This window comes from Actinomycetospora sp. 2LY8.5 (assembly GCF_057180585.1).
Map to the genome: position 1 here is coordinate 1 of NZ_JBXUHE010000033.1, position 56926 is coordinate 56926.

The window sequence follows — 56926 nt, forward strand, 5'->3', positions numbered from 1 at the left end:
AGATGGTCGTCGATGTAGACGTAGAGTCCGGTCAGGAGGGTGTCCAGGTCTGTCGTCACAAACGGATCTTGGGCGCCCTCCGCCCTCCTTCCCGGCCACCACGCCGTTCGGACTTACTCGTCTAGGGCTCGCGCAGCGCCGCGCGGCGGGCGAGCATCGCCGCGATCCCCGCGGCCGCGGCGCGGACGGCGTCGGCGTGGCGGTCGGGGTGGAAGCGGTGCACGGGGCCGGTGACGCTGACCGCCGTGCGCAGATCCTGGCCGGGCTCGGGGACGCCGGCGGCGACGCAGGTGATGCCCGTCGCGGACTCCTCGTGCTCGAAGGCGACGCCGCACTCGAGGATCTCCGCGAGCTGGGCGCGGAGCACCGGCGGGTGCGTGATCGTCCGGGGCGCGCGCCGGGCCAAGGGGGCCGCGAGCACCGCGTCCACGTCGGCGGGCGGTGCGTGCGCGAGCAGCACCTTGCCGATCGCGGTGGCGTGCAGCGGCATCCGCCCGCCGAGCGTCGAGGGCGCCCGGACCTGCTGGTGCCCACCCATCTTGGCCACGTAGACGACCTCGGCGCCCTCGCGGACGCCGAGGTGCACGGTCTCGTGCGTGCGCTCGTAGAGGTCCTCGAGGAACGGTGTCGCGACCTCGAGCAGCCCGCGTCCGACCGACGCGCGCATACCCAGCTCGAAGACGAGTCCCGACAGGCGGTAGCGGCCGTCGACCCGCTCGAGCAGCCCGTGCTCGACGAGCTCGCCCAGGGTGCGGTGCGCCGTGCTCTTCGCCAGGCCCGTGCGACGCTGCAGCACGGCGAAGCCCAGCGCGGTGTCCTCGGCCGTGAACGCCCGCAGCACGGCGAGGGTCTTGCCCAGCACCGTCACCGGCACGCCCATGAGCCCATACTCCCCACTGACGGCACCCGGCTCGATACAGTGAACCGTACGGCGTTCGTCCGGTTCGCCCGTCGCCAAGGAGGATGTCGTGCCGCCACGCCGGCGTCGAGGCACCGGCTCCGCGCCGGCCGTGGCGCTCACCGCCGACCGGATCGTCGACGCGGCGCTCGCGATCGCCGACCAGGAGGCGGACCTCGACAAACTCACCGTGCGGCGCCTCGCCGCCGACCTCGACGTCGGCGTCATGACGCTCTACGGCTACTTCCGCAACAAGGACGAGATCCTCGACGCGATGGGCGACCGCATCCTCGGGTCGATGACGCTGCCCGAGGAGGTCGAGACCGACCCGGCGGCGGCGCTGCGCAGCCTCGGCCACGCGTTCCTGGCGATGATGCGCGAGCACCCGAGCGTGGTCCGGCTGCTGTCGACCCGGGTCACCGACAGCCCGGGCGCGCTGGTCAACGCCATGGAGGGCGTGCTCGACCGGCTCGCGCAGGCCGGGATCACCGGCGGGCACGCGGTGCACTGCTACGGCTTCCTCATCACCTACGCGCTGGGGTTCTCCGCCTACGAGAGCCCGCGGGCGTGGGGACGCGCGGGCGACGGCGTCGAGGCGCGCCGCCAGCGCTCGCACTTCTACGCCGGGCTGTCGCGGGAGCGCTTCCCGCACACCGTCGGGCTCGCCGACGATCTGCCCACCCTGCCCACCGACGAGCAGTTCGCCGACGGCCTCGAGGCATGGATCGCCGGCACCGTCACCCGGCTCCCGAGGGCCCCGACCCGGGCAGCGGGACGCGCGGCCCGGAGCTGAGGTCCGGACCGCGCGCCGCCCGTCCGACGCCCTAGCTGCCGGCCGCCGGCACCGCCCGGGTCGGCGACGGCGCCGCGTGCGGGCTCTCTGCATCGTCCTTCGGCAGGCGCAGGCCCAGCCCGGCGAGCAGTGAGATCACGGCCCCGCCGGCCATGTAGAGCGCGATGCCCCACCAGCCGCCGGTGGACTCCAGCAGGGACGCGGCGACGGCCGGGGCGAACGCGTTGCCCAGGATCGTGCCGATGGTGAAGCCGATGCCCATGCCCGAGAAGCGCAGCGCGGCCGGGAACACCTGCGAGAAGTACACCGGGAAGACCGCGTAATTGGCCGAGTAGGCCAGGAACACGATCACGAAGCCCAGCAGCATGAGCCCGTAGCTGCGGGTGTCGAGCAGGGCGAACCAGGCGAACGGCGTGACGACCAGCGCCGCGGCCCCGACCAGGAACACCGCGCGGACCCCGAGGCGGTCGGCGAGGTTGCCGGCGATCGGGATCGCGATCAGCAGCACGACGGCGGCCGGCAGCAGTACCGCGAGCATCGTGGAGCTCGGCAGCCCCAGCGCCGTGCGGCCGTAGGAGATCGAGAAGACGGTCGTCAGCGTGAAGACCATGCCGGCCGAGATCGTCGCCAGCGCGACCAGCACGACGGCGCGCCCGCTGCCGCGCATCACCTCGACCAGGGGCAGGCGACGGACCGCGCCGGCCTGCTTGACCTCGACGAAGTCGGGGCTCTCCTCCAGCGTCCAGCGCACGATGAAGCCCACGACCACCAACACGCCGCTGGCCAGGAACGGGATGCGCCAGCCCCACGAGAGCAGCGACTCCTCCGGCAGCGTCAGCACGGCGAGGAAGACCACGTTCGACAGGATCATGCCGGTCGAGGTGCCGGTGTTGACGAGCGCGCCGCGCACGCCCCGCCGTGACCTCTCGGAGTGCTCGACGGTCATGAGCACCGCGCCGCTGTACTCGCCGCCCACCGAGATGCCCTGCAGGATCCGCAGGCCCACCAGCAGGATCGGTGCGGCGATCCCGATGCTCGCGTAGGTCGGCAGCAGACCGATGAGGAACGTCGAGCCGCCCATCAGCAACAGGGTGATCACGAGGATCGTGCGGCGCCCGACGCGATCGCCGAAGTGGCCGAACACCAGCGCGCCGAGCGGCCGCGCGACGTAGCCGACGCCGAAGGTCGACAGCGCGATGAGCGTGCCGGCCAGCGGGTCGAAGGTCGGGAAGAACAACCGCGCGAACACGATCGACGACGCGAGGCCGTAGATCGCGAAGTCGTAGTACTCGATCGTCGTGCCGATCCAGCTCGCGATCACGGCCTTCGCCGGACTGCGGCGAGGCCCGGTGGTGACGGACATGAGGACTCCCGGATGAGGGACGGGGAAGTCGCGCGGCCGGAGCCGGGGCTTCAGGACTACCCGACGTCGTCGCGGAGTGTGCCGCCACGATGGTGAGCACGGCGTCCGACCGGGTGTTCGTACTTTGTACGGTGCACTGCCCGGCCGTCAAGGAGGGACTCCACGGTCGCCCTGCGTTGTCACACGACGGAAATACGGGTGACCGTGACTTCCGCGCGACGGTGTGACATCGTCTGTACCGTACTAAGTACGAGAACGGGAGGGGCCGCCGTGGACGACACCGTCATGGACCTCGAGGTCGTGGGACTGCGCCGGGAGGCCGACGGCGTGCTGTCGGTCGAGCTGCGCGACCACGCCGACCGGGTCCTGCCCGCGTGGGAGCCGGGGGCGCACGTCGACCTGGCGGTGGGCGAGCACGTCCGCCAGTACTCGCTGTGCGGCGACCCGGCCCGGCGCCGGCGCTACCGCGTCGCCGTGCTGCACGAGCCCGCCTCGCGCGGCGGCTCCCGCCACGTGCACGAGCGCCTGCGCCCCGGCGACGAGGTCGAGGTCGGCGGCCCTCGCAACCACTTCCCGCTGGCCGACGCGGCGCGCCACGTGCTCGTCGCCGGCGGCATCGGCATCACCCCGGTGATGGCCATGGCCGCCGCGCTCGCCGCCCGGGACGCCGACTGGCAGCTCGTCTACCTGGGCCGCTCGCGGCGCTCGATGGCGTTCCTCGACGACCTCGCGGCGCTCGACCCGGGTCGGCTCACCGTGCACGCCGACGACGTCGACGGCGCCCCGGACCTCGCCCGCCTGCTGAAGGACGTCGACGACGACACCGCCGTCGCCGTGTGCGGTCCCGGCGGGCTCATCGCCGCCGTCGAGGCCCACTGCGCCGAGCGCGGCCTGCCCGCTCCCCGCGCCGAGCGCTTCGCCGCGGCCGCCCGCGACGAGGACGAGGTGCTCGAGCCCTTCGACGTCGTCGTCGCCAGCACCGGGGCGCGGATCGCGGTGCCCGCCGACCGCTCCGCGCTCGAGGTGCTCGACGCCGCCGGCATCGGGCTGCCCAACGCGTGCCGCGACGGCGTCTGCGGCAGCTGCCTGGTCGGCGTCGTGGCCGGCGAGCCGTGGCACCGCGACGCCCTCACCGAGGCCGGCCGCACCGACGTGATGGCGCCCTGCGTCTCGCGCGCCCGCAGCACCGAGCTCGTCCTCGATCTGTGAGACCTCCGATCGCCACCACAGGAGCCCCCGTGACCACCCCGCCGACCGAACGAGCCACCCGCCCCGGGCCGGACGAGACCGTCCCCCGGCGGCCGCGACGCCCCCGCGAGGCGCCCGCCGCCGTGCCCGGTCCCCCGGTGCAGGCCGGCTCCGACTGGACGACCTGGAGCACTTACGACGCCGCCGAGCTGGGGTTCCGCAACCACTGGTACCCGGCCGTCTGGGCGCACGAGGTCGGGCGCAAGCCGGTGCCGGTGACGATCTGCGGCGAGAAGGTCGTCCTCGTTCGCGACGACCGCACGGGGAGGATCCAGGGGCTGCACGACCGCTGCCCGCACCGCGGCGTGCCGCTCTCGCTGGGCCGGCGCCAGTTCCCCGGCACGATCTCGTGCCCGTACCACGGCTGGACCTACGACCTCGGGAACGGCCGCCTGTGCGCGGTCATCACCGACGGTCCCGACTCGCCGATCAGCGGGAAGGTCTCGGTCGCCACGTACCCGGTCGAGGAGCGCCTCGGGCTGGTGTTCGTCTACATCGGCGAGCTCGGCGAGGACGGCGCTCCCCCGCCCGTCGAGAACGACATCCCGGCCGAGCTCACCGAGAACACGCTGGTCCTGGGCGGGCGCAACGAGATCCGCGACGGCAACTGGCGCTTCGCCGCCGAGAACGGGTTCGACGAGGGCCACGCGAAGTACCTGCACAACACCGCGCTCTGGCGGCTGTTCAAGGTCATGCCGACGTGGAACAGGACCCGGATCGTCGAGCGCGACGGCTGGCTCATCCGGGTGCAGGACGAGGTGCACTGGGAGGCCGAGTTCCCCGGTGTCGGCAGCTTCAGCAACAAGCGCTGGTGGAAGCGCATGCCGCTGCCCGACCGCCCGGGCAGGAACGGGAACGCCAACCCGGTCATCGCCGCACTGGACCTGCCGGGGTTCGTCAGCATCCGGCTGCCCGGCATCCTGCGCGTCGCCTACCCGCAGTTCATCCACTACGAGTGGTACGTCCCGGTCGACGCCGACCACGTGCGCTACGTGCAGCTCATGGTCCGCTTCGAGACCGGGCTCAAGGCCGCCGCGTTCAAGGCCACGTACCTGGCCGCGATCCGCTGGCTCTTCCACGGCCAGTTCACCGCGCAGGACGCCTGGATGGTCGACGTCATGGACTCGCCGCCGGAGCGGCTCTACCGCCCGGACCTGTCGCTGACGGCGTGGCGCAAGCACATCGAGGACAGCGACGTCGTCGTGCAGACGGTGGCGGGCCGTGGGCACTGAGCCCCTCACCGACGCAGCGGTGCTCTCCCACGGCCGGCGCGGTGCCGCGGGCGGGCCGGTCACGGTCGTCCTGCACGGCGGCGGGCCCGGGTGCCACGCCGCGAGCGACTTCGGCGCGGTCATGGCCGCGCGCCCCGGGCGGGCGTGGCTGTGGGCCGACCTCCCCGGGTACGGGGCCTCCCCCGCCGCGGGCGACGGTCCACGGCTGACCACCGCCGCCCGAGCGCTGACGGCTCTGCTCGACGCCCTCGGCCTCGACCGCGTCGACGTGCTCGCCCAGTCCTACGGCGGGTCGGTCGCGCTGCTCGCCACGAGCGAGGCCCCGGAGCGGTTCGGGCGCCTGGTGCTCATCGGGAGCACTCCGACGCCGACGCCCGGCGGGGTGCGGGACCTCCCGATCGACGCCGGTCTCGGGCCCCGCCTGCGCGCGGCCTACGGCGGCGACGGCCGCCCGGACGCCGCGCGGATGCGTGCGCTGATCGCGGGCGCCGAGTGGCACGACGGCACGCGGGTACCGGAGGCGCTGGTCGAGGCCCGGTTCCGCGCCGACCGTGGCGCCGACCGTGGCGCCGAGGGAACGACCGGGGCGCCGGAGGACCTCGCGGCGCGCCTCGACGCCGTGGAAGCGCCCGTCCACCTGGTGTGGGGCCGCCATGACCCGTTCGCCGGGCCCGCCTACGCCGCCGCGCTCGCCGACGCGCTGCCCCGCGCCGACCTCACCGTCCTGCACGGCACCGCCCACCACCCCCAGTCCGAGCGCCCCGACGCCGTCGCCGCACTCGTCGACGCCCACTTCAGAGCCCACCCCAGAGCCCACCCCAGAGCCCACCCCGGGAGCCGATCGTGATCCGCACCGCCGCCGTCGTCGTCACGGCTGTCACGGCTGTCACGGCTGTCACGGCCGTCACGGCCGCCACCGCCGTCGCCGCCCGCACCGGGCTGCTCGCCAGGCTCGGTCGCCGCACGACCGTGCGCACGGTCCGGCCGGTCCGATGACGGCGACGACGACACCGACCGCGGCCCTCACCGACCAGCAGCGCCGCTGGGTCGACGACGCGTGGTCCCGTCTCGACGCCGGCCGGCTCACCGAGCTGGTCGTGGGCATGGTCGACATCCCCAGCCCGACCGGTGAGGAGGGGCCGCTCGCGGAGTGGCTCGCCGGGCAGCTCGACGCCGCCGGCCTGGCGGGCCGCGTCCAGCCGCTCGACGACCGGCAGGCCAACGCCCACGGCCGGCTCGCCGGCGACGGCACCGGCGAGAGCCTGCTGCTCTACGCCCCCATCGACACGTTCACCGTCGGCGACGCCACCGAGGACGTCCCGTGGATCGGGCCGGAGCTCCGCGCCGACATGCAGCCGCGCGCCCAGGTGCACCGCGACCACGTCCTCGGCCTCGGGGCGAGCAACCCCAAGGGCCACGGCGCCGCGGTGATCGCCGCGGCCGAGGCCGTCGCGGCCGCCGGGATCCCGCTGCGCGGCGACCTGCTGGTCGGCCTGGGCGCCGGCGGCATGCCCACCAACGGGCGCGACACCCGCGGCCTGACCCGGCGCAACACCGGCCAGGGCGTCGGCGCCTCCTTCCTGCTCGAGCAGGGCGTGTGGGCCGACCACGCGGTGATCGCCAAACCGGGCTGGGCGGTCGCGTGGGAGGAGGTCGGCCTCTGCTGGTTCGAGGTCCGGGTGCGCGGCGCGTTCTCGTACGTCGGCTCGCGGCACCGGATGCCCTACCGCAACCCGATCGCGCACGCCGCCACGGTGATCGACGCGCTCGAGCGCTGGTTCCCGGAGTACGCCGCCCGGCACACCGACGGCCTCGTCGCGCCGCAGGGCATCGTCGCGTCGGTCGAGGGCGGCTGGCCCCGACTCGCGTCGGCCACCCCGGCGCTGTGCCGGTTCACCGTCGACCTGCGCACCAGCCCGCGCTCCACCCCCGTGGACGTGCGCCGGGAGTTCGGCGCGGCGATCGCCGCGATCACCACCGAGCACCCCGAGCTCGACGTCGACTGGGAGATGGTGCTCGCGATCCCCGGCACCCACACCCCGCAGGACGCCCCGGTCGTCGCCGCCGCGATCGCCGCCTGGGAGGACCTCGCAGGCCGGGAGCACGCGCCGATCGTCGCCACCAGCGGCGCCACCGACGCCAACATCCTGCGCCACCGCGGACTGCCCACCGCCCGCATCGGCATGGACCGCATCGGCCCCGACGCGCCGATCCCGCTGGACTTCCCGGCCGGGATGAACGTCGTCGACATCCGGGAGGCCCTGCGGCTGGCCCGGCACCTCGTCCACACCGCGGTGTCGCTGTGCACCCGTGAACGCTCGGAAGGACGGTCGTCGTGAGCGAGATCGTGCTCGGCCTCGGGGCCTCGCACAGCACGCTGATGAACACCCACTGGGACGAGGTCGACCACCTCGACGGGGCCCACCGGTTCCGCGACGGGCTGGCGACCGCCCGCGAGGCGCTCGCCGCCGCCCGGCCCGACGCCGTCGTCGTGGTGGGCTCCAACCACTTCCGCGGGATATTCCTCGACCTCATGCCTGCGATCACCGTCGGCGTCGGCGAGGTCCTCGGCGCCGGCGAGGCCGGCACGCCGGGCGGCCCGCTGCCCGTCGACACCGACCTCGCGCGGGCGCTGGTCGACGGCATGGTCGCCGACGGCTTCGACCCGGCGTTCTCGCTGCGGCTGACCGTCGACCACGGGATCACGCACTCGCTGCAGCACCTCGTGGCCGGACCATCAGGGCTCGACGTACCGGTCGTGCCCGTCGTGCTCAACGTGTTCGCCCCGCCGCTGCCGCCCCTGGCGCGCTGTGCGCGGCTCGGCGCGACGATCGGGCGGGTCCTGCGCGCCGACGGCGTCGACCGCCGCGTCGCGCTGATCGCGTCGGGCGGGCTCTCGCACCGCCTGCCGTGGCCGAAGTGGTTCGCCACGCTGTCGGACGACGACCGCTTCCTCGTCGAGGCCTGGCTCCACGGCCGCGACTCGTGGACCGAGTACGAGGTGCGGCGCCGTCGGATCATCCGCGCCGCGCCGCCCGACATCAACGCCGACTTCGACGCCCGCTTCCTCGCCGCGCTCGAGGCCGGCGACCTCTCCGAGGTGCTCGCGCTGTCCGACGACGAGCTCGAGGACGAGGCCGGCAACGGCGCCCACGAGATCCGCTCCTGGATCGCCGTGCAGGCCGCGCTCACCGGACCCGACGGCCCGCCCCGCGCCGCCACCGCCGCCTACGCCGCCGTCGGCCCCTGGCTGACCGGCATGGGCGTCGGCGTCATGACCCCCGCGCACCTGCCCGCCCCCACCACCTCGGCGACAGCACCGACAGCACTGGAGAACGCCCGATGACCCTCTGGACCGACCTCGCCGAGGTCTCCTACGCGATCAGCCACGAGCCCGTCGGCGGCGCCCGCACCCGGGTGCTGAGGGCCGGCGACGGTCCCGAACACGTGGTCATGCTGCACGGCACCAGCGGGCACCTCGAGGCGTTCGTCCGCAACATCCCGGCGTTCGCGCAGCGCTTCACCGTGCACGCGCTCGACATGCTCGGGCACGGCTACACCGAGAACCCCGGCGGCGACCTGCGCATCCCCCGCTACGTCGACCACGTGCTCGCCTACCTCGACGCCCAGGGCATCGAGCGGGCGCACATCGTGGGCGAGTCCCTCGGCGGCTGGGTCGCGGGCCGGCTCGCCGCCGACCACCCCGGGCGGGTCGGGCGGCTGGTGCTGGTCGCGCCCGGCGGCACCGTCGCCAACCCCGAGGTGATGGAGCGGATCCGCACCAGCACGCGCCGCGCCGTCGAGACCGACGACCGGGCGCTGACCCGCAGTCGCCTCGAGCTGCTCATGCACGACCCGGCGAACGTCAGCGACGAGCTCGTCGACGTGCGGCACCGCATCTACCACCGCCCGGCGTTCGTGGCGGGCATCGACCACCTGCTGTGCCTGCAGCAGAGGGAGAACCGGACCGAGGACCTGCTCACGGGAGAGCAGATGGCGCGCATCGCCGCGCCGACGCTCATCGTGTGGGGCGCACAGAACCCGTTCGGCGACGTGCCCGAGGCCCACCGTATGCAGGAGTCGATCCCCGGCGCCAAGCTGGAGATCTTCGGCGAGTGCGGGCACTGGCCCCAGCACGAGCACAGCGGCCGGTTCGACGACCTCGCGCTCACCTTCCTGTCGTGAGCGGCCAGGGAGTGCGGATCGGCCTGCGCATCCCGCCGTGCGCCCCCATCCCCGACCTCGCCGCCTTCGCCCGCGAGGCCGAGGCCGCGGGCGTCGACCAGCTGTGGTTCCCCGACTCGCAGCTGCTCTGGCGCGACGTCTTCGCCGTCACCGCGGCCGTGGCCGCCGGGACCGAGCGGGTCGGGATCGGCACGGCGGTCACCAACGTCGCCACCCGCCACCCGGCCGTCGTCGCGTCGGCGGCACGGACCGTCGCCGAGATCGCGCCCGGGCGCTTCGTGCTCGGGCTCGGCGTCGGCAACAGCTCGGTCGGGCCGGTCGGGATGGCGCCGTCGACGGGCCGGGCGCTCCGCGAGGGGATGGCGACGATCCGGTCGCTGCTCGCCGGGGACGAGGTGGACTTCGGCGGCGTGACCTCGCGCCTGCGGGACCCGATGGACGTGCCGCTGCACCTCGCCGCGAGCGGGCCCCGCCACCTGCGTCTGGCCGGCGAGATCGCCGACGGCGCGATCCTGCTCTCCGGCGTCGCGCCGGGGCCGCTCGCCTTCGCGACCGCGCGGGTCGCCGAGGGCGCGCAGGCCGCGGGCCGGGCTGTGGGATCGACCGGGGTGCCGATCACCGTGTCGGCGTTCTGCCGGGTCACCGACGACGTCGAGCGCGACGCCCGCGAGCTCAAGCCGATCTGCCTGGAGATCGCGCGCAACGGCGGCGGCGCGGCGATGGCCGCGGCGGGCATCGCGGTCACGACCCCGGCGACCGTCGCGGGCGTCTACCCCGACCTCGTGCACGCCGAGGACTGGGACGTGGCCGTGCGGTTCAGCGACGCGTACGTGTCCGACGAGGCGGTCGCCCGCTTCGCCCGGGAGTTCTGCCTGTTCGGGAGCGCGAAGGAGATCGACGCGCGCCTGGCGGAGCTCGCGGCGGCGGGGGTCGACGGCGTGTTCCTGCAGCACGTCGGCTCCTACGACCTGCCGCACCGCCTGCTCGCCGACGTCGCGCGCGACGTGCTGCCGCGCCGGTGAGCACGCTCGCGGAGATCGCGGCGCGGGCGCACGCGGCGGCCCGGGACGCCGACGCCGGTACGCGGCACCAGGCTGCGCGCCAGGTGCTCGACGTCCTGGGATGCGTGGCGTCCGGGGCGACCCACCCGGTGGCGGCGTCGTGGCTGCCGCTGGTGCCGGTCGACCCGGCGGGCGTCGCCGTCCCCGGCCTGCCCGCCGCCTACCGGCTCGACGACGCCGTCGAGGTGGGCGCGACGCTCGCCCACCTCGACGAGCTCGACCCGCTCCACGGGCGCGGCGCGTTCGCGGCCGGGGCGGTCGTGGTCCCGACGGCGGTGGCGCTCGGTGAACCCGGCGAGCTGCTGGCGCGCGCCGTCGTCGCCGGTCACGAGGCCGGGATCGAGGCGAGCATCCGGTTCGGCGGGCCCGCCCTGTACGCCCGCGGGCTCTGGCCGACGGCGGTGTTCGGGCCGCTCGCGGCCGCCGCGACCGCGTCGGTGCTGCTCGGCCTCGACGAGGCGGCCACCACCACCGCCCTCGCGCTCGCCGCGACCGGGCTCGGCGGGTTCCTCTCCGCCGACGTCCTCGGGCACGGGCACTACCTGCTCGCCGGCACCGCGGCGCGCGCCGGGCTGCGGGCGGCGCTCGGAGCGCGGGCCGGGCTGGCGGTCTCGACGACGCTGCTCGACGGTCCCGCCGCCGCGCTGCTCGGCGACGCCCCGGAGCCGCCCTCACCGACCGGCGCGCCCCACGTCGCCGGCGTCGCGACCAAGACCTGGCCGTGCGCCCGCCCGCTGCAGGCGGCCCTCGCGGCGCTCGAGGAGATCGGGACGGCGCCCCGGGACGGTGACACCGTCGTCGTCGCCCTCCCGTCGGCGGCGAAGCACTTCGTCACCGCCGACCCCGCGCCCGCCGACGCGACCACCGCCGCCGCGAGCGCCGTGGTCGCCGTCCGGGGCCACGCGGCGGGCCGGGCGGCGGACCCCCGCTGGTACCGCGAGGTGGCGGCGGGCGTCGCGCAGGACCCCGACGTCGCCGTCGAGATCACCGGCGCCGACGACCTCGACGCGGCCTTCCCCACGCGCTGGGGCGCGCACGTGCGGGTCGTGCGGGACGGCGAGGACGTCGGCACCGCGACCTGCCTCGTCCCGCCCGGGGACCCGGAGCATCCCCTCGACGACGCCACTCTGCTCGCGCGCACCGCCCGCCTGACCGGCCGTCCCGAGGCCGAGCTGGCGCCCTGGCTCGACGTCTGGCCGGCGCACGACCGGCACGCCACGCACCGACCACGATGATCGTGGAGAACCTGCGACCGGGAGACCGTCATGTCCCAGCCCCACACGCTCGTCGTCAACGGCGAGACCGTCGAGGTCGACGTCGCGGGCCTGCCCTCGCTGGCCACGGTCCTGCGCGAGCGGCTCGGCCTGACCGCCGCCAAGCTCGCCTGCGGGCGCGGGGAGTGCGGGGCGTGCACCGTGCTCGTCGGCGGGCGCCCGGTGATGGGCTGCATCACCCCGGCGCGGCTGGTCCGCGAGCCGGTGGAGACCAGCGAGGGCCTCGCCGCCGAGAGCGCGGACGTGCGCGCCTGCTTCGCCGACACCGGCGCGTTCCAGTGCGGCTTCTGCACCCCCGGCCAGGTCGTGCACGCGACCGCCCTGCTGCGGGCCGGGCTGCCGCCGGGCGAGGAGGCGCGGCGCGCGCACGTGCGGCACGCGCTGTCGGGCAACATCTGCCGCTGCACCGGCTACCAGGCGATCGTCGAGTCCGTGGTGACCGTCGCGGACGCCCGGGCGGCGTCGTGAGCTGGGTCGGGGCCCGCGTCCGCCCCATCGACTGGGCCGACCGCAGCGCGGGTCGGACGCTCTTCACCGCCGATCTGCCCGGTGTGCACCTCGTCGGCGCGATCCTGCGCTCGCCGCACCCCTACGCCGAGATCCGCGCGATCGACACCGCGGCGGCGCGGGCGCTGCCCGGGGTGCACGCGGTGATCACGGCCGCGGACTTCGCGCCCGGCGCGCGGTACGTGCACCGCGGCGGCCCGCTCTCGGACCGTCCGCCGCTGGCCGACGGCGTCGTGCGCCACGTCGGGCAGGAGGTCGCCGCCGTCGCCGCGGAGACCCCGCAGCAGGCGCTGGCGGCGCTGCGCGCGATCCGCGTGCGCTATCGGCCGCGCCGGGCGCCGCTGACCACCGACGAGGCCCGCGCGCCTGGGGCACGGCGCCTGCACGAGCGCACCACCGACGAGGCGAACGTCAGCATGCGCCTCGACACCGTCTGGGGAGACCCCGACGCCGGCCGGGCGGCGGCGAGCGTCGCCGTCACCGGCAGCTTCTCCTACCCCAGCGTCTCCCACGCCGTCATGGAGCCCAACACCACGCTCGCCGCCTGGGACGGCGCGCGCGGCCGGGTGGAGCTGTGGACCTCGACGCAGGCGCCCTGGTTCGTCGCCAAGGAGGTCTCGCAGCTGCTCGGGATCGCGCACGACGACGTCGTCATCCGCGAGGTCGCGGCGGGCGGCGGTTTCGGCAGCAAGTCGAAGGCCTCGGAGCACGAGGTGCTCGCCGCCGCGCTGTCCCGCGCGGCCGGGCGCCCGGTGCTCGTCGCGCTCACCCGCGAGGAGGAGCTGGGCGCCACCAAGCCGCGGCACCGCTTCGCGACGTCGCTGCGCACCGAGGCCGACGCCCACGGGGTGCTGCGCGCGCTCGACGCCGACGTCGCCGTCGACAACGGCTCGTACAACCACATGGGCACCTCGGTGATGCGCGTCGGCGTCATCACGCTCGGCTCGATGTACCGGCCCGACGGGGTGCGGTTCACCGCGCGTCTGGTCGACACGGCCACGCAGCCGGGCGGGCAGTTCCGCGGCTACGGGACGCCGCAGGTGTCGCTCGCGATGGAGTCGCAGGTCGACGAGATCGCCGAACGGCTCGGCATCGACCCGATCGAGATCCGCCTGCGCAACCTCGCCCCCGAGCACACCGAGACGCTGTGCGGCTACCGGGTCGGCACCAACCGGCTCGGCGACTGCCTCGTGGCGGTCCGCGACGGCCTGGACTGGGACGCGGCGCGCGCAGCACCCCGGTCGGCGGGGCCGGTGTCGCGCGGCTGGGGCGTGGCCGCCGGCTCGCACGGCAGCGGCGCGTACGCCTACGCCCAGGCCGACCGCAGCGACGCCGCCCTCGACCTGTTCGACGACGGCCGCGTGCGCGTGCGCCACGGCGGCTCGGACGCCGGTACCGGCCAGAACACGATCCTCGCGCAGATCGCCGCCGACGAGCTCGGCGTGGACCTCGACGCCGTCGGGGTGCTCTCCACCGACACCGAGCGCACCCCCTTCGAGCTGGGCGCGTGGTCCTCGCGCGGCACGCACATGACGGGCTCCGCGGTCGGGCAGGTCGGTCGCGAGCTCGCTGCCCGCCTGCGCGCCCTGGCGGCCGAGAAGCTCGGCGTCGACCCCGCCGACGTCATGTTGCGCGGTGGCCGGGCCCACGCACAGGAGCGCGACGTCGAGCTGGGCGACCTCGTCGCCCTCGCCGCCGAGGCCCGCGACGGCGTGCTCAGCCACGAGACCAGCTACCGGCTCGAGGGCACCGAGATGCTCACCCCGGACAAGGACCGGGCCAACCTGTCGCCCAGCTACGCCTTCGCCGCCCACGGCGCGGTGGTGGACGTCGACCGGCGCACCGGCGCGGTGCACGTCGTCGACTACCTCGCCGCTCACGACGTCGGGCGCGCGATCAACCCGACCGCGGTCGAGGGGCAGATCGTCGGCGGGGCCGCCATGGGGCTGGGCGCGGCGCTCGGCGAGGACCTCGTGCGCGAGGGCGGCCGCGTCGTCAACAGCACGTACCTGCACTACGCGATGCCGCGCAACGCCGACCTGCCCCGGGTACGCGCGCACATCGTCGACAACCACGAGGCCGCCGGGCCCTACGGGGCGAAGTCGGTGGGCGAGATGTCGATCGTGCCGCCCGGCGCCGCGGTCGCGAACGCGGTCGCGGACGCCCTCGGGGTGCGGATCCGCGAGCTGCCGATCACTCCGGACAAGGTGCTGACCGCGGTCGCCGCGCAGGAGGGCCGTCATCCCCGTCGGGCCTGGCGCAGGCACGGCATCTGGCGTCGCCCCTCGCGGTGGTGGATCGCCGCGATCCGCGCGGCCTACCCGCTGGGCCTGCACCACGTCCTCGACCGCTGGGGCACCCGCCTCGGCCCGGCCCGGCGCGCCCGCTCGCGGCCGCCGGCCCCGGCACCCGACGTGCACGTGGCCACCGACCTCGACGACGCGCTGCGCGCGCTCGCCCGACCCGGCGCCGAGGCCCTCGGCGGCGGCACCGACCTGCTCCCCGACCGGGCACGCCGCGCGCGGCCCGCCCCGGTACTCGTCGCGACCTCGGCGGTGACCGAGCTGCGGCGGTTGCACGTCGACGTGGGTGTCCTGCACGTCGGCGGCGCGGTGACGCTCGCCGAGCTGGGCGCCCACCCCGACGCGCCGGACGCCCTGGTTGCCGCGATCCGGTCGATCGCGTCGCCGCAGATCCGCAACACCGCCACGGTCGCGGGCAACCTCGTGCAGGCCAAGCGCTGCTGGTTCTTCCGCAACGGCTTCGACTGCTACAAGCGCAACGGCGCCACCAGCCCCTGCTACGCGATCCTGGGCGACCACCGCTTCCAGCACGCCGCCGTCGACGCCCACCGCTGCCAGGCCGTCACGCCGTCGGACGTCGGCACGGTCCTGCCCGCGCTCGACGCCACGCTCGTCCTCGTCGGGCCCGACGGCGGACGCCGCACCGTGGACGCCGCCGCGTTCTACTCGGGGCCGGGCGAGACGGTGCTGCGTGACGGCGAGCTCGTCGCCGAGGTGCGCATCCCGCTGGTCGCGGGGCGGCGCGCCGCGTTCACCAAGCTCGGGCTCTACACCGGCGACTTCGCGTCGGCGTCGGCCGCGCTCGCCGTCGTGGCCGACGAGGCGGGCCGCTGGCAGGACGTGCGGCTCGTCCTCGGCGCGATCGCCCCGACGCCGTGGCGGCTCCGGGCCGTCGAAGCGGCGCTGCGGGGCACGCGTCCGGGCGTGGCGGACCTGCGCCGGCTCGTGGACGCCGAGCTCGACCGCCACGCGCACCCGCTGCCGCGCAACGGGTGGAAGCTCGACGCGGCGGCCGGGCTCGTGGAGCAGGCTGCCGAGAAGGTGTGTGGCTGAGCAGCTCTAGCGCTTCTCGAGGAAGCGCGTGACGGCGTCCGCGAACTGCTCGGGTCGGTGGTCGACCGAGGGCACGCCCGTGTCCGGGAGCACCTCGGCGACCGCCCCCGGCACGGCGGCCAGGAGCGGGTCGACGTCGGGCAGCGAGAAGGTGTCGTGTTCGCCGCACAGCACGAGCACCGGCGCGCGGACCGCGCCGATGCGGTCCTCCATGCGATAGCGGTTGACCGCGACATGACCCTCCTCCACCCGGTCGATCACCGCGACCGCGTCCCGGACGAGGCGCTCCAGGAGGTCCGGGCGGTCGGCCGGGTAGTAGGGCGCGCGGTTGTCCCAGAGCGCGCGGAGGTGGGTGCCGTCGGCGCGGCGCTCGACGTGGTCGATCGGCGGGCGTCCGGTCGCGACGCGCTCGCGGCGCGCGGCGTCGACATAGGGCATGCCGGAGACGACGAGGGCCCGGACCCGTTCCGGTGCGGCGGCGGCGATCTCGGTGGCGACGACGCCGCCGGTGTGATGGCCGACGAGCGCGACGCGCTCGAGCCCGAGGGCGTCGCAGAGGTCGAGCAGGCCGGCCGCGAACAGCTCGATGGTCCACGGCCCGGCGGGTCCGTCGGAGAGGCCGAAGCCCGGGGTGTCCGGCGCGATCGCCCGGTAGCGGCGCCCGAGCAGCGGGAGCACGTCGCGGTACTCGTCGGACGAGCGCGGCGTCTGGTGCAGGAGCAGCACCGGCTCCCCGACGCCCTCCTCGACGTAGTGCACCTGGCCGAAGCGGGTGTCGGCGAATCCGTGGCGCACTGGTCCCTCCCGCGTCCGTACTGAGTACGGTCCACGGTACCGGCGTCAGGCCCGGCGGTCTGCGGTGGTCTGGCTCTCCCGGAGGGCCTCGACGACGGCCGCGACCTCGAGCGGCGCGGTCGGCTGGTGCGTCGCGTAGCGGCGGGGCTTGCCGTCCCGCGGCGGCGGGGTCGTCGCCGGGACGCCGCGGGTGTCGACGGTCGCGAGGATCTCCGCCCCGAACGGCCAGCCGGAGCGGCGCGCGGCGCGGGCGGTGTCGGCGAGCTCGTCGAGTCCGCGGCGCGTGACGGCGCCGCCACGGCGAGGCGCGGGGGCCGTGACCTCGGGGAGCTCGGGCGCCGGACCCTCCTCGGGGGCGCGGTGCGCCCCGGGCGATCCCGGGGGAACGTCCTGGCGCCGGTTCGGCCGACCCTTTCGGTGGTGTCCCATCGCCGACCACTCCCCCGTCATGAGCCCGCCCCGTCACCCACGAGAACGAGCGACGTCGCGCGGGGCTACGACCCCCGGGCTATCCGGTGCGATCCGGTGCCGTCGAGCTGGGCGTCGTCCTCGGAGCGCATGCGCCGATCCTGGCCCAGGAGTGCCTCCGCGTCGCGTGTCGCCTGCGAGGCTGGGGATGTGACGGCGGACGTGTGGATCGTCGGCGGGGCCCCGGGGGCCGGGAAGAGCACGGTCGCCGACCGGCTGATCGCCCTGCTCGACCCCGCGCCGGCGCTGCTGGACAAGGACACGATGTACGGGGACTTCGTCGCCGCGACGCTGGACGCCGCCGGCCGCGATCCGGGCGAGCGCGAGGGCGCCTGGTACGACGAGCACGTCAAGGTCCACGAGTACGCGGGGATGACCGCCGTCGCGCGGGAGATCCGGTCCCGGGGCTGCCCGGTGGTGCTCAGCGCTCCGTTCACCTCCCAGATCCGCGACCCGGCGCGCTGGTCGGCGTGGGTCGCCGAGCTCGGCGGCGACCCCGTGCACCTCGTCTGGGTCGCGTGCGACCCGGCGACGCTGCGGGGGCGGATCGAGGCACGCGGACGCCCGCAGGACACCGGCAAGCTCGCCGCGTTCGACGCCCTCGTCGCCCGGATGCGGCCGGACACCCCGCCGCCCGTGCCGCACCTCGCGATCTCCACCGCCGCGGACGTGCCGATCGACGATCAGCTGCGCCAGAATCCCGGGCCATGGGTGACGAGCTCGACGTCGTCGTGATCGGCGCCGGCGTCGCCGGGCTGGCCGCGCTGCATCTGCTGCGCTCCAGCGGCCTGCGGGTGCGGGCCGTCGACGCCGCGGACGACGTCGGCGGCGCCTGGTGGTGGCACGGCTACCCCGGCGCGCGGCTCGACACCGAGGGCCCCGCCTACCAGTACTTCTTCGCCGAGCACCTCGTCCGCGACTGGGGCTGGAGCGAGCGCTTCCCCGCCGGCTACGAGGTGCTGCGCTGGCTGCGGTTCGTCGCCGACCGCCTCGACCTCCGCCGCGACATCACGCTCTCGACGCGTGTCGTCGCCGCCACGTTCGACGAGGTGCGTGGGCGCTGGAGCGTGCGCACGGAGCACGGCGCGACGGTCGACGCCCGGTTCGTCGTGGCGTGCACGGGGCTGCTCCCGGGGCCCGCCGAGGCGCTGCCCGGCGTCGACGCCTTCGCCGGGACCGTGGTGCGGACCTCCCGCTGGCCGGAGAAGGGCCACGACCTGTCCGAGCGGCGGGTCGGCGTCGTCGGCGTCGGCACCGCGGGCGTCCAGCTGGTGCCCCGGATCGCCGCCGGGACCGCGCACCTGACGGTGTTCGCGCGCGAGCCCGTCGCCGTCGTCCCCCGGTCGAACCCGGTGTACGGCTGGGTCGAGCGCGACGCCTACCGCGCCCGGTTCGACGAGCTGCGCGCGACGCTCCCCCGCACGGCGACGGGTGGCGAGGACGAGCGCGGGCCGGGCGATCCCGCGACGCTCTACGCCGACGGGTCGCGACGGCTGTGGTTCGGCGCAGCGCCGGACTCCGCGGTGGCGGCGTACGTGCGCACGGCGATGACGGAGCGGCTGTCCGACCCGCGCCTGGCCTCGGTGCTCGTGCCGACCGGCGACGGCGCGCCGACGACGCTCGACTCCGGGTTCCTCGAGGCCTTCGCCCGCGACGACGTCGACCTCGTCGACCTGCGCGCCGACCCGATCACCGCGGTGCGCGCCGAGGGCCTGGAGCTCGCGTCCGGGACCGTGCACGAGCTCGACGTCCTCGTGCTCGCCGAGGAGTACGACGCGGGGCCACCCGCCCTGGAGGGCATCGACGTGCACGGTCGCGGGGGCCGGTCGCTCGGCGACGCGCCGGGCGCCGTGCTCGGGCTCGGCGTCGCGGGCTTCCCGAACCTGTTCACGACCGCGGAGCCGCCGGCCCCCTCGTCGCGCAACGCGGTGATGACGACGGTCCGCCAGCACCAGGCGGAGTGGATCACCCGCGCGATCCGGGACCTCGACGCGGCCGGAGCGTCGACGATCGAGGCGGTGTCGGCCGGCGACGCGGGCGTCGGCGGCGGCGGCGTGGGCGAGTACGTGGCGCGCTGCGAGCAGGAGGCGTCGGCGGGCTACCCGTCGTTCCGGCGCGCCTGATTCTGACCGAATGGCCCCTTCGCTCGCATAGATCGGCGAGGGGTGCCCTTCGCCGAAAGCCGCGCACCATCGTCGCCGGCGAGGGGCACGTTCGCCCTGAGCCCACGGGAGGTTCGGGCTGCGGAACGTGCCGCTCGCCCCGGCGCCGGGCGCCAACCGCGACGCTCCGGAAGCCGGAGCAGGCGCACGGAGGAGCTCGCCTCCTACGAGGCGGGCGACCAGACGCAGTCGCCGGTGAACTCGACCTGGCCGTCGCTCGCTCGCACGGTGATGTAGGCCGGGCCCTCGTTGGTGGTCTCCGGGATGCCGATCGGCGAGCCGTCCGCACCCTGACGGGAGGCCATGCACAGCGGGAAGATGCTGCTCTCCGGGGCGCCGGACGTGCGGTAGCGCCCGGGCGCGATCTCCGCGCCGACCGTGTACGTGCCCTGCGAGAAGCTGCCCGCCGGCGCGGCCGCGCTGGTCGGTGCGGCCGAGGACGGGGCCGCGTAGGAGGGCGCCGAGTACGACGGCGCCGTGTCACTCGTCCCGGACGTGCTGGGGTTCGACCCGCTGACCGCGCCCGCGAAGCCGATCGTCCACAGCAGGCAGATCAGGAGCCCGACCCCGCCGAGGATCACGCCGGCGATCGCGAGCCCACGGCCGGCGCCGCCCTTCCGCGTCGCGGCGGTGAGCCCGACGATCGAGAGCACGAGCCCGACGGGGCTGATCACCCAGGACACGATCCCGAGGAACGGGACGAGCGCGAGCACCGCGCCGATGAGCGCGACGACGAAGCCGCCGGTGGCCGTCCCGTTGCTCTGCTGCCGGGGCGGCTGGGGTGCGCCGTCGTAGGGCGCACGGTACTGCGGTCCGTACTGGTACGGCTGCTGCGGCGGGTACGGCGGCTGGTACGGCGGCTGGTACGGCGGCGGGTACTGCTGCGTCACTGGAACCCCCGACTGATCACGACTCGACACCGATGTCTCGTTCGTCGCCGGACGGCCGTTACGTCAGGCCTCGAGGAGCGCCCCGTCGAGGAAGGCGGCGAGCTCGTCGTGCGCGTCCAGCGGCAGGACGTGGGCGACGTACTGGTCCGGGCGCACGACCACCACGCACCCGGCGGCGCGGTCGATCCCGCGCAGGTCGAAGACGTCGGGGCGGGCCGGGTCGGGGCAGAACACCTTCTCCTGGTCGATCAACCCGAACGGGCCTTTGCGCGGGCGGAGTACCGGCGGCAGCTCGCCGACCTCCACCTCGCGGTACGGCCGCGGCAGAACCGCGCGGACGTCGATCACCGCGTCCGGGTCGGCGCCGGCGGGGGTGAACCGCGCGACGAGCGTCTCGAGGAACCGGCACAGCGCGCCGAAGCGTTCGCCGACCCCGAAGACGTACAGCCGCCACGCCCCGTCGGCGCGCGCCGCGTGGCCGAGGTGGGTCGGCTTCGCGTCGGCGACCCGCACCACCGGCGCCGAGTGGAACCGCATCCCCACCGGCAGCCCCTGCGCCAGGTGCTGGTGAGCCGCCCCCGAGGTGATCGTCGACGGCGCGTAGCGAACGGCGACACCCGCGGTGAACCGGCCCTGGTCGCGGAAGTAGCGCTGGAACTTGTCGGGATCGGGCGAACTCCCCTGCGGGTGCGCGCTGAACATCGCCGCGAACTCGCGGTCGAAGTCGATGAGCTCCTGCGCGACGGCCTGCCGCTCGGCGGAGTACGTCCGCAACAGCTCCGGGCGCGCGCGGCCGCGCAGGACCGCGGCGAGCTTCCAACCGAGGTTCCACGTGTCGGCCATCGACACGTTCATGCCCTGCCCCGCCTTGGCGCTGTGGGTGTGGCAGGCGTCGCCGGCGATGAACACGCGCGGCTGCTCCGGGTCGTCGTCGAAGCGGTCGCACAGCCGCTGCCCCACCTCGTACACCGACCACCAGCCGACGTCGCGCACGTCGATCGTGTACGGGTGCAGGATGCGGTTGGCGACGGCCGTGAGCGTCTCGGGGGTGACGGTGTCGCGGTCGCGGTCCCCGTCGTCGTCACCGTCGTCGTCACCGTCGTCGTCACCGTCGTCGTCACCGTCGAGCTCGATGTAGAGCCGCACGAGGTAGCCGCCCTCGCGCGGGATGATCAGCAGGCTGCCCGCGCTCGAGGTGATCGCGCTCTTGAGCCGGATGTCGGGGAAGTCGGTGACGGCGAGGACGTCCATGACGCCCCAGGACTGGTTCATCGGGTCGCCCTCGAGGCGCCGCCCGATCGCCTCACGCACGGCGCTGCGGGCGCCGTCGCAGCCGACGACGTAGCGCGCGCGGATCGTCGACCCGCCCAGCTCCACGCGCACCGGGTACTCCCCGTCGCCGACCTCCAGGCCCGTCACGGGCAGCCCGTAGCGCGGCGCGAGCCGGCTCGCCGAGCGCGCCATGTGCTCGCGCAGGAAGGCGAGCATCCGCGCCTGGTTGACGATGAGGTGCGGCATCTCCGAGAGGTCGTCCTCGACGTCGGGGATGCGCCCGGTGCGCACGATGTCCGCCGGGTCCTGCGGGTCCGGGCGCCAGAACGCGACCTCGTTGACCTGGTAGCCCTCCTCCACGATGCGGCCGGACAGCCCGAACGCCTCGAACATCTCCACCGTGCGGCACGCGACGCCGTCGGCCTGCCCGACCTGCAGCGGACCCTCACGGCGGTCGACCACCACGGTCGCGATGTCCGGGAACGCCGCCAGCTGCGCCGCGAGCACGAGGCCCGCCGGCCCGCACCCGACGACCAGCACGTCCGCGGTGTCGGGGAGCCCCTCGGGGCGCTCCGCCACCGCGGGGTGCGGGTCCTCGACGAACGGGTCACCGGTGCGGTAGCCGCCCAGGTAGAACTGCGCCATCACTCCGACGCTAGGTGCGTTCTGCTCGTCGACCCCTACTCTTCTGGCGTGCAGAACAAGCCGACCTACGGGATCCAGTCGGTGGACCACGCGCTGCGGCTCGCGGCGGTTCTCCAGCAGGAGGGTCCGCTGCGGGTCAGCGACGCCGCCGAGCGCCTGGGGGTCGCGCGGTCGACGGCGCACCGGCTGCTCGCGATGCTCGTGTACCGCGACTTCGCCGAGCAGGACGAGGACCGCCGCTACGTCGCCGGCCCGGTGCTGCGCCGGCCGGGCGCGCCCGAACCGGTCGCCGACCTGCGCCGGGCCGCGCTGCCGCACCTGCAGAAGCTGACCGAGCACACCGACGAGACGACGAACCTCGTGGTGGTCGTGGGCGACGAGGCCCGCTTCGTCGCGTCGGTCGAGTGCGACCAGGTCCTGCGCGTCGGCGACCGCGGCGGCCGCGTGCTGCCCGCCCACCTGGCGTCGGGCGGGCGCGCCGTGCTCGCGACGAAGGACGAGACCGAGGTGCGTGCGCTCTATCCCGGCGACGGACCCGTGGACGTCGACACCCTGCTGCGCGACCTGCGACGGACCCGGCGCCAGGGGTTCGCGCTCAACGACCAGCGCACCGAGACCGGGGTGACCGCGATCGGCGCGGCGGTCCCGACGGCGGCGGTGTCGGGCGGGATCTCGATCTCCATGCCGACCGCGCGCTACCGGCGCGCGCGCCTGCCGCAGTGGGCGGGCCTGCTCGGCGACACCGCCCGCCGGATCGCGCAGGATCTCTGACGCGACGCGCTCGCGCGACCACGCCCGGTGACGCAGGAGCAGAACGCAGTTCTTCTGAGCAGAATCTCCCGCCGGACGCACGGGCGGCCGACTACATCTCTCCCCAGAGGAACGTGACCCACGTCGCTCCCGGGAGGGCGCATGAACGAGATCGCGGAGCTGGTGGCCACAGCTTCACGCGTGCTCGCCGCCAACGGCCACGACGACCTCATCTGGGGCCACGCCTCGGTGCGCGACCCCGACGGCGGCGGCGCCTGGCTCAAGACCGCCGAGTGGAGCCTCGGCGAGGTGACCGCCGAGCGGGTGCACCTGGTCGACGGGACCGGAGCGGTGCGCGACGGAGCGGCCGGGCCGGCGAGCCCACGGCACAGCGAGTACCCCATCCACACCGAGATCCTGGCCGCGCGCCCGGACGTCGGCGCCGTCGTCCACACCCACCCGCCGCACGCCGTCGCGCTCGCGGCGTCGGGTCAGTCGCTGCAGCCGGTGAGCCACACAGCGACGATGTTCGTGCCGCCCGAAGTCCCGCGGTTCACCGACACCGCCGACCTCATCCTCACCGCGGAGCTCGGCAAGCGCGTCGCCGCCGAGCTCGGCGAGCACGACGCGCTCTTCCTGGTCAACCACGGCATCGTCACCGTCGGCCCCGACCTCCCGACGGCCGTGGTCACCGCGGTGATCCTCGAGCGCGCCTGCGCCCAGCAGATCCTCACGCGCACCGCGGGCGGCTGGCCGACGTGGTCACCGCCGGAGGAGGCGCTCGCCAAACGCGAGCACATCTACAACCCGACCGCGATCGCGGCGGTGTGGGACCACCTCGTGCGGAGGCTCGACCAGTGACCGGGACCGCGATGCTCATCGGCGGCAAGCTCCGCCCCGCGTCCGACGGCAGCGTCCTCGACGCCCTGAACCCCGCGACCGGCGGGCGGCTCGGCACCATCCCGGACGCAGGAGTCGCCGACGTCGACGACGCCGTCACCGCCGCCGCGACGGCGTTCGCCTCCTGGCGGCGCAGCACGCCCGGCGAGCGCTCCGCGCTGCTCACCACGCTCGCCGACGTCGTCGCCGCCCACGCCGACGAGCTCGCGCGCCTCGACGCCGCGGACAACGGCTCGCTCCTGCGCGAGATGCGCCGCGACGTGGACACGGCGGTCTTCTCCCTGCGCTACTACGCGGGCCTGACGCTCCAGATGCACGGCGACACCGTCCCGAGCGAGCCGGGGACGCTGACGTACTCGGTGCGCCGGCCCTACGGCGTCGTGGGGCGGCTGATCCCCTTCAACCACCCACTGATGTTCGCGGCGTCGAAGATCGCGGCGCCGCTCGCCGCCGGCAACACCGTGGTGGTCAAGCCGAGCGAGCACACCAGTCTCTCCGCCCTGCGCCTCGGCGAGCTCGCCGCCGAGATCGTCCCGCCCGGTGTGCTCAACGTCGTGACGGGCACCGGCGCACGCTGCGGCGACGCCCTCGTCGCGCACCCCGACGTGCGCCGCCTGGCCTTCACCGGCTCCGCGGCCACCGGGCGCGCCATCCAGCGCCGCGCCGCCGAGGTGTCGGTCAAGACCGTGACCCTGGAGCTCGGCGGCAAGAACCCGCTCGTCGTCTTCCCCGACGCCGATCTCGACGTCGCCGTCGCCGCCGCCGTGCGCGGCATGAACTTCACCTGGCAGGGCCAGTCGTGCGGGTCGCTCTCCCGGGTCGTGGTGCACCGCGACATCCACGACGCGTTCGTCGAACGCCTCGCCGCGACGGTCGGTGCCCTGCGTCCCGGCCTGCCCGACGACCCCGACGCCGACACCGGCGCGATCGTCAACGCCGGTCAGCTCGAGAAGGTGCTGTCCTCCGTGCGTCTGGGGCAGGACGAGGGCGCCCGGCTCTGCACCGGCGGCGACCGCGTCACCGACGGCGCGCTCGCCGACGGCCTGTTCGTGCGGCCCGCGGTGTTCGCCGACGTCGACCCCGGATCCCGCCTCGCCCAGGAGGAGATCTTCGGCCCGGTGCTGGCGGTCATGCGGCCCTTCGCCGACGCCGAGGAGGCCCTGCGCATCGCCAACGCGACGAGCCTGGGCCTGACCGCCAGCGTCTTCACCCGCGACCTCGGCACCGCGCACCGTTTCGCCGAGGACATCGAGGCCGGCTACGTCTGGGTCAACGAGGTCGGCCGCCACGTCCCCGGCACGCCCTTCGGCGGCGTCAAGGACAGCGGGATCGGCCGCGAGGAGGACCTCGACGAGCTCTTCTCGTACACCCAGCTCAAGAACGTGCACATCAACTACGGACACCTCTGACCCTGGCGAGGACCGCATGACTGCCCTGACCCCACGGACCGCGACGCGCGCCGACCAACTGCGTGCGGCGAAGCACCCCGTCTACAACGACCGCAAGCTGCACCTCGGCACGTTCTCGACGAACCTGTCCGGCGGCTGCTCGATCTCCACCGTCGAGGGCGCCCTCGAGGCCACCTGGGAGAACACCGCGACGCTCGCGCAGATGGGCGACGAGATGGGGTTCGAGGCCCTCGTGCCGGTCGGGCGCTGGCGGGGCTTCGGCGGTCCGACGAACTTCAACGGCACCGGGTTCGAGTGCTTCACCTGGGCCGCGGGCATCGGGGCCACGACGCGCGACGCCGGCGTGTTCGTCACCTCGCACGTCCCGACGATCCACCCCTTGATGGCCGCGAAGCAGGCCGCGACCGTCGACCACATCACGAACGGACGCGTCGCACTCAACATCGTCACCGGCTGGCACACGCCCGAGATCGAGATGTTCGGGGCGGCCCAGCTCGAGCACGACAGGCGCTACGACATGTCGCAGGAGTGGTTCGACATCGTCAAGCAGCTGTGGACCGCGGAGGAGACGTTCGACTACGACGGCGAGTTCTACCGCGTCGTCGACGCCCGCATCTCACCGCTGCCCGTGCAGTCGCCCCACCCCGTGACGATGAACGCCGGCAGCTCCGCCAAGGGCCGGCACTTCGGCGCCCGCAACTGCGACGTCGTCTTCGCGTCCTCCGACATCAAGAACCAGACCCCGGAGGGCATGAAGGACAAGGTCAACCAGTTCCGTGAGCTGGCCCGCACCGAGTACGGGCGCGAGATCCAGGTGTGGATCAACGCGTACGTGGTGCAGGGCGACACCGAGGCCGACGCGCAGCGGTTCCTGCACCACTACGTCGACGAGCTCGGCGACTGGGAGGCCGCGTCGAACCTCGTCACCTCGCTCGGCGTGAACTCGCAGTCCTACGACCTGTCGACGATCGAGGACATGAAGCGCCACTTCATCGCCGGCTGGGCGGGCTACCCGATCGTCGGCACCGGCGAGCAGATCGTCGGCGCGCTCGGCGACCTGGTCGCGGCCGGGCTCGACGGCATCCTGCTGTCGTTCCCCCGCTACGTGCAGGACATGCGCCGCTTCCAGCAGGAGGTCTACCCGATGATCGTCGAGGCGGGCCTGCGGTGAGCGGTCCGCTGGACAGCGTGCGCGTCGACAGCGTCGGGAGCCTGCTGCGCCCGCCGGCGCTGGGCGAGGCGTTCGCGCGGTGGCGCCGCGGCGAGATCCCGACCGGGACGCTGCACGCGGCGCAGGACGAGGCCGTCCGCGACGTCGTCCGCGCCCAGGAGAAGGTGGGGCTGCCGCTGGTCGTCGACGGCGAGTACCGCCGCTCGACGTTCATGGACGGCTTCGCCGACGTCGCCGGGTACTCGGACCTCGCCGCGAACCTCTGGGCCGCGCACGCACAGCGGACCCTGGACGCTGCCGAGGGCGACCGCGCCGAGGCCCCGTCGGCGTCGAGCGCCACGGTCGCGACCGAGGCCCTGCGGCTGGTCCACAACGTGCCGCGCGAGGAGTTCGCCTACGCGCAGGGCTGCACCGAGGTCCCCGTGAAGACGACCGTCCTCGGGCCCGACCGCGTCTTCCAGACCTTCGACGCCGAGGGCTCGCGCGCGGTCTACCCCGACCCGTGGGCGTTCCTCGCCGACGTCGTCGCCGTCGAGCGCGACATCGTCGCGGGCCTCGTCGACGCGGGCTGCCGGTACGTGCACGTCGACGCGCCGGGGTTCACCGCCTACGTCGACCCGCCCTCGCTGGAGCGCCTGCGGGCCCGCGGTCTGGACCCCGCCGACGTGCTCACCCGCACGCTCGCCGCCGAGAACGCGGTGGTGCGCGACTTCCCCGGCACCACCTTCGGTCTGCACGTGTGCCGCGGCAACGAGCAGGGCCACTGGCACCGCGAGGGGCACTACGACCCGATCGCCGAGCAGGTGTTCTCCGAGCTCGAGCACGACCGGCTCCTGCTCGAGTACGACACCGGGCGCGCCGGGTCCTTCGCCCCGCTGCGCTTCGTGCGTCCGGGCACCACGGTGGTGCTCGGCGTGGTCAGCACGAAGTCGGCGCGGGTCGAGACGGTCGACGAGGTGGTCGCCCGCGTCGAGGAGGCGGCGCAGTACGTGCCGCTCGACCGGCTCGCGATCAGCCCGCAGTGCGGCTTCGCGTCGACGATCGAGGGCAACGACCTGACACCCGAGGAGCAGTGGCGCAAGTTCGAGGTGCTGCTGGAGGCCGCTCAGCGGCTCTGGGCCTGAGCGATCCGCCGGCGGGCCTGGGCGACCAGGCTGCGGGCCGACGCGTGCATCCGCGCGCCGACCTCCTGCGGGGCCTTGCCGGCGCACGCGCGGGCGTGGGTGCCCTCGAGCAGGACGCCGAGCTTGAAGCACGCCATCACCGCGTACCAGGGCACGACGGCCGGGTCGGCGCCGGTGAGCTCGGCGTAGCGCGCGACCAGCTCGTCCTCGCCGGCCAGGCCCTCGAGCGGCGCCCAGCCGAGGTTCGTGCCACTCACAGGCCAGGTGGCGAGCAGCCAGCCGACGTCGAGCAGCGGGTCGGCGACCGTGGCCATCTCCCAGTCGACGATCGCCGTCACGCTCGCGCCGTCGGGGTCGAACAGCACGTTCGCCAGGTGGTAGTCGCCGTGCGCGAGCGCGGGCGGGCCGGACTCGGGGCGGTGGCGCTCGAGCCAGTCGCTGACGTCGGCGGTGTCGTCGCCGAAGCCGGGGTAGCCCTCGACCTCGCCGTAGCGGGCGAGCTCGTCGCGCCAGCGCGGCACCTGGCGCGCGAGGAATCCCTGCGGCTTCCCGACGTCGCCCAGCCCGACGGCGTCGACGTCGACGGCGTGCAGGGCGGCGAGCGCGTCGACCATCGCCGGTCCCAGCCCGTGGCGCAGGCGCGCGTCGGCCTCCTGCGCGGGCGAGACCCCGGTCGCGACGTTGACGCCCGGCGCCTCGGCCATCGCGTAGACCACGCGACCCGGCAGCACCCCGTCGGCGGGGGCGGCGGCGAGCAGCTGCGGGTGCGGGACGTCGGTCGTCGCCAGCGCGCCGAGCACGCGGATCTCCCGCTCGATCGCCGCGTTGCTGCCCTGACGCAGATGGCGGGGCCCGCTGCGCACGACGACGCGCCGGTCGGGGGCCACCGCGCGCACCATGAGGTTCTGCGTGCCGCCGGCCAGCGGCTCGAAGGTCCAGGGCCCGTCGCCGAGACCGGCGGACGACAGCCACGCGACGACGGCGTCGGTCTCCTCGCGTGCCAGCATGCGTCCATCATCACCGACTCCACCGGCCCGGGGGCGCACATGGGCGACGACAGGTTCGCCGGGAAGGTCGTCGTCGTCACCGGCGGCAGCCGCGGCATGGGCCGGGCGATGGTGCGGGCGTTCGCCGCCGAGGGCGGGTCGGTGGTGGTGGCGAGCCGCAAGCTCGACGCGTGCCAGCAGCTGGCCGCCGAGGTCGAGGACCGGCACGGCGTCGGAGCGCTGCCGGTGGCCTGCAACGTCTCGAGCTGGGACGACTGCGACGCGCTGGTGGCCGCCGTGGACGAGGCGTTCGGCCGGGTCGACGTGCTGGTCAACAACGCCGGGCTTTCGCCGCTCTACCCGGCCCTGGACGAGGTGTCCGAGGGTCTGTTCGACAAGGTCCTGGGTGTGAACCTCAAGGGCCCGTTCCGCCTGTCGGCCGCGTTCGGGACGCGGATGGTGGCGGCCGGCGGCGGCGCGATCGTCAACATCAGCTCGATCGCGGCGATCCGGCCCGGGCCCTCCGAACTGCCGTACGCGATGGCCAAGGCCGGGCTCAACACGCTCACCGAGGGCCTGGCGCAGGCCTTCGGCCCGGCGGTGCGGGTCAACGCCGTGCAGGCCGGCCCGTTCCGCACCGACATCTCGACGGCGTGGACCCCGGAGGCCGTCGGGGCCTTCGAGCGCACCACGGCGCTGGGTCGGATCGGCGAGCCCGAGGAGGTCGTGCCGGCGGTGCTGTACCTCGCGTCGGACGATGCGTCGTTCACCACCGGCGCGGTGCTGCGCGTGGACGGCGGGATGCCCTGAGCCGCTAGCGTTGTCGCCCGTGCCACCCTCCCGCGCCCGCCTCGTGGCCGTCGCCGTCGACACCCGCGAACCGGAGGCGCTGGCCTGGTTCTGGTCCGCCGCCCTGGGCTCGTCGGTGGTGCGCCGCTGGGACGACGCGCACGGCACGTCCTACGTCGAGGTCGCGCTCGCCGGCGAGGTCGTCCTGCTGTTCCAGCACGTCGCGGGGCGCAAGGCAGGCAAGAACCGGCTGCACCTCGACCTCGCCGCGCCCGGCGAGCAGCAGGCCGAGGTCGAGCGGCTCGTCGGGCTCGGCGCGCGGGTGATCGACGAAGCGCCCGAGCACCCGTGGGTCGTGCTCGCCGACCCCGAGGGCAACGAGTTCTGCGTCCTGCCTCCTCGCTGACCAGGCGTCGACCGCGTCGGCGGCATCCGCCCGACCGGGCGGATGCCGCCGACGAGTGAACGTGTGGTTTCCGTGAGAACCGATCGGGCACCACGGCAGCTCACGACGATTGAGGAGTGACGGGATGCCTCCAGCGCCCTCCGGCGGCGGGTTCAACGTGCTGCAGAGCCTGCAGAACGCGTTCACCACGCTGCTGAACTACGTGCCCAACATCATCGGGGCCCTCCTGGTCCTGGTCATCGGCTACATCATCGCCCGGCTGATCCGCGCCGGGATCAGCAAACTGCTGCGCAAGGTCCGCGTCGACGAGAAGCTCACCCACGGCAAGGGCGGTGAGTACGTCTCGCGGTTCTCTCCGCAGGGGAAGCCCTCCCAGCTCGTCGGGCTGGTCGTGCAGTGGGTCCTGATGGTCTTCGTGATCGTCTCCGCGGTCGGGACGCTGAACATCCCCGCGGTCACCGGGTTCGTGAACCTGGTCCTGGCCTACCTGCCCAACGTGCTCGCCGCGCTGCTGATCTTCCTGGTGGCCGCCGCGATCGCCGCCGCCGTCGGCGGCCTGGTGCACCGCACCATGGGCGACACCCCGACCGGCCGCGTCGCCCGCTCGGCGGCGCCGACGCTGGTCATGGCGATCGCCGTGTTCATGATCCTCAACCAGCTCGGGATCGCCGAGACGATCGTGAACGCCACCTACATCGCCCTGATCGGCGCGGTCGCACTGGGCTCGGCGCTGGCCTTCGGCCTCGGCGGCCGCGACGCGGCCGCAGACCTGATCAACTCCGGGTACCGCAAGGCCCAGCAGCAGTCCGACCAGGTCCAGCGCGACCTCCGGACCGGTCGTGAGCGGGCCGAGGCCGACGCCCGCGCGTACGCGCCGAACTCCGCCGGCAACGGCGGGGCGCACGAGGCGACGGCCCAGTACGCCGCCCCGCCGACCGCGCCCACGCCGCCGGAGGGCGTGCCCGCCGCCCCGCCGCGCTGATGTGCCCTCCGGGCATGTGAGCAGAATCAGTGCTCGGGCACCGACTCTGCTCACATGCCGGAGGCACCCCAGCGCGAGGCGACGATCGCGGCCTGGGTGCGGGAGCGGAGATCAAGCTTCGCGAGCACCCGCGAGACGTGGGTCTTCACGGTCGCCTCGGAGAGGTACAGGCGCCGCCCGATCTCCTGGTTGGACAGGCCCTCGCCGAGCTCGGCGAACACGTCGCGCTCGCGGTCGGTCAGCGCGTCCAGGCCGGGCGGCGCCTCGCCGGCCGGTTCCGCGGACACCGCCGCCGCGATCACCCGCGGCGTGACGCCGGGCTCGAGCACGCCCTCCCCCGCCGCGACGCGCCGCACGCCGTCGACGAGGCGCGCGGCGTCGACCGACTTGAGCAGGAAGCCCGCCGCGCCCGCCCGCAGCGCGGCGAACACGTACTCGTCGTGGTCGAAGGTCGTGAGCACGAGCACCGCGCACACGCCGTCGGCGACCAGCTCGCGGGTGGCGGTGATGCCGTCGGTGGTGGGCATGCGCACGTCCATGAGCACGACGTCGGGGCGCAGGTCGCGGGCCCGCCGCACCGCCGCGTCACCGTCGCCCGCCTCGCCGACCACCTCCACGTCCGCGGCGGCGGAGAGGATCATGACCAGCCCAGTGCGGACGGCCTCGTGGTCGTCGGCGACGAGCACGCGCACGGTCATCGCGGTGTCCCCGCGGGCACCCCGACGGGCAGCCGCGCGACCACCCGCCAGCGCCCACCGTCCGGGCCGGCGCTCGCCGACCCGCCGACCGCCTCGGCCCGCACGTGCATCCCCTCCAGCCCGCTGCCCGTCCCCGGGTCCGTCGACGCCCCGGCCGGCAGCGTGTTGATCACCTCGAGCACGAGCTCGCCGTCCTCGCGGGCGAGCCGGAGGGTCACGTCGGCACCCGGCGCGTGCCGGCCGACGTTCGTCAACGCCTCCTGCGCGATCCGGTACACGGTCAGGCCCACGGGGGCGGGGATCCCCCCGAGGACACCGCGGTCACCGAGGTCCGCGGTGACCGACAGCCCGCCGACCCGCGCCGACTCGACCAGCCGGGGCAGGTCCGCGAGCCGGGCCGGTGACTCGCGGGCCTCGCCCTCCGAGGTGCCGTCGCGGTCGTCGTCCCGGCGCAGCACCTCGATCAGCGACCGCATCTCCTCCAGCGCGCGCACGCTGTTCTCGCGCACCGAGGAGAGGACCCGCTCGCGCAACTCGCCGCCGGCCGGCGTCGCTGCGTCCGCCCCGAGCGCCGCCTGGGACTGCAGGGCGATGGCCGAGAGGTGCCCGGCGACCGAGTCGTGCAGGTCCCGGGCCACCCGGGCGCGCTCGGCGGTCACCGCGCGGCGCCGGTCGAGCTCGGCGATCCGGGCGGCCTGCGCGGCCTCCCGGCGGGCGGCGGCGGCGTCCTCGGTCGGGCGGCGGACTTCGTGTCCCCAGGACACGGGCAACAGGAGCACCGCGCTCGCGGTCAGCACCGTCGTCACCGTCTCGCGGGCGTCCCCGCTGGTGACCAGGACGGCGAGGACCAGCGCCCCGAAGACCCCGAATGCCGCCGTCCGCACGTGGGCGCTCGCGGCGGGCGACCCGTGCAGGGCGACGCAGTAGAGCAGGTCGGCGAGGATCAGCGCGGTCGCCAGCGACGGCCCGAAGGCGACGTCCACCGCGACGAACGGGACGGCCAGCCCGAGCGCGAGCACCGGGCGGCGGGTGCGCAGCACGACCGTCGCCGCGGCGGCCAGCCCGACGCCGAGGCGCAGGCCCGGGGGCGCCGGGGCGAGGACCACGAACCCGAGCGGCCACACGGCGACCGTGAGCACCACGAGCGCGGCGTACACGCCCGCGATCCCGCCGTCCCACCACCAGGGACGGGGGGTCTCGGTGCGGATCCTCGTCAGCACCGACCCATCCCACCACGCCGCAGGACGTGTCCGGGTCCGTCGAGAGTCGCCGTCGGGGCGCGGGACGTGCCACGAAAGGATGACCTCGCCGGGGCCGCCGGACCGACGCGGACCGGCGGCGCGACACCGCAGGATCGTGATCATGACATCTGCGGTGGTCACGTCGCCCGCGTTCGTCGCGCTGATCGTCGGCGAGGTCCTGTTCTGGGTGCTGATCGTGGGCGGGCTCGCCGCCCGCTACCTGCTGCGCCGGCGTCGGCTCGGTGCCGTGCTCCTGGCGTCGACCGTGCTCGTCGACCTCGGCATCCTCGCCACGGCGGTGGTCGACATCCGCTCCGGCGGGGCGGCGACGTTCGCGCACGGGCTCGCCGCGATCTACATCGGGTTCTCGGTCGCCTTCGGGCCGGTGATCGTGCGGTGGGCCGACGTGCGGGCCGCGCACCGCTGGGCGGGCGGACCCGCCCCGGTGCCGGTGCCGCGGCGCGGCCCGGAGCGGGCCCACCACGAGTGGGACCGCTTCGGGCGCTGGGTGGTGGCCGCGGTGATCTGCTCGGCCGTGCTCGGCCTGGTGCACCTGCTCGCCGGCCCCGGCACCGACCTCACCGCCCTCACCCCCTGGTTCGGGCGGCTCGGGATCGTGACCGGGATCTGGTTCGTCACCGGCCCGGCGCGCTTCCTGACGACCTCGAGTGCGGCGTGCCTTCCTCCGCGTAGTAGCGAGTCAGAGGCGTCGATAGCGAGCGATCCCCGTCAGCGGCGGCGACTGAGCGCAGGAGGTACTTGTAGCCATCGCCGGCACTCATGACCCGCATCGAGACCGTCATGCGCAGTAGGTGAGCGACCATCGCGCGCGCTGCTTTGCCGTCGTTGCGAGCATGCTGTGTTTGGTCGATCTTGGTCGTGAGGCCGCACAGAGCACGTGAAGGACGGTCGACGCGAGATGATGGAGGCATGTCGTCTCCCTCGGTGTTACTGACCGGATTGCTTTCCGGTAGCTCGGTGTGGAAGCGCGTCATCGACGGCGAGTCAGGCGCGATTGTGCTGCGTCACGTGTCCGAGGAATGGTTCGCCAAGGTGGTCCCCGCCGTCGATGCGAGCACGCTAGAGGATGAGCGTGATCGGATCGAGTGGCTGGCCGGCACCGGAGTCCCCGGCCCCAGCGTGCTCGACTGGCGCACCACCGAGCACGGAGCCTGCCTCGTCACCACCGCAGTTGCGGGCGTCCCGGGTGACCGGCTCGACCCGGCCCAGCTCGCGCAGGCTTGGCCGTCGATCACCGACACCCTGGTCCGGCTGCACAGCATCCCCGCCGGCACGTGCCCGTACGGCAGGACGCTGGACGAGATGATGGCGCTGGCCCGCGCGACCGTCGCTGAGAACCGGGTCCACCCCGAGTTCTTGCCCCGGCACCTCATCGAGACCCCACCGGCCGTGATCCTCGAAGGCTTGGAACGCGACCTCCCGTCCCGCCAGGAACAAGAGGACGCCGACAGGGTGGTCTGCCACGGAGACTTCTGCCTTCCCAACATCCTCATCGACCCCGATACCTCGCACGTGGCCGGGCTCATCGACCTCGGCCGGCTCGGACAGGCAGACCCGTACGCCGACATTGCACTCCTGCTGGCGAACGCCCGCGAGACCTGGCCCAACGAAGACACCGTCCAACGAGCGGATCACGGCTTCGCCTCCCGGTACGGCATCACCCTCGACCCCGATCGCCTGGACTTCTACCTCCGACTCGATCCGCTGACCTGGTAGACCATGCTCGGCGTACGCTGAATCCGCAGAAAGAAGCCGATCAAGACCGGACTACTCTTGCTCCCCCACGGCGTGCCTTCCTCCGCGTAGTAGCGAGTCAGAGGCGTCGAAAGCGAGCGGTCGGCGTCCGCGGCCGCGACCGCGCGTAGAAGGTACTTGTAGCCGTCACCGGCGCTCATCACCCGCATCGAGACCGTCATGCTCGAAAGGTGCTGACTTTCGGTCAGAACTGCGCCGTCGAGCAGGTCGAACGCGACAACCAATGGCGCTGGCGGCCTTCTTTGTAGAGTGGAGGTGTGCTTCCTGTCGTCTGGCTGCTCGGAACCTCGGGGGTGGGAAAGTCCACCACGGGGTACCGGATGCTGTCCGAATTCCACGCGGCCGGGGTGAAGGCGGCGTTCGTGGACGCCGACCAGCTCCGCCTCGCCTCCGGGATTGCCGCCGTGGAAACCGAACTCATCGCTTCCGCGCTGCCCGCCCTCAGCCGCGGCTATCAGACGCACGGCGCGCAGGTGCTGATCGTGGCCGGTCTCGCGGCCGACATCGATCACCTGACTCGACTACTACCGGGTGTTCCCAGTGACCGGGTACTGACCGTCCACCTGGATGCAGACGGTGACACGATTCGTGAACGGGTGTACCGCCGCGGTTGGCTGGTCGACCTCGCCGACGACGCCGTGGCATATGCCACGCAGATTGACCCCGACCTAGCCGATCTTCATGTGGACACGACCGGCCGGACTCCGAGCGATCTTGCGGCACAGGTCGCCGAGGCTGCGCTGGCACACGTTGAGCGGACGGTCTCCGAGGGCTCCGATGTCCTGGCTGCAGACGATGAGGCTTCCCTGCCGCGACGTGTTGTCGTGCTCACTGGTCCGGGAGGCGTCGGCGTGTCCACGACGGGCTATCAGACCTTCACTCAGCTCGCGCACGCCGGTGAGCCGGTGGGCTACCTCGACGCCCACCAACTCGGGCTCCTGGGAACCGATACCCGCGGCGATGGGCTCGCGTCGCTACGAGCCGACAATGCCCGCGCGGTCGCGAGCACCCTGGCCGGTGGCGGCGCGGAAACCGTCGTGATGAGCGGGGACGCCCAAACCACGCAGTTGCTCGCCGGCGCCTGGGGTATGAGAGGATAGTTGCGTCGCTTCCGGGAGCGTCGCGGCGGTCAGAACAACGAGCGATCCCCGTCCGCGGCGGCGACCGAGCGCAGCAGGTACTTGTAGCCGTCACCGGCGCTCATCACCCGCATCGACACCGTCATACCGAGCAGGTGAGCCGCAGTCCTCGACCCCCGAACGCATGGGCCCGACGCCTGGCCCCCGGTCGGAGGTGTCAGTTGGTCCGGCTGTCTGCCAGACCAAGGAGAAAGCGGTCGCTTGCCATCGCGTCTCCCACAGCCCGAACCGTGTCAGCCGGTTCATGATCCGTCGTGTCAATCACATGCGACTCCAACGCTCCCAGGTCGGAGAACTGAGCCCACAGCGACACGACCGGTTCCTCGTCCACCAGCGCGTCGGCTGCCGTCCTCGCCTGCGCACGACGCACAGTTTCATCGCGGGCAGGACGCAGCACCACATAGTGCAGACGAGGCAGATCGCCGTCGCCGAGGCCGCGGAAGTGGCCGAGCATCCACGGCCCGACGATGCCGTCGATGAGGGTCGTATACCCGCCGGCCGCGTAGGTGAACGCCGCCTGCTGGACAACGCGCATCACGACCTGGTTCTGCGTGTCGGACTCGGGAAGATACGGTGGGATCGCGCCCGAGGCGATGTAGTGCCAGAAGTCATCGGTGTGCAGATGCACCGAGCGCGGGTGCGTCTTCGCCAGTGCGCGAGCCGTGGTCGACTTCCCGGCGCCGGGCGGGCCAGTGAGGATGACGACATCGGAACTCATAGATTCCACGCTAAGCCTCCGTAGACTGGAGACGCAGAAACAAGCTGCTTAAGACCGCGCTACCTTTGCGGCTCCACTGGCCCCCGAGTCATCGTGAGCAGGATGCGGCCGGACCGCGTCCCGGCGGGTAGACCTCGAGCTGCGTCGCGTGGCCGCGCGGAAGGACGAGCGCGGGTCCGGCCGCACGACTCCATCCCGCGGGAGGCAGCGATCGAACGCATGCGGTGTCATCGACGTCGAGTTCCGACCGCCAGCTCGTGGCGGTCGGCGAGCCAGGCCGCGATGCGTTCGGCGGCGAGCTCGTTGCCGGTGGGTTCGCCCGGGGCGATCGCGCCGCCGAAGTGCGTGCCGCGCACGGCCACGTGGGTGCGGTCCGCGGCGCCGAGCGCGTCGACCATCCTCCGGGTGTCGGACGGGAACGCCGCCTGGTCGCCGGTGAGCTCGACGAACAGCGTCGGCACGGTCACGCCCGGGGCGCAGCGCGCGAAGTCGGCGTTCGTGGACAGCCCCGACCACGTCGAGAGCCACGCCTCGGGGGTGGTCAGGCGGCCGAATCCGACCTGGCCGTAGTTGATCAGGTCGGGCCGCGCCCCGAACAGCGAGCCGTAGGGGCGCTCGTTGGGGTCGAGCGAGAGGTCGACCGTGCGCGGGTCGGCGTCGGTGCGGAACACCGTGACGACGTGCGGGGCGAGCGCCCGGCGTCGGTCGGCCGGGTCGCCGGAGGCCTGGTGCGCCGCGCGCGCCGCGGCGGCGCGGGCGACGTGCTCGCGGGCGACGGCGTCGATGCGCGCGACGCGGTCGCGCTGGGCGGCGCGGTAGCGCTCGAGGAACGCCGGCGCGTAGGACGAGCTGGTCGGGGGCTCGGCGAACCCGTTCTCCGCCCGGAAGGGGTCGAGCGCGGGCACCACCGACATCGGGTCGCCCTCGTCGGCGACCGAGGGGTCGATGCAGCCCAGCAGCAGGCGGCCCTGGCCCGGGTGCGGGGCGAGGAACACGACGCCGTCGCTGACGGGCATGGCCGCGTCGGCCAGCGTCGTCGGGCGCCCCGCGGGCGTGGTGGCGAGCCGGTCGGCCGGCGCGAGCGCGGCCTGCTCGAGGTAGAAGGCGAAGAGCGTGCCGCCGCCGGAGTGCCCGAGCGGGACGATCGCGTCGAACCCCCGCTCGCGCAGGAACACCATGCCCGCGGCGACGTCGAGCAGCGCCTGCTCGTGCACGAGCGTGAGGTCGTTGTTGACCGAGCGGGTGTGCTGGGTCCACACCGCGGCCCCGGCGCGCAGCAGGTGCGGCACGAGCGCGTGGTGGGTGACGTCCTGGCGCGGGTGCATGAGGCTGACGACCGTGCGCGCACCCGGCACGGTGGCCAGCACCCCGCGCACGGTGGCGCCGTCGGCCGTCGTCAGCTCGTGGACGCTGGTGACGGTGGCGGCGGGGCGCTCGTCGACCGCGACGTACCGTCCGGCCCCGAGTCCTGAGGTCCTTCCCGTCGCTTCGCTCGCCCTGGAAGGCGCGCTCATGCCGGGTCGACCCGCAGCGCGTCCTTGTCGTGCTGGGTGACGCTGCCCCCGGCGACGCCCGCGACGCACGAGTACCAGACCGCGTGGCGGCAGCCGGTCGCGCGCCGGTCGACGACGATCGGACCGTCGGCGGTGATCTCGAAGTACGGCCCGACCTTCCCGACCGTCACCGTCGTGTCCTCGCCCGCCACCTTCGCCACGGTCGTGTTCTCCGGGACGTCGAGGACGTAGAGCGCGGTCACCGGGCCGGCTCCTGCGCGCGCTCCCAGTCGGCCGCCCGCTCCACGATCAGCTCGGCCTTGCGCGCGAGAAGCTGGCCGAACGTCGGCTCCGGGTCGGCCACGACGTCGAGCAGGGCGTCGATCGTCAGGTTCGCGTCGAGGTCCTCCTGCGGCGTCACCGGACGCATCGCGCGGGTGAACTCGACCATGTAGCCGTTGGGGTCGTGGGTGTAGATCGACTCGATGGTCTCGTGCTGGATCTGCATCTCGACCGGCCACTGCGAGTCGTCGAGGCGGCGCCGGTACTCCAGCAGGTCGTCCTGGTCGTCGACGTGGATGGCCAGATGGCGCGACCGGACGAAGAACTCCGGGACCTCGGGGCCGAAGCCCGCGTAGACGTCGCCGCGCTCGCGGCCGTGCTGCCGGTCGAGACCGAAGTAGTAGAAGAACGCGATCCGGTCGTCGTTGCCGATGTCGAAGAAGAAGTGGATGAAGTCCGGGTGGTCCTCGGGGCCCCAGCCGGCCGCGCAGATCGAGTGCACGACCGGGAAGCCGAGGACGTCCCGGTAGAAGCGCACCGTGCCCGCAGGGTCGAACGTCGGGAACGCGGCGTGGTCCACACCCCGGACCTTGTGCTCGAGCGTCATGGGAAGGAGGTTACGCCGACTTCTACGGTGGCGTCAATCTTTTGACGATTGCGACGAGCCGTTGATGACGTGCTCGAGGTAGTCCAGGTCCTGGCGCAGCAGGGCGAGCGCCGCGGCCGGGTCGTCGGGGCGCGGGCTGGCGGGCTGGCGGTCCTCGGGCTGCGCGACGAGCGCCACCGCCATCTCGGCCATCTGCTCCGCGACGTCGTCGACCGACCGCGCGCCCCCGGGGTGGAACCACCACGCGATCCAGTTGCACATGCCGATCAACGCGAGCGCGGTCGTGCGGACGTCGCCGGGACGGAACTCGCCGCTGCGCACGCCCTGGTCGACGACGCGCACGACGCCGTCGAGCACCCGGCGCTTGGCCACCTCGTGGGCGCTCGCCAGGTCCCCGGGCAGCTCGGACTCCGAGCGGATGACGAGACGGAAGCGCGCCGCGTGGTCGGCCTGGCGCGCCGCCAGCAGCCGCACCAGCGATCGGATCTTCGCGGTGGCGTCGAGGTCGCGCCCGGCGATCTCCTCGACCATGTCGGCCGGTCCCTCGGTGATCTCGGTGACCAGCCGCGCGAGGAGCTCGTCCTTGTTGCGGACGTAGTAGTACAGCGCCGGGCGCGTCATCCCCATCGCGTCGGCGATGTCCTGCAGGCTCGTGCCCGCGAAGCCGCGCTCGGCGAACAGCCGCGTGGCCTGCTCGTAGATCTGGGACTCGACGAGCTCGCGGCGGGTGGATGCTCGCCCGGCGTCGCTCATGACCGGCGACGATACGGCGGGACGGTCGTCACACCACGGTCGAGTCCGCGGCGGACTCGGCCGTCGTGCGGTCCGGCGACGCCGCCCGGGCGCCCTTCGGGACGGCGACGATCGCGACGGCGCCGAGGAGGGCGGGGCCGGCGAAGGCGTAGAAGAGCACCGGGAGCGGCAGGTCCGCGGACAGCAGCACACCCCCGTAGACCGGGCCCAGGATGCCACCGAGGCGCCCGACCGACAGCGCCGTGCCGATCGCCGTGGCCCGGACGTGGACGGGGTACCGGCTCGCGATGAACACGTTGACGAGGATCTGGGTGCCGACCGTGCCGATGCCGGCGAGGACGACCGCGACGTAGAGCGCGACGGTCGGCAGGGGCTGGCTGAGCACCGAGATCCCGACCACCGCGAGGAGGAACGAGGCGGCCGTCGCCGGCCGCGACCCGATCCGATCGGCGATGCGTCCCACCACGACCGGGCCCACCGCCGTGCCGACGTTGAGCACGACCAGGAACGTCAGGGCCGACCCCACCTCGTAGCCCGCCGAGCGCATGAGCTGCGGCAGCCACGTGTAGAGCCCGAACAGGACGAGCAGCGAGGCGAACGTGGCCAGGCAGAAGAGCAGGGTCTGGACGAGGTGGCGGCGCCCGAACAGGAGGGCGAGCCTGCCCCGACCGTCACCGTCACCCGTCACCGTGTCCTCCGCGGTCGCGAGGGCCGGCGGGAGCCCGAGCCGCGCCACCCACCGCTGCGCCTCCTCGACGCGCCCCCGGCTGCGCAGGTGCACGAGCGACTCCGGCAGGTACCGGACCGCGGCGGGCAGGACGAGCAGCGCCGCGAGGCCGCCGACGAGGTACACCACGCGGAAGCCGAGGTCCGGCCCGAGCACGGCGGCGACGACCGCCGCGAGCGTGCCGCCGACGCCGATCCCAGCGAACGCGAGCGCGGTGTTGAGGTTGTGGCGGCCGGGCGCGGAGTACTCGTAGACCAGCGCCGCGATCGACGGCAGGACCCCGCCGACGCCGAGGCCGACGAGCAGGCGGCCGACGGCGAAGAGGGTCACGCCCGGCGCGACCCCGCAGAGGATCATCGCGAGGGAGAACACGGCGGTGCTGATGAGGATCAGCCGCCGCCGGCCGAGCTTGTCGGTCAGCAGGCCGACCACGATCGCGCCGACGAGCATGCCGACCGGCGTCAGCGCGCCCAGCACGCCGGCCTGCGCGACGCTCACGCCCCACGTCTCGTCGGCGAGCAGGAACGGCAGCGCGGCGCCGAAGGCGATGACGTCGTAGCCCTCGAGGGTCATGCACCCGAGGCAGAGCAGCAGGACGCTCGCCGGGGTGCGCGGGATCGCCGGGGCGGCGGTCACCACACCACGTCCACGCGCTGCGGCCCGCAGAACATCGGGCTCGCGACGTCATCGTAGGTGGCGCCGGGAGCGAGCGCGAGCGTCGGCAGCTTGTCGAGCAGCGCCTCGAGCACCGTCGAGATCTCGATACGCGAGAGCTCCGCGCCCAGACACAGGTGCACGCCGTGGCCGAACGAGAAGTGCCGGCGTGCGGTCGGGCGGTCGAAGACGAACGTGTCGGCGTCGTCGCCGAACACGGCGGCGTCCATGTTCGCCGACTCCAGCCCGATGATCAGCCGCTCGTCACCGGCCATCGCCTCGCCGTCCAGCTCGGTGTCGCCGGTGACGGTGCGCAGCACCCACCGGATCGCCGAGCCGTGCCGCAGGCCCTCCTCGCGCACCTGGTCGACCAGCGACCGGTCCGCCAGCAGCGTCTCCCACCGGGACCGGTCGACCAGCAGCTGGTACACCGTCGAGCCGATCGTGTACGCGGTGCTCTCCAGCCCGGCGACGAAGAGCTGCCAGGCGTGGAACGCGACCTCCTGTTCGGTCAGTTCGCGCCCGTCCACCCGGCCGAGCGCCAGGCGCGTGACGAGGTCGTCGGGCGGGTTCTCCACGCTGCGCCGCGACCGGGCGGCCGCGGTGAAGTACTCCTCCAGCCGGCGCCACTCATCGGTGCCGACGAAGCTCGCCGGCAGGATCGCGGTGATCGCCAGCGAGAGGCGGGCGAGCTCGTCGGAGTCCTCCGCCGGGACGCCGACCAGCCGCGCGATGACCCGCGCCGTCAGCGGCAGGGCGACCTGGCCGACGAGGTCGGCGGGCCCGCGGTCCGGGAGCGCGTCGATCAGCTCGACCGCGTACTCGCGCACCCACGGCGCGGCCTCGGTGATGGCCTTGCGGGCGAAGCCGGGCCGCAGCAGCGCGCGCAGGGCGGTGTGCTCGGGAGGGTCGCTCTGGGTGATCAGGGCGGGCGGCGGCTCGGCCCCGTCGTCGCCTTCCAGCACGAAGTTGCCCGCGTTGCTGAAGGTCCCGTGGTCGAGCAGCGCCTGCCGGACCGTCTCGTGCCGCCCGGCGAACCCGAGGCCGGGGGCGACGCGGTGCACGGGGCAGCCGGCGCGGACCTCGGCGAGCTCGGCGCGCACCTCGTCGAGGGGGCCGGGCACCAACGGGTTGAACGGGGCGGTGCCCGAATCCGGGCCGGACTCGGTGGTGGTCATCGCACGCTCCTCGTGAGACTCGGGGCGCCGGCCCGCAGCAGGGACCCGGCGTCGGGGAGGTCGGGGGCGAGGCCGAGGCCGCGCAGGAGGCAGAAGGCGCCCGCGGTGGCCGCGGACAGGACGGGCAGGCCGAGCTCCTGCTCGGCGCGCTCGACCAGGGGCAGCGAGGGCATCTGGACGCACGCGGAGATCACCAGCGCGTCGGCGCCGGTGAGGTCGAGCCCGCGCGCGGCGTCCATCACCCGCTCGCCGGGGATGCAGCCGACCTCGGCGTTGTCGGCGACCTCGAGCGCGACCCAGTCGCCGACCTCGAGCTCCTCGGCCTCGAGGTAGCCGACGACCCGCTCGGCCAGCGGCCGCACGTACGGCGTGACGAGCACGATCCGCCGCGCGCCGAGCGCGGCCAGGGCGTCCACCAGCGCGCCGGCGCTGGAGACCGGGCCGGCCTCGACGCCGCGCTCGTGCAGCTGCGCGGCGACCTCCGACTCGACGCGCCGGTGCTCCCCGGCCCCTTGCGCCATGACGGCGACGAGGCAGGCGTAGAGCAGCGCGTCGACCCGGGCGTCGGCGAGCTCGTCGACGCACCGCCCGCGCTGGTCGTTCATCGCGGCCAGTTCCTCGGGCGAGACCGTGTGCATGCGCATCCGGCTGCCGTGGAACGAGAACGTCGCGTCGCGGTGGCGCGCGAGCAGCGCGGGGATCTCGGTCTCGACGGTGACGTTGGAGCTGGGGACGATCAGCCCGACGCGGTGATGGCTCACAGCGCTCCTTCTTCGCGAAGCTTCTCGGTGATCTCGCCCGCCATCGCCTTCTTGTCGAGCTTCCCGACGCGCGTGCGCGCCAGGGCCGCGACGGGTTCGAGGCGCTCGGGCCACTTGAACGTGGCCACCCCGAGCCCGCGCAGGTGCGCGCGGACGTCGTCGAGCGTCACCGGGGTGCCGTCGGTGACGACGTACGCGCAGCCCCGCTCGCCGAGCCGCGGGTCGGGCATCGCGACCAGGGCCACCTCGACGATGTGCGGATGCGCGAGCAGCAGCAGCTCGACCTCCTCGGCGTTGATCTTCTCGCCGCCGCGGTTGATGAGGTCCTTGATCCGGCCCTCGATCGAGATCGCGCGGTGGCCGTCGATGACGCGGACCGCGGCGAGGTCGCCGGTGCGGTAGAAGCCGCCGGGGGTGAAGGCCGACTGGGATCCACCGGCGTTCCGTTCCTCCGCCGCGTAGTAGCCGCGCAGCGTGTACGGGCCGCGGGCGCACAGCTCGCCGACCTCGCCGTCGGGTACCGGCTCGTCGCCGCCCGGCTCCAGCACGACCGCCTCGTCGGCGGGCGAGACCGGCACACCGACCGTGGTCCGGCGCAGCTCCGCGGACCCGTCCCGCGGGGTGACGAGGAAGAGCCCCTCGGCCATCCCGAACAGCTGGCCCACCCACGCGCCGCGGGCGCCCACGGCCGCGAAGAGCTCCTCGGAGACCTTCGCCCCGGAGAGCACGACGATCCGCAGGTGCTCGGCGAGCGCCGGGAAGTCGGGGTGGTCCACCGCGCGGTAGTGCACGTGCCCGAACAGCACCGAGGTGGTGCGCTCGGCGACGAGCAACGGCATCGCCGCGTCGAGCTCGTGGCCGGTGAGCACGAGGCACGCGCCGACGGTGTGCGCCGCGTGCACCCCGCACGTGATGCCGGCGTTGTGGATCACCGGGATGAGGTGGCCGACGCGGTCGTCCGCGGTCCAGCCGAGCACGTCGGCGTAGGCGCGGGCGTTGTACCAGTACTCGGCGTGCTGGCGCGGGATCAGCTTGGGCACGCCGGTGGTGCCGCCGGAGAGCTGGAGGACCGCGACGTCGTCGGGGTCGATCCCCCGCTGGATCGCCGCGACCCGGGCGCGCGCCTCCTCGGCGTCGACGTCCGCCCCGAGGTCCTCGAGCCGCACGGCGTGCGCCGGCAGCGCCGCGTCGGCGGGCGCCCCGAGCACGAGGACGTGTTCGAGGCTCGGGTGCCCGTCGGCCTGCTCGACGGCGAACGCGACGAGGTCGGTGCCCTTGGTACCCCACTCGACGAGGTGCGCGCGGGCGCCGACGGCGCGGCTGATGTGCGCGATCTCGTGGCCGCGGTGTGCGGCGAGCGTCGCGACCGGCACGAGACCGGCCTTGAGCAGCGCGTACCACGCGACGACGGTCTCGAGCCGGTTGGTGACCTGCACGAGCACCGCGTCGCCCGGCGTCAGCCCGAGCGCGGCCAGTCCCGCGCCGATCCGGTCGGCGTCGCGGTCGAGCTCGGCGTAGGTCAGCCGGCCCTCCGCGGCGACGACGGCGTCGCGGCCGGGGTGCCGCCCAGCGGACGCGTGGAACTCGTCGGCGAGGGTCCGCGTGCCCCACAGCCCGTCGTCGCGGTAGGCCGCGGCGGCCTCGGTGGGGAACGGGACGCGCCGGTCGTCCCAGCGCGCGGTCGGTCGGCGGGTCGGGGTGGGTGAGGTGGTCACGACTGCTCCTTCCGCAGGGCCACCAGGTGCGTGCGGTCGGCGGCGAGGCCGTCGGCGAGGTCGTCGCGCAGGTCCTCGGGTCCCGCGACGACGACGAGGGCCGGCGTGCGGCGTCGCAGCCGCTCGGCGACCTCGAGGCGCGTGAGCACGCTGGCCCGGTCGTCGCCTCCGGTCAGCCAGACGGTGCCGGTGACGGCGGCGCCCCGGGTGACGGCGTCCTCGACCGCCTCCTCGACCGCCTCCTCGCGCCCCGAGGGACGGTCGTCGGTCCCGAGGTCGAGCACGGTCGCCCCGAGCGCCGCGGGGTCGTCGGGGAGGACGCGGGTGTCGAAGCCGCGCGACCCGGCGGGACCGTCGGCGACCGGCTCCTGGCCCGGCGTCGAGGGCCGCAGGGGCCGCGCGAGCACCCAGTCCGTGAGTGCCCCGGCAACCGGCGGCTCCTCCCCCGCCCACTGCCGCAGGGCCGACCCCACGACCTCGGGGGTGCCGGCGGCGAAGCGGTCGAGCGAGACGTTCCCTGCGCGGCTCATGTAGGCCACGAGGAGCTGCTCGACCGGGAGGTCCAGGCGCTCCGGGAACGTGTCCCACCAGCGCCGGGACCGCTCGGCGATGTCCTGGATCCGCGTGACCGCCGGACGGCGGGCCGTCCCGTAGGCGGTCAGCGCTCCGTCGAGGTCGTCGGCCTCGCCGAGCGCGGAGACCAGCGCGATCGCGTCCTCCATCGCGAGCTTGGTGCCGGAGCCCACCGAGTAGTGCGCGGTGTGGGCCGCGTCCCCGAGCAGCACGGTCCGCCCGTCGTGCCAGCGCGCGCACCGCACCGTCCGGAACTGCAGCCAGCGGGTGCGGTTCCCGATCAGCCGGTGGCCGTCGAGGTGCCGGGCGAACACGTCGGACAGGTGGTCCAGCGCGACCTCGTCGGAGGCCTCGAACGGGAGGTCCGCGCCGGTCCGGTCGAACCCGGCCGCCCGCCAGGTCGCCTCGTCGGTCTCGACGAGGAACGTGCTGCGGTCGGGCGCGTAGGGGTAGGCGTGGGTGACGTACACGCCGTGCTCGGTGCGCTCGGGCGCGAACAGCGCGTGCGGCAGCGCCACGTCGACCCCGGCCCAGAGGTACCAGCCGGTCCCGACCTCGACGTCCTCACCGAACGCCCCCGCGGCCCGGGTCGCGCTCCCGACCCCGTCCGCGGCGATCACCAGGTCCGCGTCGAGGTCGTCCGCGGCGCGCCGCGTGCCGAACTCGAGCTTCACCCCGGCGTCCTCGGCGTGACGCTGCAGCACAGCCAGCAGCTCCGCCCGTCCCACCGCGACGAGGCTGGAGACGCTCATCCCCGCCTCGCGGCCGCCGACGCGCATCCGCATGTCGTGCGACCACGCGTTCGCGAGGATGTCGTCGAGGGAGGCGGGGTCGGCCTCGGCGAGCCGGCGCTGGGTGCGCGCGGCGAGCCCGACCCCGAACCCGAACGTCTGGTCCGGCACCCCCTGCTCGTGCACGACGACGTCGCAGTCCGGGCGGGCGAGCTTGATCAGCCGCGCGGCGTAGAGACCTCCCGGTCCCCCGCCGAGCACGGCGACACGTCTCAGCTGCACGTCAGGACCTTCCCGACAGCGCAGCGTCCGCGAGCACCCGGCTCGTGCGGGTCACGTCGTCGACGTGGTCGACCGGCACGACCGCCGTCGAGATCGCCGTGAAGCACCCCGGGCAGCAGTACTGCCGGAAGTGCACCGCACCGTCGACGTAGTCCCCCGCGCCGTCCACGACCTGCGGCCCCGCGTCGCTGACCGGCCCCTCGTAGCGGACGAGGTCGAGCTCGCCGACCGCCCCGGGACCCCCGGACCGATGACTCAGCACGGTGGCGCAGTGCTTGCAGGCCACCTGATCGCCGACCGCGACGAGGTTGTCGTCGAGCCGGCGGCTGTCGGTGAGCTCGATCGTCTCCCGGCTTCCGCCGGCCTCGCCCCGCGCCCGCCGGGCGTCGCGCAGCTCCCGGCGACGCGCCTCGGTCGCGCCCGTGTCCACGGTCCCGGCGTCGTCGACGACGACGCCGTACGCCGCCGCCGCGGTGGCCGCGGTGACCTTCTCCTCCCGCACGTCGCGGGCGACGTCGGCGGGGTCGCGGGTCAGCGGGTCGCCGTAGCCCCCGCCGCCCTGCCAGAACATGGTGAAGACCTCGCCCGGCGCCACGTACGTCTCGCCGTAGCAGGGCTGCAGCTCCGCGGTGCCGCCGACCTCGTCGAGGTCACCCGGCATCCGGCCGGCGCCGAGCATCGCGGAGACCTCGCTGTCGCGGGCGATCCACTCGACACCGGTGTTGCCGGGGTAGCCGCCGGCGAGCCCGTTGTTCTGGCTGACGGCCTTGCCGTTGGAGGCGAGGACCAGGCCGATCGGGAAGCTCGTGCCGTGCGGGGTGATCGCGAGCGACGCGCCGACACCACCCCGCCGGCGTCCGGGTCCGCCCGAGTCCGGCTCCTCACGCCGCCACAGCGCGAGCACCGGGTAGAGGAACTCGGTCATCTCGACGTCGGGGACGCGCCCGAGCGGGATGCAGAAGAGGCCACCGGTGTCCATGCCGTCGGCCTGCGGCTGGGCGCCGTAGCCGCCCGCCATCGGGTCCATCATGATCGACAGGAACGGCGTCGGGACGGCCCCGCGCTGGTCGAGACCGGCGATCACGGCGGTGTCCCAGGTGCCGCAGCACGTGGCCTGGACGTGCGACCCGTCGTTGCTGAGGTTCGGCGCCTGGTCGAGCATCTGGCTCAGACACTCGGCGACGAGGTTGCCGGTCAGCCACGCCGGCCCGATCGGCCCGCGGCCGACCGCGGCCGGGAAGCCGGCGTTGTTGATCGTGCCTTCCTCGGCGACGAGGTCGAAGCAGCGCATCAGCCCGCCGGCCGACCACGGGATGTCGCCGGCGAGGATCGGCAGCAGCGCGAGCATCACGCCGCCGCGCATGCCGGCGTACGTGCAGTTGACGACGCCGGACTGCGGGTCGGTGCCGGTGAAGTCGAAGGTCAGGTGGTCGGCGGCCTTCGTCATCGCCACCGTGATCTTGTGCAGGCCGCGGTCGCCGGTGTGCGACTGGTCCTGGTAGCCGGTGGCGTGCCAGGTGCCGTCGGGGAGGTCCGTGAGCTTGCCGCGCAGGCGCGACTCGGCGTCGGCCATCATCCGCTTCATCACGGCCTTGACCGTGTCGGCGCCGTACTGCTCGATCACCGCGAGGAGCCGGTCACGGCCGACGGTGTTGGCGCCGACCTTCGCGCGCAGGTCGAGCCCGATCATCATCGGCACGCGCGAGCGGCGGACCCACACGTCGGCGACGTCGTCCTGCAGCAGCCCGTCGCGCACGACCTTGACCGGCGGGGTCGGCAGCGACTCGGAGAACACGTCCTGCGCGGCCGGCGAGAACGAGCCGAGGCCGACGCCGCCGAGGTCGGGCTGGTGGGCGATCGCGGAGGTCCAGCCGAACAGCTTCCCCTCCCAGAACACCGGCTGGTACACCATCGCGTCGTTCTGGTGCAGCCCGCCGCCGACCCACGGGTCGTTGGTGAGGAACATGTCGCCCTCGGCGATGCCGGGGTTGGCCGCGCGGTGCTGCAGGGTCCAGTAGATCGCGAGGTCCACCGCGCCGACGAGCATCGTGTTGTACAGCCCGACCTGCACCTCCTGGCCGAGCTCGTCGGACACGGCGAAGTCGAAGTCGTTCGCGTCGGTGACGATCGGCGAGCCGGACATGCGCTTGAGCGCCTCGCCCATCTCGTCGGTGACCGACCAGAGACGGTGCCGGATGACCTCGTAGGTCAGCGGGTCGACCGCGTCGATCTGCTGCTGGGTGACGGTGTGGACGGGCAGGCTCTCGGGCAGCTGCGCGGCGAGCGTGGCGGGGTCGATCGGGCGGCTCGAGAACCTCTCGGAGCCGGGGACGGCCATCACCATGGGTCAGGCTCCGTTCTTGGCGTTCTTGACGATGTGGAGGTTGCCGAGCTCGTCGACGGTGCCGGTGCGGCCGCCGGGGACGACGACGGTGGTCGTCGGGACCTCGATCACCGCCGGGCCGGTGACGACGTGGCCGGCGCGCAGGGCGGTGTAGTCGTAGATCGGGGTGTCGACGAAACCCTGGCCGATCTCGAGGTAGACCGGCCGCCTGCCGCTGGCGGGCGGCTCGCCGTCGGCCTTCCCGAGCGGCGGCAGCTCCGGGCTGAAGGGCAGGACGCCGCGACCGCGGACGCGGTAGGTGATGGCCTGAATGCCGGCGGCGCTGAAGCCGGAGCCCGGACCGTAGAGCTCGGCGTACTTCTGCTCGAACCGGTTCGCGACATCGTTCATGGCGTTCTCGTCGAGCGGGCCGTCGCCGACGGTCACCGTGACCTCGGCGAGCTGCATCGCGTAGCGCATGTCGACCTCGCGGACGATCTCGACGCGGTCGAACTCGAGACCCTGGCGGTCGAGGCCCTGGCGGACCTGGTCGGTGAGCTGGGCGAAGTTCTTCTCCGCACGCACCGGGTCGACCGGGAGCTGGGCGGGGTCGGAGAGCTCCTGGGCGAGCGCGATGTCGGACGCGGCGAGGCCGTAGGCGGAGAACGCCGAGGCGACCGGGCCGAGCGGGACGACGACCTCGTTCACGCCGAGGTGCGTCGCGTACTTCGCGCAGAAGGCGGGGCCGGAGCCGCCGAAGGCGTAGAGGACGAACTCGCGCGGGTCGTGGCCGGCCTCGACGACGCTCTTGCGCAGCAGGTCGCCGGTCTGCGCGTTCTGCGCGGCGTGGACGGCCGCGGCCGCGTCCTCGACCGACAGGCCCAGCGGCTCCGCGACCTTCGTGCGGATCGCCTCGCGGGCCTTCTCCACGTCGAGCGCCTTGCGGCCACCGAGCAGGCCCGACGACGGGAGGATGCCGAGCACGAGGTTGGCGTCGGTGTTGGTCGGCTCGGTGCCGCCCTGGCCGTAGCAGGCGGGGCCGGGGACGGCCTGGGCGCTCTGCGGGCCGATGCGGAGGTTCCCGCCGGCGTCGACCCACGCGATCGCGCCGCCGCCGGAGCCGATGGCGTGCACCTTCAACGTCGGGACGTTGATCGGGTGGTGGTTGATGACGGTCGTGGTGTCGCGCTCCGGCTCGCCGTCGACGATGAGCCCGACGAGGAACGTCGTGCCGCCGACGTCGGTGGAGATGATGTTCCGGTGGCCGAGCCTGCGGCCCAGCTGCGACGAGCCGACGACGCCGCCGGTGAGCACGGACCCGACGGTCGAGATGGCCTGGGCCGGCGCCTCGGACGCGGCGACCGCCCCGCCGCCCGACTGCATGACGAGCAGGGGGCCGGCGAGCCCGCGGTCGGAGAGGCTGGTCTCGAGGTTCGTGAGGTAGTCGCGCAGGCCGGGGCCCACCTGCGTGCTCATGATCGTCGTGGAGTTGCGGGCGAACTCGCGGATGCGAGGGCTGACCTCGCTGGAGAGCGCGACGTAGACGTCGGGGTCGATCTCGTGCACGAGGTCGCGGATGCGGCGCTCGTGGACGGGGTTGCGGAAGGCCCACAGCAGGGAGACCGCGATCGCGCGGATGCCGTCGGCGCGCAGGGCCTCGACCTGGCGACGGACCCCGCCCTCGTCGAGCGCGACGACGACGTTGCCGTCGCGGTCGACGCGCTCGGTGACCTCGCGGGCGTGGCGCTTGGGCAGCAGATGGTGGTCCTTGTCCTGCGCGAGGACGTGCTGCAGCTCGTGCGGGCTGCGGCCGAGGTAGCGGCCCTCGACGTTCATGATGAAGATCGAGTCGCGGTGGCCCTTGGTGGTCAGGAACCCGACGTCGGGGACCTGGCGCATCACCAGGGCGTTGAGGCTCGACGTGGTGCCGTGGGCCACGTGGTGGGTGTCGGCCAGCATCTCCTCGACCGAGCGCCCGAGCTGCTCGGCGAGCAGTGCGAGCACGTCCAGCACGCCGCGGGAGTAGTCCGGGGGCGTCGACGGTGCCTTCGCCGCGATCACCGAGCCGGAGTCGTCGTCGAGCACCGCGTCGGTGAACGTGCCCCCCACGTCGACGCCGATCACGTAGGTCATGGATCACTCCTCGTCGAGCAGGCGTGACCCGAGCCACGCGTTTTACGTTAGCGTCGACTATCTGACACTACCGAAGGCTCGTCAAGGGCGACGGAGCTCCACGCGGAGCTCCTGGGCTGAGGGTCACGCGTCCAGGAACGTGGTCACCGCAGGTCGATGCCGAACAGGCCGCCGTGCAGGAGCAGCAGGGGCGGGCCCGCGTTCTCGTCACCGTGGATCTCGAAGTACATCCGCAGGTCGCCGATCGGGGCGTAGCCGGTGCGGGTGGGGGCGGTGTCGGGAGTGGGGGTGTTCATCGGGGGGCTCCTCGGGGTGGGGCGGACGGTCTCGCCCGCACGGCGAACGCCCTGGGCGGTTTCGACACGGACCCCGCGACGATTTCTCCCGACTTGCGTTCGAGTGCACTCGAAGGCCTACCGTCGAGAACGTGCCTGGTTCGATCATGGGAACGGCCGTCCGCCGCGTCGAGGACCCCGAGCTCCTCCGGGGCCACGCCACGTACGTCGACAACATCGTGCCGCCGGGGACGCTGTTCTGCGTCTTCGTCCGCTCACCCCTCGCGCACGCGCGCCTCGACTCGGTCGACGTCGCGAAGGCCCGGGAGGCGCCCGGTGTCGTCGCGGTCCTGACCGGCGACGACATGACCGGCATCCCCGACCACCGGCCGTTCATGGTCCTCAACGACGCCTGCGCGCGGCCGCTGCTCGCCCGCGGCAAGGTGCGTTTCGTCGGCGACATGGTGGCCGCCGTCGTCGCCACCACCCGCGCCGAGGCCGTCGACGCCGCCGAGCTCGTCGAGATCGACTACGACCCGCTCGAGCCCGTCGTCGACCCCGAAGCCGCCCTCGCCGACGGTGCCCCGCTGCAGTTCGAGGAGCTGGGCTCCAACCTCGCCGCCGGGTTCCGCGACCCCGACGACGTCCGCCCCCTCGACGACGCCGACGTCGTGGTGCGGGCGCGGATCGTCAACCAGCGCCTCGCCGTCGCGCCCATGGAGGGCAACGCCGTGACGGCGACGCCGGGCGGCGCACGCGACGGGGTGGGTGGGGACGACTACGACATGACCGTGCACGTCTCCACGCAGATGCCGCACGGGCTGCGGGGGCAGGTCGCGGTCCAGTGGGGCTGGGACCCCGAGCGGGTCCGCGTGGTCGCGCCGCACGTCGGCGGCGGGTTCGGCGGCAAGGCCGGCATGGCGCCCGAGCACGCCGTGGTCATCGAGGCGGCGCGACTGCTGGGCCGGGCGGTGACCTGGACCGAGACGCGCTCGGAGAACCTCACCGCGATGCCGCACGGCCGCGGCCAGGTGCAGTACGGCGAGCTCGGGCTGCGCCGCGACGGCACGATCACGGGGCTGCGCGCCCGGGTGGTCGGCGACTCCGGCGCCTACGCGGGGTTCGGCGGCGCGCTCGCGCTGGGCCCCACGCGGAACATGGCGCAGGGCGTCTACCGCATCCCCGAGATCGCCTACGACGCCGTCGCGGTGCTGACCACGACGACGCCGATGGGCGCGTTCCGCGGCGCCGGGCGTCCGGAGGCCGCGGCGATGGTCGAGCGGCTGGTGGACATGGCCGCGGCCGAGCTCGCCATGGACCCCGCCGAGCTGCGGCGGAAGAACTTCCTCGCGCCCGAGGAGTTCCCGCTGACCACGCGGACGGGCTCGCTCTACGACTCCGGCGACTACGGCCACGCCCTGGACGTGGCGCTGCGCGAGTCCGGGTACGACGCGCTGCGCCGCGAGCAGGCGGAGCGGCGTGCGCGCGGCGACCGCGTCGCGCTGGGCATCGGGCTCGCGGTGTACGTCGAGGTCACCGCCGGGGGCGGCGGCGGGGAGTACGGATCGGTGAGCGTCGACGCCGACGGCGGCGCGACGGTCGCGGTGGGGACCTCCGCGCACGGTCAGGGGCACGCGACGTCGTTCGCGATGATCGTCGCCGACCGCCTGGGCGTCCCGATGGAGCAGGTGCGCTTCGTACAGTCCGACACCGCGGCCGTGCCGCGCGGGGGCGGGACGGGCGGCTCGCGGTCGCTGCAGCTCGCCGGCTCCAGCGTGCTCGTCGCGGCCGACACCGTGCTCGCCCGGGCGCGCGAGGTCGTCGCGTCCGCGCTCGAGGCGGACGTCGACGACATCGCTGTCGTCGGAGCAGGCACCGACAGCGGTCTCGGCGTCGCGGGCGTCCCGGACCGGGCGCTGACCTGGCGCGAGATCACCGCCGCGGCCGAGGAGCAGGGGGTGTCGCTGGCCGAGGTGCGCGACGAGCAGCAGCCCGGCGCGACCTACCCGTTCGGCGCGCACGTCTCCGTCGTCGAGGTCGATCTCGACACCGGGCGGGTCACGCCGGTCCGGCACGTCGCCGTCGACGACTGCGGCACCGTGCTCAACCCGACGCTCGTCGCCGGTCAGCAGCACGGCGGGCTCGCGCAGGGCATCTCGCAGGCGCTGTGGGAGGGCTTCTCCTACGACGCCGACGGCAACCCGACGTCGGGCACGTTCGCCGCGTACCTGCTGCCGACCGCGGCCGAGGTGCCGTCCTACGAGGCCTCGTCCACCGAGACCCCCACGCCCTACAACCCGCTGGGCGCCAAGGGGATCGGCGAGGCCGCGACGATCGGAGCGACCCCCGCGGTGCAGAACGCCGTCGTGGATGCCCTCGCCCCGCTCGGGGTGCGTCACGTCGACATGCCGCTGACGCCCGACCGCGTCTGGCGGGCGATCCGCGACGCGGAGGCCGGCACGCCCGCGGACCCGTGGGCCGACCCGCCGGCGTTCTTCGCCGACCTGCCCGTGCGGGGCGCCTCGGCGGACCCGGAGGCGGCCGCCGTGGACGTGTAGCGGTCGACGGACAGGGCAGGTCAGCGGCGCTCGCGCGGACGGGGCGTGACGAGGGCCGGGGCGCACACCCCGCACCGCCGGCGCTGGGCCTCGACGTCCTCCCCCGCGGCCCAGGCCCGCACCACGTCCACGGCGTACGACCGGACGCCCGCGGGGACCTCCTCGGGCCGGTGGTGGTGGAGGGAGCCGTCGGCGATGGCGTCGCGCACCGCCGCGACACCGGCGACGAGGCGGACGGGGGCTCTGTGGGAGGTCGCGATACCCGACGAAACGGTCACACCCCCACAACGGCGCGCAGGGCGCGGAACTCGATCACCCGATCGGGGCCGGCCCCGCCCGGTCCAGCCCGGCCCCGTCGACGCGCGACTCCCCCGGTACGCCGCCGCACCCGGCCCACACCAGGGCCGCCGTGCGGGCCGCCCAGTCCTCGGCGAGGGTCTCGCCCCGCGCGGCGTGGGCCAGCCACGAGCCGGTCAGCAGGTCCTCCGCCGTGGTGTGGTCGGCGTGCCCGCGCAGGTGGCCCGCCTCGACCCCGGCGCGCAGGCACGCCCGCAGACGCCCCCGCCAGGGCTCCATCAGCTGGTGGCGGATCTGCTCGCGGACGCGGGGGTCGGTGCCGGCCACGAGGGCCGCGGCCACCAGCGCGGTCGCGTCGTGCTCGACGACGAAGCGCCGGAAGCGCGCGAGCTCGGCGACGAGGTCGGCGAACGGGTCGCCCGACGACGGGCCCGGGTCACCGTCGCGGATCGTCGCGAGCGCGGCGACCGCGAGCTCGGTGCGCCCGGCCCACCGGCGGTAGACCGCCGCCCGGGTCGTGCCCGCCTCCTCGGCGACCGCGGCGACCGACAGACCCGGCAGCCCGTCGTGGCGCAGGTGGCGCAGGACGACCTCGAGCACGAGCCGGTCGATCTCGGTGTTCCGGGGACGCCCCCCGACGTGCCCCGCGCCGTCACCCGACGTCGTCGGACGGGTCGGTGGGGCCTCCGGTGGGCGCGCGAGGTCGTGCTCGGCCGCAGACACGACTCCCAGGTGGCCCCGACGCACCGATACACAAACGTGTCGTATCGGCGCGTTCCGTGGCCGATGCGACGCTGCGCTCGTCGCTCTGACGAGCGGCGACGGCAGCTGGGCCGACCGGGTGACCGAATCGTGACCTCTGGGTGCGCCATCCGGGGCCACTGATACGGACCGTATTGCCCAGTCGACTGTGGCGAGGATAACGTTTAGGCCGATTCGATACGTGACTGCTGTGTATCGCCGGGGGGCACGCGGGGCCGACGCCACGGCGGGGAGGGACACGATGATCACGAACCGCGAACTGGACGTCATCGGGCTGCGCGATCTCACCGGGCTCGACGCCCCCGCCCCGCGCCGCGCAGCGGCCGTCGTCGAGGACGTGACCTACGAGCTGCTGCGTGAGATCCCGCCGTCTCGTGACGGCTGGTCGCTGCTGTGCCGCCGGGGCGGTCGTGTCTCGTGGTCGATGCCGCTGGCCCCGCGCGGGGCGGCACCCCGCGTCCGCCCGGCCGTGGCCCAGGCGGTCGCCGTGCGCGTGCTCACCGAGCAGGGCGTGTTCGTCAGCGGCTGGAACCAGGTCCCGGCCCGCGACGCGGCCGACCGCGACCACGACGAGCACTTCGTCGCCCGCCGGCCCCACGGGGCGTCGACCCTCCCCGCCTGAGCGGTTCGCGTGATCGTCAGGGCTTGCGGCGCAGCAGGCCCAGCGCGACCAGGTCCGCGCGGGAGAGCTCGAAGCCGGTGACGTCGAGGTTCTCGCGCAGCCGCTCCGTGCTCGACGACTTCGGGAAGACGATGAGCCCGTGCTGCAGGTGCCAGCGCAGGACGATCTGCGCGGGCGTGCGGCCGTGGCGCGCCGCGACCCGGCGCACGATCGGGTCGCGCGCGAGCTTGCCCTCCCGCAGCGGCGCCCACGACTCCGTGGCGATCCCCCGGCGCCGGTGGTAGCGGCGCAGGGGGCTCTGCGGGGTCCGCGGGTTGAGCCGGATCTGGTGCACCGAGGGCACGACCGCGGTCGCGTCGACGAGGCGCTCGACGCCGACACGGTCGAAGTTGGAGAGGCCGATCGAGCGCACCCGCCCGTCGGCGCGCAGCGACTCGAGCGCCTTCCAGGTGTCGACGTCGTCACCCTCGCCGGGGCGATGAACGAGGAAGAGGTCGACGTAGTCCGTGCCGAGCCGGGCGAGGCTGTCGTCCAGCGAGGCCGGCGCGGCGTCGCCGTGGAACGGGTCGTCGAGCTTGGTCGTGATCCACACGTCCTCGCGCGCGACGCCCGACTCGCGCAACCCCTGGCCGACGCCGACCTCGTTGCCGTACCCCTGCGCGGTGTCGATGTGGCGGTAGCCCATCTCCAGCGCGGAGCGCACCAGCGCAGCGGTGTCGTCCGGGGGCACCTGGTAGACGCCGAGCCCGAACTGCGGGATCGCCGTGCCGTCGTTGAGTCTGATGTTCGGGATGCCGGTCATCGATGCCGTTCCTACACCGGTGCACGTCGCCGCAACGGGGACTCGCCCCGCGGCGACGTAGCGGGAATCATGTGACGATGACACCGGCACGCGGCGAAGGGCGGGGATCGTGTACGCGGACCTGCTGGCCCAGCGCGTGGTCGATCTGATCGAGGGTGCGGCGTTCCCCCACCTCGATCCCACCTCGGTGATCAGCGTCATCGCGCTGCTGCTCGCGGGCGCCGGGTTCGTCACGGTCCGGGACTACGCCCTCGGCGGCGGCGACCGGCTGCCCCTGCTCGTCGCGGAGCCGTTCCCGCGTGTCGAGGCGTCGATCGGCGTCGTGCCGGCGGTCTCGGCCACCGACGAAGCACTGACGACGCGGCTCGCCCGCTACGCCCAGCACCCGGCGGTCGACGGCCTGGTCGTGGTCGGCGCCGGTGCCGGACGCGTGCCGATGCCGCGCACGGTCGGGGGCGTGCCGCTGCGCGCCGCGATCGCCACGCTCCGCACCGTCGGCCCCACGCACTGAGTTCGTCACGCGTTCGGCCCAGTACCAGCCGCGAGATCGTTACCAAGCGCGAGTCGCCGGTCCACCACAGGTCTTGAACCGCCGCGCCCCTGCTTCCATGATGACGGAGAGTCATCAGCATTCGGCAGGAGGCATCGTGCAGAAGGCCGCCGTCTTCTTGGGGTTCGTGCCCTGGATCGTCTTCTCGGTCGTCGCGGGGCCGAGCACCTGGATGTGGGCGGCGCTCGCGGCGCTCGTCTGCACACTGGTCCTCTCGGTGCCGGACTGGCGCCGGAGCCGGTCGATCAGCATCCTCGAGGCCGCGGCGCTCCTCTTCTTCGCCGTCCTCGTGGTGCTCGCCCTCGTGCTCGACCGCGCGGCGCTGCAGCCGATCGAGGACCGCGCGCAGCTGCTCTCGAGCGTCGTGATCGCGGTGGTCGCCCTCGGCTCGCTCGCCGTCGGCCGCCCGTTCACCGAGTTCTACGCGAAGAAGCAGGCGCCGCCGGAGGTCTGGGACACGCCGACCTTCACGAAGGTCAATCGCGTGCTCACCGGCCTGTGGGGTGGCGTCTTCGTCCTCAACGCACTCTGCGACGCGGCGGTCGGCTACCTCGGCGCCAGCCCGGACGTCTTCAACTGGGTGATCCCGGTCGTCGCGATCGTGGTCGCC

General features: G+C 74.1%; 54 protein-coding genes (1 of these 54 cut by a window edge). 29 read left to right on the forward strand and 25 right to left on the reverse strand.

Annotated elements, in window-relative coordinates:
• Window positions 1–121: 121 nt before the first annotated feature.
• Complete coding sequence (locus AC2A1K_RS26740) at window positions 122–880, reverse strand: IclR family transcriptional regulator (RefSeq protein ID WP_483899382.1); 759 nt, start codon at window positions 878–880, stop codon at window positions 122–124.
• A gap of 88 nt (window positions 881–968) precedes the next feature.
• Here AC2A1K_RS26740 and AC2A1K_RS26745 point away from each other — a divergent pair, with 88 nt between their 5' ends.
• Window positions 969–1691: a TetR/AcrR family transcriptional regulator gene (locus AC2A1K_RS26745; protein ID WP_483899383.1), complete on the forward strand. Its 723-nt coding sequence runs from the start codon at window positions 969–971 to the stop codon at window positions 1689–1691.
• A 31-nt stretch (window positions 1692–1722) separates the two neighbouring features.
• Here AC2A1K_RS26745 and AC2A1K_RS26750 read toward each other — a convergent pair whose 3' ends face one another.
• The gene (locus tag AC2A1K_RS26750) at window positions 1723–3054 is read right to left on the reverse strand and encodes an MFS transporter (protein ID WP_483899384.1); all 1332 of its coding nucleotides are present in this window, start codon (window positions 3052–3054) and stop codon (window positions 1723–1725) included.
• 270 nt (window positions 3055–3324) lie between these two features.
• Here AC2A1K_RS26750 and AC2A1K_RS26755 point away from each other — a divergent pair, with 270 nt between their 5' ends.
• From AC2A1K_RS26755 to AC2A1K_RS26805, 11 genes are read left to right on the forward strand one after another with little or no spacing between them, the layout of a single operon-like run.
• A complete protein-coding gene (locus AC2A1K_RS26755; protein WP_483899385.1) occupies window positions 3325–4263 on the forward strand; it encodes a PDR/VanB family oxidoreductase in 939 nt (312 codons plus the stop codon).
• Window positions 4264–4292: 29 nt separating this feature from the next.
• Window positions 4293–5534 (forward strand): Rieske 2Fe-2S domain-containing protein, encoded by a 1242-nt coding sequence (locus AC2A1K_RS26760; protein ID WP_483899386.1) that lies wholly within the window; start codon window positions 4293–4295, stop codon window positions 5532–5534.
• Complete coding sequence (locus AC2A1K_RS26765) at window positions 5524–6381, forward strand: alpha/beta fold hydrolase (protein WP_483899387.1); 858 nt, start codon at window positions 5524–5526, stop codon at window positions 6379–6381. The genes AC2A1K_RS26760 and AC2A1K_RS26765 overlap by 11 nt, the downstream gene beginning before the upstream one ends.
• Window positions 6378–6530, forward strand: coding sequence for a hypothetical protein (locus tag AC2A1K_RS26770; protein ID WP_483899388.1), 153 nt, complete (start codon window positions 6378–6380; stop codon window positions 6528–6530). Before AC2A1K_RS26765 ends, AC2A1K_RS26770 begins: the two co-directional genes overlap by 4 nt.
• Window positions 6527–7873, forward strand: coding sequence for a M20/M25/M40 family metallo-hydrolase (locus tag AC2A1K_RS26775; protein WP_483899389.1), 1347 nt, complete (start codon window positions 6527–6529; stop codon window positions 7871–7873). Before AC2A1K_RS26770 ends, AC2A1K_RS26775 begins: the two co-directional genes overlap by 4 nt.
• Window positions 7870–8880, forward strand: a complete 1011-nt coding sequence (locus tag AC2A1K_RS26780) for a DODA-type extradiol aromatic ring-opening family dioxygenase (RefSeq protein ID WP_483899390.1) — start codon at window positions 7870–7872, stop codon at window positions 8878–8880. Before AC2A1K_RS26775 ends, AC2A1K_RS26780 begins: the two co-directional genes overlap by 4 nt.
• Entirely contained in the window at window positions 8877–9719 is an 843-nt protein-coding gene (locus AC2A1K_RS26785) for an alpha/beta fold hydrolase (RefSeq protein WP_483899391.1), read from the forward strand. The genes AC2A1K_RS26780 and AC2A1K_RS26785 overlap by 4 nt, the downstream gene beginning before the upstream one ends.
• Window positions 9716–10741, forward strand: coding sequence for an LLM class flavin-dependent oxidoreductase (locus AC2A1K_RS26790; RefSeq protein ID WP_483899392.1), 1026 nt, complete (start codon window positions 9716–9718; stop codon window positions 10739–10741). The genes AC2A1K_RS26785 and AC2A1K_RS26790 overlap by 4 nt, the downstream gene beginning before the upstream one ends.
• Window positions 10738–12015, forward strand: a complete 1278-nt coding sequence (locus AC2A1K_RS26795; protein ID WP_483899393.1) for an MmgE/PrpD family protein — start codon at window positions 10738–10740, stop codon at window positions 12013–12015. Before AC2A1K_RS26790 ends, AC2A1K_RS26795 begins: the two co-directional genes overlap by 4 nt.
• 30 nt (window positions 12016–12045) lie before the next feature.
• Window positions 12046–12522: a (2Fe-2S)-binding protein gene (locus AC2A1K_RS26800; protein WP_483899394.1), complete on the forward strand. Its 477-nt coding sequence runs from the start codon at window positions 12046–12048 to the stop codon at window positions 12520–12522.
• Complete coding sequence (locus AC2A1K_RS26805) at window positions 12519–15917, forward strand: molybdopterin cofactor-binding domain-containing protein (RefSeq protein WP_483899395.1); 3399 nt, start codon at window positions 12519–12521, stop codon at window positions 15915–15917. The genes AC2A1K_RS26800 and AC2A1K_RS26805 overlap by 4 nt, the downstream gene beginning before the upstream one ends.
• Before the next feature lie 6 nt (window positions 15918–15923).
• Here AC2A1K_RS26805 and AC2A1K_RS26810 read toward each other — a convergent pair whose 3' ends face one another.
• Both AC2A1K_RS26810 and AC2A1K_RS26815 read right to left on the reverse strand, forming a co-directional pair.
• Window positions 15924–16712, reverse strand: a complete 789-nt coding sequence (locus AC2A1K_RS26810) for an alpha/beta fold hydrolase (protein ID WP_483899396.1) — start codon at window positions 16710–16712, stop codon at window positions 15924–15926.
• A gap of 45 nt (window positions 16713–16757) precedes the next feature.
• Window positions 16758–17141 carry a hypothetical protein gene (locus AC2A1K_RS26815; protein ID WP_483899397.1) on the reverse strand — a complete coding sequence of 128 codons (384 nt, stop codon included), beginning with the start codon at window positions 17139–17141 and terminating at the stop codon, window positions 16758–16760.
• A gap of 189 nt (window positions 17142–17330) precedes the next feature.
• Here AC2A1K_RS26815 and AC2A1K_RS26820 point away from each other — a divergent pair, with 189 nt between their 5' ends.
• Both AC2A1K_RS26820 and AC2A1K_RS26825 read left to right on the forward strand, forming a co-directional pair.
• Window positions 17331–17915: a P-loop nucleotide/nucleoside kinase family protein gene (locus tag AC2A1K_RS26820; RefSeq protein ID WP_483899398.1), complete on the forward strand. Its 585-nt coding sequence runs from the start codon at window positions 17331–17333 to the stop codon at window positions 17913–17915.
• Complete coding sequence (locus AC2A1K_RS26825) at window positions 17888–19303, forward strand: flavin-containing monooxygenase (RefSeq protein WP_483899399.1); 1416 nt, start codon at window positions 17888–17890, stop codon at window positions 19301–19303. The genes AC2A1K_RS26820 and AC2A1K_RS26825 overlap by 28 nt, the downstream gene beginning before the upstream one ends.
• A gap of 203 nt (window positions 19304–19506) precedes the next feature.
• Here the strand turns inward: AC2A1K_RS26825 and AC2A1K_RS26830 are convergent, their stop codons facing one another.
• Both AC2A1K_RS26830 and AC2A1K_RS26835 read right to left on the reverse strand, forming a co-directional pair.
• The gene (locus AC2A1K_RS26830) at window positions 19507–20232 is read right to left on the reverse strand and encodes a DUF4190 domain-containing protein (protein WP_483899400.1); all 726 of its coding nucleotides are present in this window, start codon (window positions 20230–20232) and stop codon (window positions 19507–19509) included.
• A gap of 63 nt (window positions 20233–20295) precedes the next feature.
• Window positions 20296–22149 carry an FAD-dependent monooxygenase gene (locus AC2A1K_RS26835; protein ID WP_483899401.1) on the reverse strand — a complete coding sequence of 618 codons (1854 nt, stop codon included), beginning with the start codon at window positions 22147–22149 and terminating at the stop codon, window positions 20296–20298.
• A 48-nt stretch (window positions 22150–22197) separates the two neighbouring features.
• Between AC2A1K_RS26835 and AC2A1K_RS26840 the strand changes: the two genes are divergently transcribed.
• From AC2A1K_RS26840 to AC2A1K_RS26860, 5 genes are all read left to right on the forward strand, one after another.
• On the forward strand, window positions 22198–22920 hold the full coding sequence (locus AC2A1K_RS26840) for an IclR family transcriptional regulator (RefSeq protein WP_483899402.1): 723 nt from the start codon (window positions 22198–22200) through the stop codon (window positions 22918–22920).
• A gap of 141 nt (window positions 22921–23061) precedes the next feature.
• The gene (locus AC2A1K_RS26845; RefSeq protein ID WP_483899403.1) at window positions 23062–23760 is read left to right on the forward strand and encodes a class II aldolase/adducin family protein; all 699 of its coding nucleotides are present in this window, start codon (window positions 23062–23064) and stop codon (window positions 23758–23760) included.
• On the forward strand, window positions 23757–25208 hold the full coding sequence (locus AC2A1K_RS26850; protein ID WP_483899404.1) for an aldehyde dehydrogenase family protein: 1452 nt from the start codon (window positions 23757–23759) through the stop codon (window positions 25206–25208). The genes AC2A1K_RS26845 and AC2A1K_RS26850 overlap by 4 nt, the downstream gene beginning before the upstream one ends.
• Window positions 25209–25224: 16 nt before the next feature.
• Complete coding sequence (locus tag AC2A1K_RS26855; protein ID WP_483899405.1) at window positions 25225–26379, forward strand: LLM class flavin-dependent oxidoreductase; 1155 nt, start codon at window positions 25225–25227, stop codon at window positions 26377–26379.
• Window positions 26376–27503 carry a uroporphyrinogen decarboxylase/cobalamine-independent methonine synthase family protein gene (locus tag AC2A1K_RS26860; RefSeq protein ID WP_483899406.1) on the forward strand — a complete coding sequence of 376 codons (1128 nt, stop codon included), beginning with the start codon at window positions 26376–26378 and terminating at the stop codon, window positions 27501–27503. The genes AC2A1K_RS26855 and AC2A1K_RS26860 overlap by 4 nt, the downstream gene beginning before the upstream one ends.
• Here the strand turns inward: AC2A1K_RS26860 and AC2A1K_RS26865 are convergent.
• The gene (locus tag AC2A1K_RS26865) at window positions 27485–28510 is read right to left on the reverse strand and encodes a phosphotransferase family protein (protein ID WP_483899407.1); all 1026 of its coding nucleotides are present in this window, start codon (window positions 28508–28510) and stop codon (window positions 27485–27487) included. The genes AC2A1K_RS26860 and AC2A1K_RS26865 overlap by 19 nt on opposite strands.
• A gap of 39 nt (window positions 28511–28549) precedes the next feature.
• On the opposite strand from AC2A1K_RS26865, the gene AC2A1K_RS26870 reads away from it, so the two are divergent.
• The 3 genes from AC2A1K_RS26870 to AC2A1K_RS26880 all read left to right on the forward strand — a co-directional run bounded on the left by AC2A1K_RS26870 (window position 28550) and on the right by AC2A1K_RS26880 (window position 30666).
• Entirely contained in the window at window positions 28550–29299 is a 750-nt protein-coding gene (locus AC2A1K_RS26870; protein ID WP_483899408.1) for an SDR family NAD(P)-dependent oxidoreductase, read from the forward strand.
• A gap of 19 nt (window positions 29300–29318) precedes the next feature.
• A complete protein-coding gene (locus tag AC2A1K_RS26875) occupies window positions 29319–29684 on the forward strand; it encodes a VOC family protein (protein WP_483899409.1) in 366 nt (121 codons plus the stop codon).
• Between the two features lie 124 nt (window positions 29685–29808).
• On the forward strand, window positions 29809–30666 hold the full coding sequence (locus AC2A1K_RS26880; protein ID WP_483899410.1) for a mechanosensitive ion channel family protein: 858 nt from the start codon (window positions 29809–29811) through the stop codon (window positions 30664–30666).
• A gap of 50 nt (window positions 30667–30716) precedes the next feature.
• On the opposite strand, the gene AC2A1K_RS26885 is transcribed toward AC2A1K_RS26880, so the two are convergent.
• Window positions 30717–31364, reverse strand: coding sequence for a response regulator (locus AC2A1K_RS26885; RefSeq protein WP_483899411.1), 648 nt, complete (start codon window positions 31362–31364; stop codon window positions 30717–30719).
• Window positions 31361–32584, reverse strand: a complete 1224-nt coding sequence (locus AC2A1K_RS26890; protein ID WP_483899412.1) for a sensor histidine kinase — start codon at window positions 32582–32584, stop codon at window positions 31361–31363. Before AC2A1K_RS26890 ends, AC2A1K_RS26885 begins: the two co-directional genes overlap by 4 nt.
• Window positions 32585–32726: 142 nt before the next feature.
• On the opposite strand from AC2A1K_RS26890, the gene AC2A1K_RS26895 reads away from it, so the two are divergent.
• The 3 genes from AC2A1K_RS26895 to AC2A1K_RS26905 all read left to right on the forward strand — a co-directional run bounded on the left by AC2A1K_RS26895 (window position 32727) and on the right by AC2A1K_RS26905 (window position 35481).
• Window positions 32727–33389 (forward strand): hypothetical protein, encoded by a 663-nt coding sequence (locus AC2A1K_RS26895; RefSeq protein WP_483899413.1) that lies wholly within the window; start codon window positions 32727–32729, stop codon window positions 33387–33389.
• A gap of 146 nt (window positions 33390–33535) precedes the next feature.
• Window positions 33536–34342: an APH(3'') family aminoglycoside O-phosphotransferase gene (locus AC2A1K_RS26900; RefSeq protein ID WP_483899414.1), complete on the forward strand. Its 807-nt coding sequence runs from the start codon at window positions 33536–33538 to the stop codon at window positions 34340–34342.
• Window positions 34343–34638: 296 nt separating this feature from the next.
• Window positions 34639–35481 carry a hypothetical protein gene (locus tag AC2A1K_RS26905; protein ID WP_483899415.1) on the forward strand — a complete coding sequence of 281 codons (843 nt, stop codon included), beginning with the start codon at window positions 34639–34641 and terminating at the stop codon, window positions 35479–35481.
• Window positions 35482–35677: 196 nt separating this feature from the next.
• On the opposite strand, the gene AC2A1K_RS26910 is transcribed toward AC2A1K_RS26905, so the two are convergent.
• The 13 genes from AC2A1K_RS26910 to AC2A1K_RS26970 form a co-directional block, all read right to left on the reverse strand.
• Entirely contained in the window at window positions 35678–36238 is a 561-nt protein-coding gene (locus tag AC2A1K_RS26910; protein ID WP_483899416.1) for an AAA family ATPase, read from the reverse strand.
• Between the two features lie 227 nt (window positions 36239–36465).
• The gene (locus AC2A1K_RS26915; RefSeq protein ID WP_483899417.1) at window positions 36466–37752 is read right to left on the reverse strand and encodes an alpha/beta hydrolase; all 1287 of its coding nucleotides are present in this window, start codon (window positions 37750–37752) and stop codon (window positions 36466–36468) included.
• On the reverse strand, window positions 37749–37994 hold the full coding sequence (locus AC2A1K_RS26920; protein WP_483899418.1) for a hypothetical protein: 246 nt from the start codon (window positions 37992–37994) through the stop codon (window positions 37749–37751). The genes AC2A1K_RS26915 and AC2A1K_RS26920 overlap by 4 nt, the downstream gene beginning before the upstream one ends.
• Complete coding sequence (locus AC2A1K_RS26925; RefSeq protein ID WP_483899419.1) at window positions 37991–38620, reverse strand: VOC family protein; 630 nt, start codon at window positions 38618–38620, stop codon at window positions 37991–37993. The genes AC2A1K_RS26920 and AC2A1K_RS26925 overlap by 4 nt, the downstream gene beginning before the upstream one ends.
• 33 nt (window positions 38621–38653) lie before the next feature.
• Window positions 38654–39373 (reverse strand): TetR/AcrR family transcriptional regulator, encoded by a 720-nt coding sequence (locus AC2A1K_RS26930; RefSeq protein WP_483899420.1) that lies wholly within the window; start codon window positions 39371–39373, stop codon window positions 38654–38656.
• A 28-nt stretch (window positions 39374–39401) separates the two neighbouring features.
• Window positions 39402–40736 carry an MFS transporter gene (locus AC2A1K_RS26935; RefSeq protein ID WP_483899421.1) on the reverse strand — a complete coding sequence of 445 codons (1335 nt, stop codon included), beginning with the start codon at window positions 40734–40736 and terminating at the stop codon, window positions 39402–39404.
• The gene (locus AC2A1K_RS26940; RefSeq protein ID WP_483899422.1) at window positions 40733–41932 is read right to left on the reverse strand and encodes a cytochrome P450; all 1200 of its coding nucleotides are present in this window, start codon (window positions 41930–41932) and stop codon (window positions 40733–40735) included. The genes AC2A1K_RS26935 and AC2A1K_RS26940 overlap by 4 nt, the downstream gene beginning before the upstream one ends.
• On the reverse strand, window positions 41929–42693 hold the full coding sequence (locus tag AC2A1K_RS26945; RefSeq protein WP_483899423.1) for a maleate cis-trans isomerase family protein: 765 nt from the start codon (window positions 42691–42693) through the stop codon (window positions 41929–41931). The genes AC2A1K_RS26940 and AC2A1K_RS26945 overlap by 4 nt, the downstream gene beginning before the upstream one ends.
• Window positions 42690–44408, reverse strand: a complete 1719-nt coding sequence (locus AC2A1K_RS26950) for a (2,3-dihydroxybenzoyl)adenylate synthase (RefSeq protein ID WP_483899424.1) — start codon at window positions 44406–44408, stop codon at window positions 42690–42692. Before AC2A1K_RS26950 ends, AC2A1K_RS26945 begins: the two co-directional genes overlap by 4 nt.
• Window positions 44405–45994, reverse strand: coding sequence for an FAD-dependent monooxygenase (locus AC2A1K_RS26955; protein ID WP_483899425.1), 1590 nt, complete (start codon window positions 45992–45994; stop codon window positions 44405–44407). Before AC2A1K_RS26955 ends, AC2A1K_RS26950 begins: the two co-directional genes overlap by 4 nt.
• Window position 45995: 1 nt before the next feature.
• Window positions 45996–48338, reverse strand: coding sequence for a hydantoinase B/oxoprolinase family protein (locus AC2A1K_RS26960; protein WP_483899426.1), 2343 nt, complete (start codon window positions 48336–48338; stop codon window positions 45996–45998).
• Window positions 48339–48341: 3 nt separating this feature from the next.
• Window positions 48342–50450: a hydantoinase/oxoprolinase family protein gene (locus tag AC2A1K_RS26965; protein ID WP_483899427.1), complete on the reverse strand. Its 2109-nt coding sequence runs from the start codon at window positions 50448–50450 to the stop codon at window positions 48342–48344.
• 143 nt (window positions 50451–50593) lie between these two features.
• Window positions 50594–50746 (reverse strand): hypothetical protein, encoded by a 153-nt coding sequence (locus AC2A1K_RS26970; protein WP_483899428.1) that lies wholly within the window; start codon window positions 50744–50746, stop codon window positions 50594–50596.
• 131 nt (window positions 50747–50877) lie between these two features.
• On the opposite strand from AC2A1K_RS26970, the gene AC2A1K_RS26975 reads away from it, so the two are divergent.
• Window positions 50878–53283: a xanthine dehydrogenase family protein molybdopterin-binding subunit gene (locus tag AC2A1K_RS26975; protein ID WP_483899429.1), complete on the forward strand. Its 2406-nt coding sequence runs from the start codon at window positions 50878–50880 to the stop codon at window positions 53281–53283.
• Between the two features lie 20 nt (window positions 53284–53303).
• Here the strand turns inward: AC2A1K_RS26975 and AC2A1K_RS26980 are convergent, their stop codons facing one another.
• Both AC2A1K_RS26980 and AC2A1K_RS26985 read right to left on the reverse strand, forming a co-directional pair.
• Window positions 53304–53561: a hypothetical protein gene (locus AC2A1K_RS26980; protein ID WP_483899430.1), complete on the reverse strand. Its 258-nt coding sequence runs from the start codon at window positions 53559–53561 to the stop codon at window positions 53304–53306.
• Between the two features lie 34 nt (window positions 53562–53595).
• A complete protein-coding gene (locus tag AC2A1K_RS26985; protein ID WP_483899431.1) occupies window positions 53596–54303 on the reverse strand; it encodes a TetR/AcrR family transcriptional regulator in 708 nt (235 codons plus the stop codon).
• 280 nt (window positions 54304–54583) lie between these two features.
• Here AC2A1K_RS26985 and AC2A1K_RS26990 point away from each other — a divergent pair, with 280 nt between their 5' ends.
• Complete coding sequence (locus AC2A1K_RS26990; protein WP_483899432.1) at window positions 54584–54964, forward strand: hypothetical protein; 381 nt, start codon at window positions 54584–54586, stop codon at window positions 54962–54964.
• A 16-nt stretch (window positions 54965–54980) separates the two neighbouring features.
• Here the strand turns inward: AC2A1K_RS26990 and AC2A1K_RS26995 are convergent, their stop codons facing one another.
• Window positions 54981–55766 (reverse strand): aldo/keto reductase, encoded by a 786-nt coding sequence (locus AC2A1K_RS26995; RefSeq protein ID WP_483899433.1) that lies wholly within the window; start codon window positions 55764–55766, stop codon window positions 54981–54983.
• Between the two features lie 109 nt (window positions 55767–55875).
• On the opposite strand from AC2A1K_RS26995, the gene AC2A1K_RS27000 reads away from it, so the two are divergent.
• Window positions 55876–56277 (forward strand): hypothetical protein, encoded by a 402-nt coding sequence (locus AC2A1K_RS27000; RefSeq protein ID WP_483899434.1) that lies wholly within the window; start codon window positions 55876–55878, stop codon window positions 56275–56277.
• A 136-nt stretch (window positions 56278–56413) separates the two neighbouring features.
• On the forward strand, window positions 56414–56926 hold the 5' portion of the coding sequence (locus AC2A1K_RS27005; RefSeq protein ID WP_483899435.1) for a hypothetical protein. Its footprint extends 114 nt past the window's final position; the window shows 513 of its 627 coding nt (coding positions 1–513); its start codon is at window positions 56414–56416; the stop codon falls past the right edge of the window.

Bases quoted from the DNA above. Each gene is read 5' to 3' on its own strand.
- AC2A1K_RS26910 (WP_483899416.1), bottom strand. From the start codon at position 36,238: ATGAGTTCCGATGTCGTCATCCTCACTGGCCCGCCCGGCGCCGGGAAG.
- AC2A1K_RS26740 (WP_483899382.1), bottom strand. From the start codon at position 880: ATGGGCGTGCCGGTGACGGTGCTGGGCAAGACCCTCGCCGTGCTGCGG.
- AC2A1K_RS26855 (WP_483899405.1), top strand. From the start codon at position 25,225: ATGACTGCCCTGACCCCACGGACCGCGACGCGCGCCGACCAACTGCGT.
- AC2A1K_RS26995 (WP_483899433.1), bottom strand. From the start codon at position 55,766: ATGACCGGCATCCCGAACATCAGACTCAACGACGGCACGGCGATCCCG.
- AC2A1K_RS26845 (WP_483899403.1), top strand. From the start codon at position 23,062: ATGAACGAGATCGCGGAGCTGGTGGCCACAGCTTCACGCGTGCTCGCC.
- AC2A1K_RS26880 (WP_483899410.1), top strand. From the start codon at position 29,809: ATGCCTCCAGCGCCCTCCGGCGGCGGGTTCAACGTGCTGCAGAGCCTG.
- AC2A1K_RS26900 (WP_483899414.1), top strand. From the start codon at position 33,536: ATGTCGTCTCCCTCGGTGTTACTGACCGGATTGCTTTCCGGTAGCTCG.
- AC2A1K_RS26750 (WP_483899384.1), bottom strand. From the start codon at position 3,054: ATGTCCGTCACCACCGGGCCTCGCCGCAGTCCGGCGAAGGCCGTGATC.
- AC2A1K_RS26775 (WP_483899389.1), top strand. From the start codon at position 6,527: ATGACGGCGACGACGACACCGACCGCGGCCCTCACCGACCAGCAGCGC.
- AC2A1K_RS26870 (WP_483899408.1), top strand. From the start codon at position 28,550: ATGGGCGACGACAGGTTCGCCGGGAAGGTCGTCGTCGTCACCGGCGGC.
- AC2A1K_RS26885 (WP_483899411.1), bottom strand. From the start codon at position 31,364: ATGACCGTGCGCGTGCTCGTCGCCGACGACCACGAGGCCGTCCGCACT.
- AC2A1K_RS26990 (WP_483899432.1), top strand. From the start codon at position 54,584: ATGATCACGAACCGCGAACTGGACGTCATCGGGCTGCGCGATCTCACC.
- AC2A1K_RS26825 (WP_483899399.1), top strand. From the start codon at position 17,888: ATGGGTGACGAGCTCGACGTCGTCGTGATCGGCGCCGGCGTCGCCGGG.
- AC2A1K_RS26785 (WP_483899391.1), top strand. From the start codon at position 8,877: ATGACCCTCTGGACCGACCTCGCCGAGGTCTCCTACGCGATCAGCCAC.
- AC2A1K_RS26970 (WP_483899428.1), bottom strand. From the start codon at position 50,746: ATGAACACCCCCACTCCCGACACCGCCCCCACCCGCACCGGCTACGCC.
- AC2A1K_RS26930 (WP_483899420.1), bottom strand. From the start codon at position 39,373: ATGAGCGACGCCGGGCGAGCATCCACCCGCCGCGAGCTCGTCGAGTCC.
- AC2A1K_RS26800 (WP_483899394.1), top strand. From the start codon at position 12,046: ATGTCCCAGCCCCACACGCTCGTCGTCAACGGCGAGACCGTCGAGGTC.
- AC2A1K_RS26835 (WP_483899401.1), bottom strand. From the start codon at position 22,149: ATGGCGCAGTTCTACCTGGGCGGCTACCGCACCGGTGACCCGTTCGTC.
- AC2A1K_RS26895 (WP_483899413.1), top strand. From the start codon at position 32,727: ATGACATCTGCGGTGGTCACGTCGCCCGCGTTCGTCGCGCTGATCGTC.
- AC2A1K_RS26965 (WP_483899427.1), bottom strand. From the start codon at position 50,450: ATGACCTACGTGATCGGCGTCGACGTGGGGGGCACGTTCACCGACGCG.
- AC2A1K_RS26960 (WP_483899426.1), bottom strand. From the start codon at position 48,338: ATGGTGATGGCCGTCCCCGGCTCCGAGAGGTTCTCGAGCCGCCCGATC.
- AC2A1K_RS26915 (WP_483899417.1), bottom strand. From the start codon at position 37,752: ATGAGCGCGCCTTCCAGGGCGAGCGAAGCGACGGGAAGGACCTCAGGA.
- AC2A1K_RS26925 (WP_483899419.1), bottom strand. From the start codon at position 38,620: ATGACGCTCGAGCACAAGGTCCGGGGTGTGGACCACGCCGCGTTCCCG.
- AC2A1K_RS26865 (WP_483899407.1), bottom strand. From the start codon at position 28,510: ATGCTGGCACGCGAGGAGACCGACGCCGTCGTCGCGTGGCTGTCGTCC.
- AC2A1K_RS26940 (WP_483899422.1), bottom strand. From the start codon at position 41,932: ATGACCACCACCGAGTCCGGCCCGGATTCGGGCACCGCCCCGTTCAAC.
- AC2A1K_RS26815 (WP_483899397.1), bottom strand. From the start codon at position 17,141: ATGGGACACCACCGAAAGGGTCGGCCGAACCGGCGCCAGGACGTTCCC.